Annotated in this window: 52 protein-coding genes, 1 pseudogene and 1 riboswitch (1 of these 54 running past the window's edge); of the genes and pseudogenes, 41 read left to right on the plus strand and 12 right to left on the minus strand. The window is 70.5% G+C overall.

Going from position 1 to position 56543, the window contains the following annotated elements; translation table 11 throughout:
- Nucleotides 1-71: 71 nt before the first annotated feature.
- Nucleotides 72-572: a transcriptional regulator BldD gene (gene bldD / locus ACFWDI_RS29315; protein WP_030355502.1), complete on the minus strand. Its 501-nt coding sequence runs from the start codon at nucleotides 570-572 to the stop codon at nucleotides 72-74.
- Between the two features lie 233 nt (nucleotides 573-805).
- On the opposite strand from bldD, the gene pyrR reads away from it, so the two are divergent.
- From pyrR to ACFWDI_RS29385, 14 genes are all read left to right on the plus strand, one after another.
- On the plus strand, nucleotides 806-1384 hold the full coding sequence (pyrR, locus tag ACFWDI_RS29320) for a bifunctional pyr operon transcriptional regulator/uracil phosphoribosyltransferase PyrR (RefSeq protein WP_385308479.1): 579 nt from the start codon (nucleotides 806-808) through the stop codon (nucleotides 1382-1384).
- Between the two features lie 142 nt (nucleotides 1385-1526).
- A complete protein-coding gene (locus ACFWDI_RS29325) occupies nucleotides 1527-2513 on the plus strand; it encodes an aspartate carbamoyltransferase catalytic subunit (protein ID WP_327322283.1) in 987 nt (328 codons plus the stop codon).
- 2 nt (nucleotides 2514-2515) lie between these two features.
- Nucleotides 2516-3802, plus strand: a complete 1287-nt coding sequence (locus ACFWDI_RS29330; RefSeq protein WP_385308483.1) for a dihydroorotase — start codon at nucleotides 2516-2518, stop codon at nucleotides 3800-3802.
- The gene (locus ACFWDI_RS29335; RefSeq protein ID WP_385308485.1) at nucleotides 3799-4362 is read left to right on the plus strand and encodes a hypothetical protein; all 564 of its coding nucleotides are present in this window, start codon (nucleotides 3799-3801) and stop codon (nucleotides 4360-4362) included. Before ACFWDI_RS29330 ends, ACFWDI_RS29335 begins: the two co-directional genes overlap by 4 nt.
- Nucleotides 4359-5495, plus strand: coding sequence for a glutamine-hydrolyzing carbamoyl-phosphate synthase small subunit (gene carA, locus ACFWDI_RS29340; RefSeq protein WP_385308487.1), 1137 nt, complete (start codon nucleotides 4359-4361; stop codon nucleotides 5493-5495). The genes ACFWDI_RS29335 and carA overlap by 4 nt, the downstream gene beginning before the upstream one ends.
- A complete protein-coding gene (gene carB / locus ACFWDI_RS29345; RefSeq protein ID WP_385308490.1) occupies nucleotides 5488-8796 on the plus strand; it encodes a carbamoyl-phosphate synthase large subunit in 3309 nt (1102 codons plus the stop codon). The genes carA and carB overlap by 8 nt, the downstream gene beginning before the upstream one ends.
- A gap of 85 nt (nucleotides 8797-8881) precedes the next feature.
- Nucleotides 8882-9991, plus strand: coding sequence for a quinone-dependent dihydroorotate dehydrogenase (locus ACFWDI_RS29350; RefSeq protein ID WP_385308492.1), 1110 nt, complete (start codon nucleotides 8882-8884; stop codon nucleotides 9989-9991).
- Nucleotides 9988-10839, plus strand: a complete 852-nt coding sequence (gene pyrF / locus ACFWDI_RS29355; protein WP_362679476.1) for an orotidine-5'-phosphate decarboxylase — start codon at nucleotides 9988-9990, stop codon at nucleotides 10837-10839. Before ACFWDI_RS29350 ends, pyrF begins: the two co-directional genes overlap by 4 nt.
- Nucleotides 10840-11195: 356 nt before the next feature.
- Nucleotides 11196-11519, plus strand: coding sequence for an integration host factor (locus ACFWDI_RS29360; protein WP_005319887.1), 324 nt, complete (start codon nucleotides 11196-11198; stop codon nucleotides 11517-11519).
- A 38-nt stretch (nucleotides 11520-11557) separates the two neighbouring features.
- A complete protein-coding gene (gene gmk / locus ACFWDI_RS29365) occupies nucleotides 11558-12130 on the plus strand; it encodes a guanylate kinase (protein WP_385308495.1) in 573 nt (190 codons plus the stop codon).
- Nucleotides 12131-12217: 87 nt separating this feature from the next.
- A complete protein-coding gene (gene rpoZ, locus ACFWDI_RS29370; protein ID WP_005319902.1) occupies nucleotides 12218-12490 on the plus strand; it encodes a DNA-directed RNA polymerase subunit omega in 273 nt (90 codons plus the stop codon).
- A gap of 103 nt (nucleotides 12491-12593) precedes the next feature.
- Complete coding sequence (gene coaBC, locus ACFWDI_RS29375; RefSeq protein WP_385308667.1) at nucleotides 12594-13796, plus strand: bifunctional phosphopantothenoylcysteine decarboxylase/phosphopantothenate--cysteine ligase CoaBC; 1203 nt, start codon at nucleotides 12594-12596, stop codon at nucleotides 13794-13796.
- A gap of 241 nt (nucleotides 13797-14037) precedes the next feature.
- The gene (metK, locus tag ACFWDI_RS29380; RefSeq protein WP_327322275.1) at nucleotides 14038-15246 is read left to right on the plus strand and encodes a methionine adenosyltransferase; all 1209 of its coding nucleotides are present in this window, start codon (nucleotides 14038-14040) and stop codon (nucleotides 15244-15246) included.
- 125 nt (nucleotides 15247-15371) lie between these two features.
- Nucleotides 15372-17516, plus strand: a complete 2145-nt coding sequence (locus ACFWDI_RS29385) for a primosomal protein N' (RefSeq protein ID WP_385308497.1) — start codon at nucleotides 15372-15374, stop codon at nucleotides 17514-17516.
- A 95-nt stretch (nucleotides 17517-17611) separates the two neighbouring features.
- Here ACFWDI_RS29385 and ACFWDI_RS29390 read toward each other — a convergent pair whose 3' ends face one another.
- The gene (locus tag ACFWDI_RS29390) at nucleotides 17612-18148 is read right to left on the minus strand and encodes a hypothetical protein (protein ID WP_385308500.1); all 537 of its coding nucleotides are present in this window, start codon (nucleotides 18146-18148) and stop codon (nucleotides 17612-17614) included.
- 254 nt (nucleotides 18149-18402) lie between these two features.
- Between ACFWDI_RS29390 and fmt the strand changes: the two genes are divergently transcribed.
- The 6 genes from fmt (at nucleotide 18403) to ACFWDI_RS29420 (ending at nucleotide 25890) form a co-directional block, all read left to right on the plus strand.
- Nucleotides 18403-19347 (plus strand): methionyl-tRNA formyltransferase, encoded by a 945-nt coding sequence (gene fmt, locus ACFWDI_RS29395; protein WP_327322272.1) that lies wholly within the window; start codon nucleotides 18403-18405, stop codon nucleotides 19345-19347.
- A gap of 56 nt (nucleotides 19348-19403) precedes the next feature.
- The gene (locus ACFWDI_RS29400) at nucleotides 19404-20837 is read left to right on the plus strand and encodes an RsmB/NOP family class I SAM-dependent RNA methyltransferase (RefSeq protein WP_385308504.1); all 1434 of its coding nucleotides are present in this window, start codon (nucleotides 19404-19406) and stop codon (nucleotides 20835-20837) included.
- Between the two features lie 324 nt (nucleotides 20838-21161).
- Nucleotides 21162-21848: a ribulose-phosphate 3-epimerase gene (gene rpe, locus ACFWDI_RS29405; protein ID WP_385308507.1), complete on the plus strand. Its 687-nt coding sequence runs from the start codon at nucleotides 21162-21164 to the stop codon at nucleotides 21846-21848.
- A 75-nt stretch (nucleotides 21849-21923) separates the two neighbouring features.
- A complete protein-coding gene (locus ACFWDI_RS29410; RefSeq protein WP_385308510.1) occupies nucleotides 21924-22958 on the plus strand; it encodes a sugar-binding transcriptional regulator in 1035 nt (344 codons plus the stop codon).
- Between the two features lie 451 nt (nucleotides 22959-23409).
- Nucleotides 23410-24873, plus strand: a complete 1464-nt coding sequence (locus ACFWDI_RS29415) for a GuaB1 family IMP dehydrogenase-related protein (protein ID WP_385308669.1) — start codon at nucleotides 23410-23412, stop codon at nucleotides 24871-24873.
- 141 nt (nucleotides 24874-25014) lie between these two features.
- Entirely contained in the window at nucleotides 25015-25890 is an 876-nt protein-coding gene (locus tag ACFWDI_RS29420) for an RNA polymerase sigma factor SigF (RefSeq protein WP_385308511.1), read from the plus strand.
- Between the two features lie 182 nt (nucleotides 25891-26072).
- Here the strand turns inward: ACFWDI_RS29420 and ACFWDI_RS29425 are convergent, their stop codons facing one another.
- Nucleotides 26073-26471 carry an ATP-binding protein gene (locus ACFWDI_RS29425; RefSeq protein ID WP_385308513.1) on the minus strand — a complete coding sequence of 133 codons (399 nt, stop codon included), beginning with the start codon at nucleotides 26469-26471 and terminating at the stop codon, nucleotides 26073-26075.
- Nucleotides 26472-26514: 43 nt separating this feature from the next.
- Nucleotides 26515-27528 (minus strand): GDSL-type esterase/lipase family protein, encoded by a 1014-nt coding sequence (locus tag ACFWDI_RS29430; protein ID WP_385308515.1) that lies wholly within the window; start codon nucleotides 27526-27528, stop codon nucleotides 26515-26517.
- Nucleotides 27529-27787: 259 nt separating this feature from the next.
- Here ACFWDI_RS29430 and ACFWDI_RS29435 point away from each other — a divergent pair, with 259 nt between their 5' ends.
- The 5 genes from ACFWDI_RS29435 to ACFWDI_RS29455 all read left to right on the plus strand — a co-directional run bounded on the left by ACFWDI_RS29435 (nucleotide 27788) and on the right by ACFWDI_RS29455 (nucleotide 33118).
- On the plus strand, nucleotides 27788-30154 hold the full coding sequence (locus ACFWDI_RS29435; RefSeq protein WP_385308516.1) for a nitrate- and nitrite sensing domain-containing protein: 2367 nt from the start codon (nucleotides 27788-27790) through the stop codon (nucleotides 30152-30154).
- Nucleotides 30144-30569: a roadblock/LC7 domain-containing protein gene (locus ACFWDI_RS29440; RefSeq protein WP_385308518.1), complete on the plus strand. Its 426-nt coding sequence runs from the start codon at nucleotides 30144-30146 to the stop codon at nucleotides 30567-30569. Before ACFWDI_RS29435 ends, ACFWDI_RS29440 begins: the two co-directional genes overlap by 11 nt.
- A 3-nt stretch (nucleotides 30570-30572) precedes the next feature.
- The gene (locus ACFWDI_RS29445) at nucleotides 30573-30941 is read left to right on the plus strand and encodes a DUF742 domain-containing protein (protein ID WP_385308521.1); all 369 of its coding nucleotides are present in this window, start codon (nucleotides 30573-30575) and stop codon (nucleotides 30939-30941) included.
- 244 nt (nucleotides 30942-31185) lie between these two features.
- Complete coding sequence (locus ACFWDI_RS29450; protein WP_385308523.1) at nucleotides 31186-32652, plus strand: amino acid permease; 1467 nt, start codon at nucleotides 31186-31188, stop codon at nucleotides 32650-32652.
- Nucleotides 32653-32662: 10 nt separating this feature from the next.
- On the plus strand, nucleotides 32663-33118 hold the full coding sequence (locus ACFWDI_RS29455; RefSeq protein WP_327322248.1) for an Lrp/AsnC family transcriptional regulator: 456 nt from the start codon (nucleotides 32663-32665) through the stop codon (nucleotides 33116-33118).
- Nucleotides 33119-33122: 4 nt separating this feature from the next.
- On the opposite strand, the gene ACFWDI_RS29460 is transcribed toward ACFWDI_RS29455, so the two are convergent.
- Nucleotides 33123-33677 (minus strand): Repetin, encoded by a 555-nt coding sequence (locus tag ACFWDI_RS29460; protein WP_385308525.1) that lies wholly within the window; start codon nucleotides 33675-33677, stop codon nucleotides 33123-33125.
- Nucleotides 33678-33965: 288 nt separating this feature from the next.
- Here ACFWDI_RS29460 and ACFWDI_RS29465 point away from each other — a divergent pair, with 288 nt between their 5' ends.
- Together ACFWDI_RS29465 and ACFWDI_RS29470 are read left to right on the plus strand one after the other, a co-directional pair.
- A complete protein-coding gene (locus ACFWDI_RS29465) occupies nucleotides 33966-34763 on the plus strand; it encodes a carbon-nitrogen hydrolase family protein (RefSeq protein WP_385308527.1) in 798 nt (265 codons plus the stop codon).
- A 50-nt stretch (nucleotides 34764-34813) separates the two neighbouring features.
- The gene (locus ACFWDI_RS29470; RefSeq protein ID WP_385308530.1) at nucleotides 34814-36508 is read left to right on the plus strand and encodes a flavin monoamine oxidase family protein; all 1695 of its coding nucleotides are present in this window, start codon (nucleotides 34814-34816) and stop codon (nucleotides 36506-36508) included.
- Nucleotides 36509-36578: 70 nt separating this feature from the next.
- On the opposite strand, the gene ACFWDI_RS29475 is transcribed toward ACFWDI_RS29470, so the two are convergent.
- The gene (locus ACFWDI_RS29475; protein WP_385308532.1) at nucleotides 36579-37283 is read right to left on the minus strand and encodes a DUF5995 family protein; all 705 of its coding nucleotides are present in this window, start codon (nucleotides 37281-37283) and stop codon (nucleotides 36579-36581) included.
- A 128-nt stretch (nucleotides 37284-37411) separates the two neighbouring features.
- Nucleotides 37412-37644, minus strand: a pseudogene (locus tag ACFWDI_RS29480) (nitrate reductase); the annotation flags it as partial.
- 171 nt (nucleotides 37645-37815) lie between these two features.
- On the opposite strand from ACFWDI_RS29480, the gene ACFWDI_RS29485 reads away from it, so the two are divergent.
- Complete coding sequence (locus ACFWDI_RS29485; protein ID WP_385308535.1) at nucleotides 37816-39102, plus strand: alginate lyase family protein; 1287 nt, start codon at nucleotides 37816-37818, stop codon at nucleotides 39100-39102.
- Nucleotides 39103-39147: 45 nt separating this feature from the next.
- On the opposite strand, the gene ACFWDI_RS29490 is transcribed toward ACFWDI_RS29485, so the two are convergent.
- Nucleotides 39148-40374 carry an MFS transporter gene (locus ACFWDI_RS29490; RefSeq protein ID WP_385308537.1) on the minus strand — a complete coding sequence of 409 codons (1227 nt, stop codon included), beginning with the start codon at nucleotides 40372-40374 and terminating at the stop codon, nucleotides 39148-39150.
- Nucleotides 40375-40464: 90 nt separating this feature from the next.
- Here ACFWDI_RS29490 and ACFWDI_RS29495 point away from each other — a divergent pair, with 90 nt between their 5' ends.
- Nucleotides 40465-41661, plus strand: coding sequence for an ROK family transcriptional regulator (locus ACFWDI_RS29495; protein ID WP_385308539.1), 1197 nt, complete (start codon nucleotides 40465-40467; stop codon nucleotides 41659-41661).
- 50 nt (nucleotides 41662-41711) lie between these two features.
- Here the strand turns inward: ACFWDI_RS29495 and ACFWDI_RS29500 are convergent, their stop codons facing one another.
- The gene (locus tag ACFWDI_RS29500) at nucleotides 41712-41909 is read right to left on the minus strand and encodes a hypothetical protein (protein WP_385308542.1); all 198 of its coding nucleotides are present in this window, start codon (nucleotides 41907-41909) and stop codon (nucleotides 41712-41714) included.
- 424 nt (nucleotides 41910-42333) lie between these two features.
- Nucleotides 42334-42464: riboswitch (FMN riboswitch) on the plus strand.
- Between the two features lie 152 nt (nucleotides 42465-42616).
- On the opposite strand from ACFWDI_RS29500, the gene ribD reads away from it, so the two are divergent.
- The 10 genes from ribD to ACFWDI_RS29550 all read left to right on the plus strand — a co-directional run bounded on the left by ribD (nucleotide 42617) and on the right by ACFWDI_RS29550 (nucleotide 51199).
- A complete protein-coding gene (gene ribD, locus ACFWDI_RS29505) occupies nucleotides 42617-43702 on the plus strand; it encodes a bifunctional diaminohydroxyphosphoribosylaminopyrimidine deaminase/5-amino-6-(5-phosphoribosylamino)uracil reductase RibD (RefSeq protein WP_385308544.1) in 1086 nt (361 codons plus the stop codon).
- Complete coding sequence (locus ACFWDI_RS29510) at nucleotides 43703-44365, plus strand: riboflavin synthase (protein WP_385308546.1); 663 nt, start codon at nucleotides 43703-43705, stop codon at nucleotides 44363-44365. It begins immediately after the preceding gene.
- Entirely contained in the window at nucleotides 44362-45015 is a 654-nt protein-coding gene (locus ACFWDI_RS29515) for a nicotinamide riboside transporter PnuC (protein WP_385308549.1), read from the plus strand. The genes ACFWDI_RS29510 and ACFWDI_RS29515 overlap by 4 nt, the downstream gene beginning before the upstream one ends.
- Entirely contained in the window at nucleotides 45012-46352 is a 1341-nt protein-coding gene (locus ACFWDI_RS29520; protein WP_385308551.1) for a bifunctional 3,4-dihydroxy-2-butanone-4-phosphate synthase/GTP cyclohydrolase II, read from the plus strand. Before ACFWDI_RS29515 ends, ACFWDI_RS29520 begins: the two co-directional genes overlap by 4 nt.
- Nucleotides 46353-46376: 24 nt before the next feature.
- Nucleotides 46377-46862, plus strand: coding sequence for a 6,7-dimethyl-8-ribityllumazine synthase (ribH, locus tag ACFWDI_RS29525; protein ID WP_327322236.1), 486 nt, complete (start codon nucleotides 46377-46379; stop codon nucleotides 46860-46862).
- A gap of 81 nt (nucleotides 46863-46943) precedes the next feature.
- Nucleotides 46944-47216, plus strand: a complete 273-nt coding sequence (locus ACFWDI_RS29530; protein WP_142215995.1) for a phosphoribosyl-ATP diphosphatase — start codon at nucleotides 46944-46946, stop codon at nucleotides 47214-47216.
- A 50-nt stretch (nucleotides 47217-47266) separates the two neighbouring features.
- Nucleotides 47267-48115 carry an ATP phosphoribosyltransferase gene (hisG, locus tag ACFWDI_RS29535; protein WP_327322235.1) on the plus strand — a complete coding sequence of 283 codons (849 nt, stop codon included), beginning with the start codon at nucleotides 47267-47269 and terminating at the stop codon, nucleotides 48113-48115.
- A gap of 15 nt (nucleotides 48116-48130) precedes the next feature.
- Nucleotides 48131-48589 (plus strand): PH domain-containing protein, encoded by a 459-nt coding sequence (locus tag ACFWDI_RS29540; RefSeq protein WP_385308556.1) that lies wholly within the window; start codon nucleotides 48131-48133, stop codon nucleotides 48587-48589.
- 190 nt (nucleotides 48590-48779) lie between these two features.
- Complete coding sequence (locus ACFWDI_RS29545) at nucleotides 48780-50120, plus strand: hemolysin family protein (RefSeq protein ID WP_385308558.1); 1341 nt, start codon at nucleotides 48780-48782, stop codon at nucleotides 50118-50120.
- Nucleotides 50117-51199 carry a hemolysin family protein gene (locus tag ACFWDI_RS29550; RefSeq protein ID WP_385308560.1) on the plus strand — a complete coding sequence of 361 codons (1083 nt, stop codon included), beginning with the start codon at nucleotides 50117-50119 and terminating at the stop codon, nucleotides 51197-51199. The genes ACFWDI_RS29545 and ACFWDI_RS29550 overlap by 4 nt, the downstream gene beginning before the upstream one ends.
- 32 nt (nucleotides 51200-51231) lie before the next feature.
- On the opposite strand, the gene ACFWDI_RS29555 is transcribed toward ACFWDI_RS29550, so the two are convergent.
- Both ACFWDI_RS29555 and ACFWDI_RS29560 read right to left on the minus strand, forming a co-directional pair.
- On the minus strand, nucleotides 51232-53124 hold the full coding sequence (locus ACFWDI_RS29555; protein WP_385308671.1) for an AAA family ATPase: 1893 nt from the start codon (nucleotides 53122-53124) through the stop codon (nucleotides 51232-51234).
- 409 nt (nucleotides 53125-53533) lie between these two features.
- Nucleotides 53534-54118 carry a uridine kinase gene (locus ACFWDI_RS29560; protein ID WP_385308562.1) on the minus strand — a complete coding sequence of 195 codons (585 nt, stop codon included), beginning with the start codon at nucleotides 54116-54118 and terminating at the stop codon, nucleotides 53534-53536.
- 187 nt (nucleotides 54119-54305) lie between these two features.
- On the opposite strand from ACFWDI_RS29560, the gene ACFWDI_RS29565 reads away from it, so the two are divergent.
- Together ACFWDI_RS29565 and ACFWDI_RS29570 are read left to right on the plus strand one after the other, a co-directional pair.
- Nucleotides 54306-55667 carry a peptidase C39 family protein gene (locus ACFWDI_RS29565; RefSeq protein WP_385308564.1) on the plus strand — a complete coding sequence of 454 codons (1362 nt, stop codon included), beginning with the start codon at nucleotides 54306-54308 and terminating at the stop codon, nucleotides 55665-55667.
- 118 nt (nucleotides 55668-55785) lie between these two features.
- Entirely contained in the window at nucleotides 55786-55938 is a 153-nt protein-coding gene (locus ACFWDI_RS29570; protein WP_327322229.1) for an SCO1431 family membrane protein, read from the plus strand.
- A 70-nt stretch (nucleotides 55939-56008) separates the two neighbouring features.
- Here the strand turns inward: ACFWDI_RS29570 and ACFWDI_RS29575 are convergent, their stop codons facing one another.
- A protein-coding gene (locus ACFWDI_RS29575; protein ID WP_385308566.1) for a glycoside hydrolase family 18 protein crosses the window boundary here: on the minus strand, nucleotides 56009-56543 show its 3' end. Its footprint extends 725 nt past the window's final position; the window shows 535 of its 1260 coding nt (coding positions 726-1260); its start codon lies off the right edge, out of view; its stop codon occupies nucleotides 56009-56011.

The raw sequence follows: 56543 nt of genomic DNA on the forward strand, positions 1-56543 counted from the left end.
CGAACGCACCGGAGGGCGAACCCGGAACAACCGGGTTCGCCCTCCGACGTGACGTTTCTCCTGAAGTGGCGTCAGCCTTCTTCATGCGCGACCGCGCGCCGCGCGTCCGCGTCGAGCACACCCCAGCTGATGAGCTGCTCGGTCAGGACCGACGGCGACTGGTCGTAGATGACGGCGAGGGTGCGCAGGTCGTCCTGGCGGATCGACAGCACCTTGCCGTTGTAGTCGCCGCGCTGGGACTGGATCGTGGCGGCGTACCGCTGGAGAGGGCCGGCCTTCTCCTGCGGAACGTGGGCCAGGCGCTCCAGATCCAGGACGAGCTTCGGCGGCGGCTCGGCGGCCCCGCCCGGCGTGGTGCCAGGAAGCAGTTCCTGCACCGGGACGCCGTAGAAGTCCGCCAGCTCGGCAAGGCGCTGCACGGTCACGGCACGGTCGCCACGCTCGTACGAGCCGACCACGACGGCCTTCCAGCGGCCCTGGGACTTCTCCTCCACGCCGTGGAGGGAAAGCCCCTGCTGGGTGCGGATGGCGCGGAGCTTGGCCCCGAGCTGTTTTGCGTATTCGCTGGACATATAGCTCCCCGGACACTGTGTCGACGTGCGGCTCGGCCGCGCGGCTGGTCACTCACTGTGAGGTTACGCAGCGTTACTTGGACTCGTCAAGCCGAATGGTCCGTAGCGGGTGCTGCCGGGGGCTGGGCGAGGGGCGGGAGCCGGGGCCGCGCAAGGCCCTGGTACCGTTGATGGCGTAATTCCGACGTCCTTTAAGATCCGTCCCGTGAGGCGGAGAAGGAGGTCCGTTTCATATGGACTCGCACGACAGTTCCGATGTGGCGCGCCCCGTTCTCGAGGCTCCCGACATCGCGCGGGTACTGACCCGCATCGCCCACGAGATCGTCGAACGCGCGAAAGGCGCCGACGACGTGGTGCTTCTCGGCATTCCGACCCGCGGTGTGTTCCTTGCCCGCCGGCTGGCCGACAAGCTCGAAGAGATCACCGGCCGAAAGATTCCGGTCGGCTCCCTCGACATCACCATGTACCGCGACGACCTGCGTATGCGGCCCGCCCGCACGCTGGCGCGCACCGAGATCCCCGGTGACGGCGTCGACGGCCGGCTGGTCGTCCTCGTCGACGACGTGCTCTTCTCCGGCCGCACCATCCGCGCCGCGCTCGACGCACTGGGCGACATCGGCCGACCGCGCGCCGTACAGCTCGCGGTCCTGGTCGACCGCGGCCACCGCGAACTCCCCATCCGCGCCGACTATGTCGGCAAGAACCTCCCCACGTCGCTGCGGGAGACGGTCAAGGTCCAGCTCGCCGAGGAGGACGGTCGCGACACCGTGCTGCTCGGTGTGCGCGAGACCGTCCCGGCCGGCGAGCAGTAGCGCCTCCGTACGCCCTCCGAACCCTCGTACGGACGTGCCACCCGCGCGCCCGCATGCCGCTGTGTGTCCGGGGCCGCATCCCGATGGCGACTCCGCCGCAGGCCCCCGGACCCACGACTTCCAGACAACGGAGCACACCCAGATGAAGCGTCACCTCATCTCGGCCGCCGACCTCACCCGCGACGACGCCGTTCTCATCCTCGACACCGCCGAGGAGATGGCCCGGGTCGCGGACCGGCCGATCAAGAAGCTGCCGACCCTGCGCGGCCGTACCGTCGTCAACCTCTTCTTCGAGGACTCGACCCGGACCCGGATCTCCTTCGAGGCGGCCGCCAAGCGGCTCTCCGCCGACGTGATCAACTTCTCCGCCAAGGGATCCTCGGTCTCCAAGGGCGAGTCCCTCAAGGACACCGCGCTGACCCTGGAGGCGATGGGCGCGGACGCCGTCGTCATCCGGCACGGCGCCTCCGGAGCCCCCTACCGGCTCGCCACCTCCGGCTGGATCGACGGCGCGGTCGTCAACGCCGGCGACGGCACCCACGAACACCCCACCCAGGCGCTGCTCGACGCCTTCACCATGCGCCGTCGCCTGGTCGGCCCGGATGCCGGGATAGGGCGTGACCTCGCAGGACGCCGCATCACGATCGTCGGCGACGTGCTGCACAGCCGGGTGGCCCGCTCCAACGTCCTGCTGCTGAACACCCTCGGCGCCCAGGTCACCCTCGTCGCCCCGCCCACCCTGGTGCCGATCGGTGTCGAGAACTGGCCGTGCGAGGTCTCGTACGACCTGGACGAGGTGCTGCCGAAGTCCGATGCCGTGATGATGCTGCGTGTGCAGCGCGAGCGCATGAACGCCGCCTTCTTCCCGACCGAGCGCGAATACTCACGCCGCTACGGCCTGGACGGCGACCGCATGGCCCGGATGCCCGAGCACGCCATCGTGATGCACCCCGGACCGATGAACCGCGGCATGGAGATCACGGCGCAGGTCGCCGACTCCGACCGCTGCACGGCCGTCGAGCAGGTCGCCAACGGCGTCTCGACCCGCATGGCCGTCCTGTATCTGCTTCTGGGCGGCAATGAGCCCGCCGTCAGCCCCACCCACGCGCGCACCGAGGAGAGCAAGTAACCATGAGCAAGATTCTTATCCGTGGCGCGAAGGTGCTGGGCGGCGAGGCGCAGGACGTCCTGATCGACGGCGAGACCATCGCACAGGTCGGCACCGGGCTGAGCGCGGACGACGCGACCGTTGTCGAGGCCGAGGGGCAGATCCTGCTGCCGGGCCTCGTCGACCTGCACACCCATCTGCGCGAGCCGGGCCGAGAGGACTCCGAGACCGTCCTCACCGGCACCAAGGCGGCCGCTGTCGGCGGATTCACCGCCGTGCACGCCATGGCCAACACCTTCCCGGTCGCCGATACCGCCGGCGTCGTCGAGCAGGTCTACCGCCTCGGCAAGGAGTCCGGCTACTGCGACGTGCAGCCCATCGGCGCCGTCACCGTCGGCCTCGAGGGCAAGAAGCTCGCCGAACTCGGCGCGATGCACGACTCCGCCGCCGGCGTGAGGGTCTTCTCCGACGACGGCAAGTGCGTCGACGACGCGGTGATCATGCGCCGCGCGCTGGAGTACGTGAAGGCCTTCGACGGCGTCGTGGCCCAGCACGCCCAGGAGCCCCGTCTCACCGAGGGCGCCCAGATGAACGAGGGCATCGTCTCCGCCGAGCTCGGCCTCGGCGGCTGGCCGGCCGTCGCCGAGGAGTCGATCATCGCCCGCGATGTCCTCCTCGCCGCCCACGTCGGCTCCCGGGTGCACATCTGCCACCTCTCCACGGCCGGCTCCGTCGAGATCGTCCGCTGGGCCAAGTCCAAGGGCTGGAACGTCACCGCCGAGGTGACCCCGCACCACCTGCTGCTCACGGACGAGCTCGTACGCTCGTACAACCCCGTCTACAAGGTGAACCCGCCGCTGCGCACCGAGACCGATGTGCTGGCGCTGCGCGAGGCTCTCGCCGACGGCACCATCGACTGCGTCGCCACCGACCACGCCCCGCACCCGCACGAGGACAAGGACTGCGAGTGGGCCGCGGCCGCCATGGGCATGGTGGGCCTGGAGACGGCGCTCTCCGTCGTCCAGCAGACGATGGTCGACACCGGCCTCATCGACTGGGCCGGCGTCGCGGACCGGATGTCCTTCCGGCCCGCGCAGATCGGCCGGCTGGATGGCCACGGAAGGCCCGTCTCGGCAGGTGAGCCCGCGAACCTCACGCTCGTCGATCCGGCATACCGTGGAGTGGTGGACCCCGCGGGCTTCGCATCCCGCAGCCGCAACACCCCCTACGAGGGGCGTGAGCTGCCGGGACGCGTCACCCACACCTTCCTGCGGGGCCGGGCAACGGTCGTGGACGGGAAGCTGGCGTGACAACTCTGATCGACATCGCCGCCGAGCAGAAGTCGGCGGAGGTCACCGACTGGGCGGCCCGCATCGGCTGGGTCGTCGGACTGCTGCTCTTCATCGCCTTCGTCTACTGGCTGATGCGCCAGGGATGGAAGTGGCGCGGCAGCCTCCAGTCCGACCTCCCCGAGCTGCTCGCCTCGCCCGCCGCGCCAGGCGAGGCGAAACTTGAGCTGACCGGCCGCTACCACGGCTCCACGACCGCCGGACAGTGGCTCGACCGGATCGTGGCCCACGGCCTGGGCACCCGCAGCCGCGTGGAGCTCACGCTCACCGACGCGGGCCTGGACGTCGCACGCCCCGGTGCGACCGACTTCTTCATCCCGACAGCGCAGCTGCGCGAGGCCAGGCTCGACAAGGGCATCGCCGGCAAGGTCCTCGCCGAGGGCGGACTCCTCGTCGTCACCTGGGCGCACGGCGACAAGCTGATCGACTCCGGGTTCCGCGCCGACCACGCGGCCGAGCACACCGCCTGGGTCGAATCCATCAACAGCATGATCAACACGACGGAAGGCACCGCACGATGACGATCTCCACCCGGGGAGCCTCCAAGGCTCCCGCCGTACTCGTCCTGGAGGACGGCCGCACCTTCCGCGGCCGCGCCTACGGGGCCGTGGGGGAGACCTTCGGCGAGGCGGTGTTCAACACCGGCATGACCGGCTACCAGGAGACCCTCACCGACCCGTCGTACCACCGCCAGGTCGTCGTGATGACCGCCCCGCACGTCGGCAACACCGGCGTCAACGACGAGGACGACGAGTCGCAGCGGATCTGGGTCGCGGGCTATGTCGTACGCGACCCCGCGCGCGTGCCCTCCAACTGGCGCTCCCAGCGCTCCCTGGACGACCAGCTCGTCGCCCAGGGCGTGGTCGGGATCAGCGGCATCGACACCCGCGCGCTCACCCGCCATCTGCGCGAGCGCGGCGCGATGCGCGTCGGCATCTTCTCTGGTGACTCCCTCGCCGACGAGGCCACACTGCTGGCCCGGGTGCAGGAAGCTCCCCAGATGAAGGGCGCGAACCTTTCCGCCGAGGTCGCGACCGAGCAGACGTACGTCGTCCCGGCGATCGGCACCAAGAAGTTCACCGTCGCGGCCATAGACCTCGGCATCAAGGGCATGACCCCGCACCGCATGGCCGAGCGTGGCATCGAGGTGCACGTCCTGCCCGCCACCGCCACGGTCGAGGACGTGTACGCGGTCAACCCCGACGGCGTGTTCCTCTCCAACGGCCCCGGCGACCCCGCCACCGCCGATCTGACCGTCGTCAAGGGCGTCCTCGAGCGCAAGACGCCGCTCTTCGGCATCTGCTTCGGCAACCAGCTGCTCGGCCGCTCGCTCGGCTTCGGCACGTACAAGCTGAAGTACGGCCACCGGGGCATCAACCAGCCCGTCCAGGACCGCTCCACCGGCAAGGTCGAGGTCACCGCGCACAACCACGGATTCGCCGTCGACGCGCCCCTCGACAAGATCTCCGACACCCCCTACGGGCGCGCCGAGGTCTCCCACGTCTGTCTCAACGACAACGTGGTCGAAGGCCTGCAACTGCTCGACCAGCCGGCCTTCAGCGTCCAGTACCACCCCGAGGCGGCCGCGGGCCCGCACGACGCCGCGTACCTCTTCGACCGCTTCGTATCCCTGATGGAGGGCCAGCGTGCCTAAGCGCTCCGATATCCAGTCCGTCCTGGTCATCGGCTCCGGCCCGATCGTCATCGGTCAGGCCGCCGAGTTCGACTACTCCGGCACCCAGGCCTGCCGCGTCCTCAAGTCCGAGGGCCTGCGGGTCATCCTGGTGAACTCAAACCCGGCGACGATCATGACCGACCCGGAGATCGCCGACGCCACCTACGTCGAGCCGATCACCCCGGAGTTCGTCGAGAAGATCATCGCCAAGGAGCGCCCCGACGCGCTGCTGCCCACCCTCGGTGGCCAGACCGCGCTCAACACCGCGATCTCCATGCATGAGCAGGGTGTGCTGGAGAAGTACGGCGTCGAGCTCATCGGCGCCAATGTCGAGGCGATCAACAAGGGCGAGGACCGCGAGCTGTTCAAGGGCGTCGTCGAGGCCGTCAACGCCAAGATCGGCCACGGCGAGTCCGCCCGCTCGGTCATCTGCCACTCCATGGACGATGTGCTGAAGGGCGTCGGGACGCTCGGCGGCTACCCCGTCGTCGTCCGCCCCTCGTTCACGATGGGCGGCGCCGGCTCCGGCTTCGCGCACAACGAGGACGAGCTGCGCCGTATCGCCGGTCAGGGCCTCACGCTCTCGCCGACCACCGAGGTGCTCCTGGAGGAGTCCATCCTCGGCTGGAAGGAGTACGAGCTGGAGCTGATGCGCGACAAGCACGACAATGTCGTGGTCGTCTGCTCCATCGAGAACTTCGACCCGATGGGCGTGCACACCGGCGACTCGATCACCGTCGCCCCGGCGATGACGCTGACCGACCGCGAGTACCAGCGGCTGCGCGACGTCGGTATCGCGATCATCCGCGAGGTCGGCGTCGACACCGGCGGCTGCAACATCCAGTTCGCCGTCAACCCCGACGACGGCCGGATCATCGTCATCGAGATGAACCCGCGTGTCTCCCGCTCCTCGGCGCTCGCCTCCAAGGCCACCGGCTTCCCGATCGCCAAGATCGCCGCCCGTCTCGCCGTCGGCTACACGCTCGACGAGATCCCCAACGACATCACCGAGAAGACCCCGGCGTCCTTCGAGCCCACGCTCGACTACGTCGTCGTCAAGGTGCCGCGCTTCGCCTTCGAGAAGTTCCCGTCCGCCGACGCCACCCTCACCACCACCATGAAGTCGGTGGGCGAGGCCATGGCGATCGGCCGGAACTTCACCGAGGCGCTCAACAAGGCGCTGCGCTCGCTGGAGAAGAAGGGCTCGCAGTTCTCCTTCACCGGTGAGCCGGGCGACAAGGCGCAACTGCTGCTCACCGCCAAGGTCCCCACCGACGGCCGGATCAACACCGTCATGCAGGCCATCCGCGCGGGCGCCACGCCCGAGGAGGTCTTCGAGGCGACGAAGATCGACCCGTGGTTCGTCGACCAGCTCTTCCTGATCAAGGAGTACGCGGACGAGCTCACCGCCGCCGAGAAGCTCGACCCCGAGCTGCTCGCCGATGCCAAGCGCCACGGTTTCTCCGACGCCCAGATCGCCGAGATCCGCGGGCTGCGCGAGGACGTCGTCCGCGAGGTCCGGCACGCGCTCGGCATCCGCCCGGTCTACAAGACGGTCGACACCTGCGCCGCCGAATTCGCCGCCAAAACGCCGTACTTCTACTCCTCGTACGACGAGGAGAGCGAGGTCGCGCCGCGCGAGAAGCCCGCCGTGATCATCCTCGGCTCGGGACCGAACCGGATCGGCCAGGGCATCGAGTTCGACTACTCCTGTGTCCACGCCTCCTTCGCGCTGAGCGACGCCGGCTACGAGACCGTGATGGTCAACTGCAACCCCGAGACCGTCTCCACCGACTACGACACCTCCGACCGGCTCTACTTCGAGCCGCTCACGCTGGAGGACGTCCTGGAGATCGTCCACGCCGAATCGCTGGCCGGGCCCATCGCCGGCGTCATCGTCCAGCTCGGCGGCCAGACCCCGCTGGGTCTCGCGCAGGCGCTCAAGGACAACGGCGTGCCGATCGTCGGCACCTCGCCCGAGGCCATCCACTCCGCCGAGGACCGCGGCGCCTTCGGCCGCGTACTCGCCGAGGCCGGTCTCCCGGCCCCCAAGCACGGCACCGCGACCACCTTCGCCGGGGCCAAGGCCATCGCCGACGAGATCGGCTACCCCGTCCTCGTACGCCCGTCGTACGTGCTGGGCGGGCGCGGTATGGAGATCGTGTACGAAGAGGCCCGCCTGGAGTCGTACATCGCCGAGTCCACCGAGATCAGCCCCACCCGTCCCGTCCTGGTCGACCGCTTCCTCGACGACGCGATCGAGATCGACGTCGACGCGCTCTACGACGGCACCGAGCTCTACCTCGGCGGCGTGATGGAGCACATCGAGGAGGCCGGAATCCACTCCGGCGACTCGGCGTGCGCGCTGCCCCCGATCACGCTCGGCGGCTTCGACATCAAGCGGCTGCGGGCCTCGACCGAGGCCATCGCCAAGGGCGTCGGCGTCCGCGGACTGATCAACATCCAGTTCGCGTTGGCCGGCGACATCCTGTACGTCCTCGAGGCCAACCCGCGTGCCTCGCGCACCGTCCCCTTCACCTCGAAGGCGACCGCAGTGCCGCTGGCGAAGGCCGCCGCCCGTATCTCGCTCGGCGCGACCGTCGCCGAACTGCGCACGGAGGGCCTGCTGCCCGCGAACGGCGACGGCGGCACGCTCCCGATGGACGCGCCGATCTCCGTCAAGGAGGCCGTGATGCCGTGGTCGCGTTTCCGCGACATCCACGGCCGCGGCGTCGACACCGTCCTCGGCCCGGAGATGCGCTCCACCGGCGAGGTCATGGGCATCGACTCGGTCTTCGGCACCGCGTATGCCAAATCGCAGGCCGGCGCCTACGGCCCGCTGCCCACCAAGGGCCGCGCCTTCATCTCCGTCGCCAACCGCGACAAGCGCTCGATGATCTTCCCGGCGCGTGAGCTGGTCGCCCACGGCTTCGAGCTGCTCGCCACATCCGGCACGGCCGAGGTGCTCAAGCGCAACGGCATCAACGCCACCATCGTGCGCAAGCAGAGCGAGGGCGAGGGCCCGAACGGCGAGCGGACCATCGTCCAGCTGATCCACGACGGCGATGTCGACCTCATCGTCAACACCCCGTACGGCACCGGCGGTCGCCTCGACGGCTACGAGATCCGTACGGCGGCCGTGGCGCGCTCCGTGCCGTGCCTGACGACGGTCCAGGCACTCGCCGCCGCCGTCCAGGGCATCGACGCGCTCAACCGCGGTGATGTGGGCGTCCGTTCACTCCAGGAACACGCGGAACACCTGACCGCGGCCCGCGACTAGCAATCGGGGAGGGGACACCGGAAACGGTGTCCCCTCTCGGGGGTCTGGGGGTGTCCCCCAGAAAACACAGCGTGAGGACGCCTTCATGTACAAGTTCTTCTTCAACCTGGTCTTCAAGCGGATGGACCCGGAGGAGGCCCACTACCTGGCCTTCCGCTGGATCCGCCTCGCGGCCCGCATCCCCGTACTGCGTACGTTCGTCGCCGCGGCTCTCGCGCCCCGGTACAAAGAACTGCGCACCGAGGCGCTCGGCCTGCGGATGCACGGTCCCTTCGGCCTCGCCGCAGGCTTCGACAAGAACGCCGTCGCCATCGACGGAATGTCGATGCTCGGCTTCGACCACATCGAGATCGGCACGGTCACCGCACAGCCACAGCCCGGCAATCCCAAGAAGCGGCTCTTCCGGCTCGTACCGGACCGTGCGCTGATCAACCGCATGGGCTTCAACAACGATGGCTCGGCGGCCGTGGCGGAGCGACTGGGCGCCCGCAAGGCGGTCTTCGCGACCACGGTCGGCGTCAACATCGGCAAGACCAAGGTCGTGCCGGAGGCGGAGGCCGTGGGCGACTACGTCACCTCCACCGAGCGACTCGCGCGCCACGCCGACTATCTGGTCGTCAACGTCTCGTCGCCGAACACGCCCGGTCTGCGCAACCTCCAGGCGACCGAGTCGCTGCGCCCGCTGCTCACCGCCGTACGCGAGGCCGCCGACCGGAGTGTGCAGGACCGCCGCGTCCCGCTCCTCGTCAAGATCGCGCCGGACCTCGCGGACGAGGACGTCGACGCGGTCGCGGACCTCGCCCTCGAGCTGGGCCTCGACGGAATCATCGCCACCAACACGACGATCGCGCGGGACGGCCTGGGCCTGAAGTCCGACCCGGACCTGGTCAAGGAGACGGGTGGCCTGTCCGGCGCGCCCGTGAAGGACCGCTCGCTGGAGGTCCTGCGGCGGCTGTACGCGCGTGTGGGCGACCGGATCACGCTCGTGGGCGTCGGGGGCATCGAGAACGCCGAGGACGCCTGGCAGCGGATCCTGGCGGGCGCCACGCTGGTCCAGGGCTACAGCGCGTTCATCTACGAGGGCCCCTTCTACGCCCGCGCCATCCACAAGGGCCTGGCGGCGCGGCTCGCGGCCGGCCCGTACGACACGCTCGCCGATGCTGTCGGCGCCGAGACCCGAAAGGCCACCGCATGACCCCCCTCCAGACCACGGCGCCCTTCGGCGCACGCCTGCGCCACGCCATGGACACCCGTGGACCGCTCTGCGTCGGCATCGACCCGCACGCGTCCCTGCTGACCGCGTGGGGCCTGAACGACGACATCGCCGGCCTGGAGCGCTTCACGCGCACGGTCGTGGAGGCGCTGGCCGACCGGGTGGCCGTGCTCAAGCCGCAGTCGGCGTTCTTCGAGCGCTTCGGCTCTCGGGGCATCGCCGTACTGGAGAAGGCGGTGGAGGAGGCGCGTGCGGCGGGTGCGCTGGTCCTGATGGACGCCAAACGCGGCGACATCGGCTCGACGATGGGCGCGTACGCGGCGACCTACCTCGACAAGGACTCGCCGCTCTTCTCGGACGCGGTGACCGTCTCCCCGTATCTCGGCTTCGGCTCGCTGCGCCCGGCGCTGGACGCGGCCGCTGTGTCGGGTGCGGGCGTCTTCGTGCTGGCCCTCACCTCCAATCCGGAGGGCGCGGAGGTCCAGCGCTCCACGACCGCGGACGGCCGCTCCCTGGCCCAGCTGATGCTCGACCACATGGCGGCCGAGAACGCGGGCGCCGAGCCGCTCGGCTCGGTCGGCGCGGTGGTCGGCGCGACGCTGGGCGACGCCGGTGTGAACCTTGACATCAACGGCCCCCTGCTCGCCCCCGGCATCGGCGCTCAGGGCGCGACGCCCGCGGACCTTCCGGGTGTCTTCGGCGCGGCGGTCGGCAATGTGGTCCCGAGCGTGAGCCGTGGCGTGCTGCGGCACGGCCCGGATGTGGCGGCCCTGCGCGAGTCGGCGACGCGCTTCGCGGACGAGGTGCGGTCGGCGGTCGCCGGGGCCTGAGCCCGGGCCTGGGGGCGCGGGAGTCCTGTTCGCTGCGGGCGCAGGAGCGACCACAGCTGTGGTCCCAGGTGGGGCTGAGGCCCTGGCTGGGCAGCTTCGGAATCCTCCGCGGCCGGCCCAAGGGCAGAATCTCGGCCCAAAAGTCGGTCGTTTCGCCAGAAATGTCCCAGTCGGTCGATGCTGACCAGGACTTTTCGTCTGTTCTCGCTGACTGGAGCGGTCCTGGCCGCTAGTCTCCGTCGAAGAGTAAACGTGCAGCGCAGGTGCATTGCGTTGCTCGTTGCTCGCCTGGTGTGGGGCGACCAGCTTCCGCACCGGTCCGTATCCGACAGTTCGACATCCGAGGTGACGTAGGCGTGGCTCTTCCGCCCCTTACCCCTGAACAGCGCGCAGCCGCGCTCGAAAAGGCCGCCGCGGCTCGCCGGGAGCGGGCCGAGGTCAAGAATCGACTCAAGCACTCCGGCGCCTCGCTCCACGAGGTCATCAAGCAGGGCCAGGAGAACGACGTCATCGGCAAGATGAAGGTCTCCGCTCTTCTTGAGTCCCTGCCGGGCGTGGGCAAGGTCCGCGCCAAGCAGATCATGGAGCGGCTCGGCATCTCCGAGAGCCGCCGTGTGCGCGGTCTCGGCTCCAACCAGATCGCGTCACTTGAGCGCGAGTTCGGCGGCGGTGCCGCCTGACGTTCTCGGGCACTCCCGGGAACCTGGATAATCGCTGCATGGCAGCAGAGGTACGTCCGCGGCTGACCGTGCTCTCCGGCCCCTCCGGGGTCGGTAAGAGCACGGTCGTCGCCCATATGCGCAAGGTCCACCCCGAGGTTTGGCTCTCGGTGTCGGCCACTACAAGAAAGCCGCGCCCCGGCGAGCGCCACGGCGTTCAGTACTTCTTCGTCACCGACGAAGAGTTCGACAAGCTGATCGCCAATGGCGAGCTGCTGGAATGGGCCGAGTTCGCGGGCAATCGCTACGGCACACCGCGCCGTGCGGTCCTCGAACGCCTGGAGGCGGGCGAGCCCGTGCTGCTGGAGATCGATCTCCAGGGCGCACGGCAGGTCAAGGAGTCCATGCCGGACTCGCAGCTGGTCTTCCTGGCCCCGCCGAGCTGGGAGGAACTGGTCCGTCGGCTCACCGGCCGCGGCACCGAGTCTCCCGAGGTCATCGAGCGCCGGCTGGCGGCCGCGAAGGTCGAGCTGGCCGCCGAGTCGGAGTTCGATATCACCCTGGTCAATACCTCCGTCGAGGACGTGGCCCGTGAGCTGCTAGCCTTGATGCAGCTGTCTCCTGGGGACTGAAACATCAGCGGCTGACACCGTGGGCCCCCGGACCCCCAGTGTTTGATCTTTGTCCGAACATTTTGCACGTTCTTCGGAAGGCTTAGCGTGTCCTCTTCCATCACTGCGCCCGAGGGCATCATCAACCCGCCGATCGACGAGCTGCTCGAGGCCACTGACTCGAAGTACAGCCTCGTGATCTACGCGGCCAAGCGCGCGCGCCAGATCAACGCGTACTACTCGCAGCTCGGTGAGGGTCTGCTCGAGTACGTCGGTCCGCTGGTGGACACCCACGTCCACGAGAAGCCGCTCTCGATCGCCCTGCGTGAGATCAACGCGGGTCTGCTGACCTCGGAGGCCATTGAGGGCCCGGCTCAGTAGGCACATCCTGTTCCTTCACCACAGGCCCGGCGGAGCGTCCGCCGGGCCTGTGGTGTGTCATGGGGAGGTACGCATCCGAATGCGGGGAGACGCAGCAGTGACACTGGACAAGCCGAAGGTCGTTCTGGGGGTCAGCGGAGGCATCGCCGCGTACAAGGCGTGCGAGCTGCTGCGGAGGCTGACCGAGTCGGGTCACGACGTGCGGGTGGTGCCGACCGCGTCGGCACTGCACTTCGTCGGCGCGGCGACCTGGTCGGCGCTCTCCGGCCACCCCGTCTCGACCGAGGTCTGGTCCGACGTCCACGAGGTGCCGCACGTACGGATCGGACAGGACGCCGATCTGGTCGTCGTCGCGCCCGCCACCGCCGACATGCTCGCCAAGGCGGCCCACGGCCTCGCCGACGACCTGCTTACCAATACGCTCCTGACCGCCCGCTGTCCGGTGGTCTTCGCGCCCGCGATGCACACCGAGATGTGGGAGCACCAGGCCACCCAGGAGAATGTGGCGACGCTGCGCCGCCGTGGAGCCGTGGTGATCGAGCCGGCCGTGGGGCGGCTCACCGGTGTGGACACCGGCAAGGGCCGGCTTCCGGATCCGGGCGAGATCTTCGAGGTCTGCCGCCGGGTGCTCGCCCGCGGTGTCGCCGCGCCGGATCTCGCCGGCCGCCATGTCGTCGTCAGCGCGGGCGGCACGCGCGAGCCGCTCGACCCGGTCCGCTACCTGGGAAACCGCTCCTCCGGCAAGCAGGGGTACGCCCTGGCGCGCACCGCGGCGGCCCGCGGCGCCAGGGTCACGCTCATCGAGGCGAACACCGGGATACCGGACCCTGCGGGCGTCGATGTGGTCCACGTCGGCACGGCGGTCCAGCTGCGCGAGGCCGTGCTCAAGGCGGCGGCGGCCGCCGATGCCGTGGTGATGGCCGCGGCCGTCGCGGACTTCCGCCCCGTCGCGTACGCCGAAGGCAAGATCAAGAAGAAGGACGGCCAGGAGCCCGCGCCCATCGCGCTGGTCCGCAACCCGGACATACTCGCGGAGATCTCCACCGAACGGGCCCGCCCCGCCCAGGTCATCGTCGGTTTCGCCGCGGAGACCGACGACGTTCTCGCCAACGGCCGCGACAAGCTGCGCCGCAAGGGCTGCGACCTGCTCGTGGTCAATGAGGTGGGGGAGCGCAAGACCTTCGGCTCCGAGGAGAACGAAGCCGTGGTGCTCGCCGCGGACGGCGGCGAGACGCCGGTGCCTCACGGACCCAAGGAATCTCTCGCGGACACCGTGTGGGACCTTGTTGTCCCGCGACTCGGGTGAATTCTTGGATTCGCCCAGTGGATGTATGAAACCCCACGAAAACCGGCGAAACGCTCGTGGATTGGGGCCGATCGGCCTACAGTTTTCAGTCGCGTCACAGGTCACAGAGCTCCCACGGAGCGAGACGGGTGGTCCGGTGGGGGAGGGCGACCGATAAACTGCTCGTGGAACGTCGCGGGGCGCAGCCCCCGGCCGGTCCAAAAATGATCAGCCAGCAGCCGCTGCAACCCCAGGGAGCGATGTGTCCCGCCGTCTCTTCACCTCGGAGTCCGTGACCGAGGGTCACCCCGACAAGATCGCTGACCAGATCAGCGACACCATTCTCGACGCCCTTCTGCAGGAGGACCCGACCTCCCGCGTTGCCGTGGAGACCTTGATCACCACCGGCCTGGTGCATGTGGCCGGCGAGGTGACCACCAAGGCGTACGCCGACATCCCCACGCTCGTGCGGAACAAGATCCTTGAGATCGGTTACGACTCCTCGAAGAAGGGCTTCGACGGCGCGTCCTGCGGCGTCTCGGTCTCCATCGGCGCGCAGTCGCCGGACATCGCGCAGGGCGTCGACACCGCGTACGAGAAGCGCGTCGAGGGCGACGAGGACGAGCTCGACAAGCAGGGCGCCGGCGACCAGGGCCTGATGTTCGGCTACGCCTGCGACGAGACGCCCGCGTTGATGCCGCTGCCGATCCACCTGGCGCACCGGCTCTCCCGCCGCCTCTCCGAGGTCCGCAAGAACGGGACCATCCCTTACCTGCGCCCCGACGGCAAGACCCAGGTCACCATCGAGTACGACGGTGACAAGGCCGCGCGTCTGGACACCGTGGTCGTCTCCTCGCAGCACGCGTCCGACATCGACCTGGACTCGCTGCTCGCCCCCGACATCCGCGAGTTCGTCGTCGAGCATGTGCTGAAGCAGCTCGTCGAGGACGGCATCAAGCTGGACACCGACGGCTACCGGCTGCTGGTCAACCCGACCGGGCGGTTCGAGATCGGTGGCCCGATGGGCGACGCGGGTCTGACCGGCCGGAAGATCATCATCGACACGTACGGCGGCATGGCCCGGCACGGCGGCGGCGCGTTCTCGGGCAAGGACCCGTCGAAGGTGGACCGCTCGGCCGCGTACGCGATGCGCTGGGTCGCCAAGAACGTGGTGGCCGCCGGCCTCGCGGCACGCTGCGAGGTCCAGGTCGCCTACGCCATTGGCAAGGCCGAGCCGGTCGGACTCTTCGTCGAGACCTTCGGCACGGCCACGCTCGAGGTCGACAAGATCGAGCAGGCCATCGCCGAGGTCTTCGACCTGCGCCCGGCCGCGATCATCCGCGACCTGGACCTGCTGCGCCCGATTTACGCGCAGACCGCGGCGTACGGCCACTTCGGCCGCGAACTCGCGGACTTCACGTGGGAGCGCACGGACCGCGTGGACGCGCTGCGCAAGGCCGCGGGGCTGTAAGGCTCCGTAAGCCACAACGCCCGTGTGACGGCCCCGGACCGCAAAGCCGCAAAGGTCCGGGGCCGTCGCGCGTACCGGGGTTCGGGCGGGTGGCCGTGTCAGTGGCGTCTGGTAGGAATTTGGCTGTGAGCAGCGACAACAAGCAGCCCGAAGAGCCCGCCGCCGGTGGGCCGGAGCAGCTTGCGCTCATCCGGGAGACCATGCGCAAGGCCAAGGTGCCCAAGGCCAAGCCGCGGACCTGGCGTGGGGCCGCGCTGGCCAAGGAGTTGCCCGTGGCGCGGGTCATGGTCAACAAGGGCGTGCTCCATCTCGACCAGTACTTCGACTACGCCGTGCCCGAGGAACTGGACGCGGACGCGCAGCCCGGAGTGCGGGTGCGGGTGCGGTTCGGGGCCGGGGCGCACCGGGTGCGGGAAGGCCGGCGTGAAGGCGGCGGGCTGATCGACGGGTTTCTCATCGAGCGGCGCGCGGAGTCTGACTACGCGGGGGCGCTCGCGGCGCTCGCCTACGTGGTCTCGCCCGAGCCGGTGCTGAGCCCCGAGATGCTTGCCCTCGCGCGCGCGGTCGCCGACCGGTACGCCGGGAGCCTGGCGGATGTGCTGCAGCTCGCCGTCCCGCCCAGGAACGGGCGGGCCGAGTCGAAGCCCTCGCCGGAGCCGCTGCCGCCGCCGGCCGCGCCGGAGGCAGGGAGCTGGGGGCGGTACGGGCGTGGGGCGGCGTTTCTGGAGGCGCTCGCGAGTGGTGGCGCGCCGCGGGCCGTGTGGACCGCGCTCCCCGGGCCGCAGTGGCCGGACGAGCTGGCGCGGGCCGTCGCGGCAACGCTGGCCTCCGGGCGGGGCGTGCTGGTGGTCGTGCCCGACGGGCGGCGCGCGGCGCGGGTCGATACCGCGCTGACCGCGCTGCTGGGGGAAGGGCGGCATGCGGTGCTGACCGCCGAGTCCGGGCCCGAGAAGCGGTACCGGCAGTGGCTCGCCGTGCGCCGGGGGTCGGTGCGGGCCGTCGTCGGCACCCGGGCCGCGATGTTCGCGCCCGTCCAGGATCTCGGCCTCGTCGCGATCTGGGACGACGGCGACTCGAGCCACAGCGATGAGAACGCACCGTTCCCGCATGTGCGCGAGGTGCTCGAGCTGAGGGCCACGCACGACTCGTGCGGCTTTCTGCTGGGGAGTACGAGCTGCACGGTGGAGGCCGCCCAGCTGGTGGCGAGCGGGTGGGCCCTGCCGCTGATCGCCGACCGGGAGCAGGTGCGCAGCGCCGCCCCCTTGGTGCGTACCGTCGGGGACGGCGAGCTGGCGCGGGACGAGGCGGCGCGGGCGGCGCGGCTGCCCAGTCTGGCCTGGCGGACCGTACGGGACGGGCTGAAGAACGGGCCGGTGCTGGTGCAGGTGCCGAGGCGGGGCTATGTGCCGAGACTGGCGTGCGAGCGATGCCGGACGCCCGCCCGGTGCCGGCACTGCTCGGGACCTCTGGAAGCGCCGGACGCGCACGATCTGAAGTGCGGCTGGTGCGGGCGCGGTGCGCCGGACTGGCACTGCGTCGCATGCGGCAGTACGAAGCTGCGGGCCCAGATCGTCGGCGCACGGCGCACGGCGGAGGAGCTCGGCCGGGCCTTCCCCGCCGTCCAGGTACGTACATCGGGCCGGGACCATGTGCTGGACACCGTGCCGGGGCGCCCCGCGCTGGTGGTGAGCACGCCCGGCGCGGAGCCCGTCGCGGACGGCGGATACGCGGCGGCGCTGCTGCTCGACGGCTGGGCGATGCTCGGACGGCCCGATCTACGGGCGGGCGAGGATGCGCTGCGGCGCTGGATGGACGCCGCCTCGCTGGTGCGCGGGCAGAGCGAGGGCGGCACGGTGGTGATCGTCGCCGAGCCGACGCTGCGGCCCGTGCAGGCGCTGGTGCGCTGGGACCCGGTGGGACACGCGCAGCGCGAGCTCGGCGAGCGGGCCGAGCTGGGATTCCCTCCGGTGTCTCGGATGGCCGCGGTGACCGGCCGGGGGGAGGCGATCGCCGCCTTCGTGGCGACGGCCGAGCTCCCGGGCGACGCCGAGGTGCTTGGCCCTGTCCCGGTGCTGGCCACCGACCCCGGCAGGCCCCGCAGGCCGGGCGATCCCCCGCTGGGTGAGGTGTGGGAGCGGGTGCTGCTGAGGGTTCCGCCGGGCAGCGGTTCGGCGCTCGCCGCCGCACTGAAGACCGCACAGGCGGCCAGGACGGCACGCGGCGGCGGCGAGCCGGTACGGATCAGAATCGACCCGCCGGACATCGGCTGAGGCTGACGGCGGGAAGTCCCACGCAACGAGGGCAGGGCCCCGTACAAGAAGCGGCTACCCCCGCCCCGAAGGGGGCAGGGGCAGCCGGCGGAAGGTCAGCCGTTGCGTGGGCCGGGGAAGGCGCTCGGGCGGGCCTCCTCGCGGAGGGATTGGCTGCTGACCGTCGGCTGCGGCGGCATCGCACGGGCGGCGGGCACGGCAGGCAGTCCCGGGCCGATCGCCAGGGCGCGGGTGGTGGCCGGCTCCGCGCCGTGGTCCAGATCGGCCGGACCCGGCTGCTGCGCGGCCCGCCGCGCGCCGTAACGGCGGTGCACCGCCTGCTTGGTGACCCCTAGTGCCGAGCCCACCGCGTCCCACGAGAAGCCCAGCGAACGGTCGAAGTCCACCGCGGCGGTCACCAGGGTCTCGACGCTGTCCCGCAACTCCTGTGCGAGACGGACGGTCGGAGCCGGGGCCCTGCCGTAGACGACAAAGCCCGTGGAAGGGCCTGAGCGGCGCGGGCGGTAGACATTGCCCAGCTGGGCGGTGAGCGTGCGCAGAGCATCCACCTGCCGGCGGACCCGCTCGATGTCCCGCACCAACAGATGCAGGCTTGCCCGGGCTTGGGCGTCGTGGGTTGCGTGGTCGGCCATGGACAAGCCTCTCGAACCGGCGTTGAAAAGGGGTCGGGCAGCATCGTGGCGGCCCGCTTTCGGTCAATCTCTCTTGACCAACGCTCAACCCGGCGATGTGGTCACGCTGCGGGGGCGTATGCGTATGTGCGCGGGGCGCACAGTCCTCCGTACGCCCCCTGCTGCCCCGCGCATAGACTGGTGCGCTGCTCGTCACCGCACCGCATGCACGCCAGTTACCTGCACGTACCAGCCTGAGAGGCAGTCAGCCACCGATGAAGCTCGTCTTCGCAGGCACCCCCGAGGTCGCCGTACCCGCCCTGGACGCACTGATCGCCTCCGACCGGCATGAAGTGGCCGCCGTCGTCACCAGGCCGGACGCTCCCGCCGGGCGCGGCCGCCATCTGGTCGCCAGCCCGGTCGCCCAGCGGGCCGAGGAGGCCGGGATCGAGGTGCTCAAGCCGGTCAAGCCGCGGGACGAGGAGTTCCTGGCGCGGCTGCGCGAGATCGCGCCCGACTGCTGCCCGGTCGTCGCCTACGGTGCGCTGCTGCCGAAGGTGGCGCTGGACGTGCCGGCCCGCGGCTGGGTCAATCTGCACTTCTCGCTGCTGCCCGCCTGGCGTGGCGCCGCACCTGTCCAGCACGCCATCATCGCCGGTGACGAGGTGACCGGCGCCTCGACCTTCCTGATCGAGGAAGGGCTGGACTCGGGCCCGGTATACGGGGTGATCACCGAGCAGGTGCGGTCCACCGACACCAGCGGCGATCTGCTCACCCGGCTCGCTTTCGCCGGCGCCGGGCTGCTTGTCGCGACCATGGACGGCATCGAGGACGGCAACCTGCAGGCCGTGCCGCAGCCGGCCGAGGGCATCTCGCTCGCGCCGAAGATCAACGTCGAGGACGCCCACCTGGACTGGACGGCTCCGGCGCTGCGCCTCGACCGCCTCGTACGCGGCTGCACGCCCGCTCCCGGTGCCTGGACGGTCTTCCGCGGCGAGCGGCTCAAGCTGATCCAGGCGGCGCTGCTGCCCGACCGCACGGACCTCGCGCCCGGACAGCTCTCGGCCGGCAAGAACAATGTGTACGTCGGCACCGGATCGCACGCCCTCGAGCTGCTCTGGGTCCAGCCGCAGGGCAAGAAGCCGATGCGGGCCGCCGACTGGGCGCGCGGAGTGCGGATCGCCCCGGGCGAGCGGGTGGGAGCCGCGGACGTAGGCTGAGGGGGTTCGACCCTTTCAGCTGAGAGGGGTTCGACCCTTTCAATCGCGGAGCACCTTTGAACGAGCAGGCACATCGCCGTCCCCCGAAGCCGTACCGCCGCCCCAAGAAGGATCCCGTGCGGATCCTCGCCTTCGAGGCGCTGCGGGCCGTCGACGAGCGGGACGCGTACGCGAACCTCGTCCTGCCGCCCCTCCTCAAGAAGGCCAGGGAAAAGGACGATTTCGACGGGCGGGACGCGGCCCTCGCCACCGAGCTCGTGTACGGGACGCTGCGCCGCCAGGGCACGTACGACGCGATCATCGCGACCTGCATCGACCGGCCGCTGCGCGAGGTCGACCCGCCGGTGCTCGATGTGCTCGCGCTCGGTGCGCACCAGCTGCTCGGGACGCGGATCCCCTCGCATGCCGCGGTCTCGGCGAGCGTGGAGCTGGCCCGCGTGGTGCTCGGCGACGGGCGGGCGAGGTTCGTCAACGCCGTACTGCGGAAGATCGCCCAGGACGACCTCGAGGCCTGGCTGGAGCGGGTCGCGCCGCCGTACGACGAGGACGCCGAGGACTATCTGGCCGTGGTGCACTCGCATCCGCGGTGGATCGTCTCCGCGCTGTGGGACTCACTCGGCGGCGGGCGCGCCGGGATCGAGGACCTGCTGGAGGCCGACAACGAGCGGCCCGAGGTGACGCTTGTCGCCCGGCCGGGACGTTCCACGGCCGATGAGCTGCTCGAGGCGCTGGGCGAGGAGTCGGGGCTGCCGGGACGCTGGTCGCCGTACGCCGTGCGGCTGGCCGAGGGCGGCGAGCCCGGCGCCATCGACGCCGTACGCGAGGGGCGGGCCGGAGTCCAGGACGAGGGCAGCCAGCTTGTCGCGATCGCCCTGGCCAACGCGCCGCTGGACGGTCCCGACGAGCGCTGGCTCGACGGCTGCGCGGGACCCGGCGGCAAGGCGGCGCTGCTGGCCGCGCTCGCCGCGCAGCGGGGCGCATCCCTGCTGGCTTCGGAGAAGCAGCCGCACCGGGCCCGGCTGGTGGAGCGGGCGCTGGCCGGCAACCCCGGCCCGTACCAGGTCATCACGGCAGACGGCACCCGGCCGCCGTGGCTGCCCGGCTCGTTCGACCGCGTACTGATGGACGTGCCGTGCACCGGACTCGGCGCGCTGCGGCGCAGGCCCGAAGCCCGCTGGCGCAGGCGCCCCGAGGACCTCGAGAGCTTCGCGCCGCTCCAACGTGCGCTGCTGCGCGAGGCGTTGAGTGCCGTACGGGTCGGGGGAGTGGTCGGATACGCGACCTGCTCGCCGCATCTCGCGGAGACCCGGGTGGTCGTGGACGACGTGCTCAGGGGCCGCGGGGGCCCGGCCGTGGAAGCCGAACTGCTCGACGCGCGGCCTCTGATCCCGGGCGTTCCCGCGCTGGGCGAGGGACCCGACATACAGCTGTGGCCCCATCTGCACGGCACGGACGCGATGTATCTCGCGCTGCTGCGCCGCACGGCCTGAGGCGTACAGCTGCCGCCGCACGACCGCCGGCTGACGGCGTTTCCTGCACCAGTCCGACGCGGCGCTTCTCCCGGTCCGCACTCTTCCGCGGCCGGGAGCGCCACCCTCCTGCCGATGGGCCTGTGGTGCGTCGGTGATGATCACCGTCGCCGCTGCCCGCCGTGCCCGTCCCTTGTGTGCGTCCGCCATGACGCCCCCAATTACCCCTGGTGCCGGGCCGAATCGCCGGGATTGCGTGGACTGTGCTGATCCGGGGAGCCTCTGGTCCATACCGGGACCCCTACTGGGGAGGGGAAGCGTCCCGGAACGTGGCAGGCTTGGCCCATGGCCGTTCAGATCAGTCCCAGCATCCTCTCCGCCGACTTCTCCCGCCTGGCGGAGGAGGCCAGAGCCGTCGAGGGCGCCGACTGGCTCCATGTCGATGTCATGGACAACCACTTCGTGCCCAACCTCACCCTCGGCGTGCCCATCGTGGAATCCCTCAGCCGCGCGACGGACACCCCGCTGGACTGCCATCTGATGATCGAGGACCCGGATCGGTGGGCCCCGCAGTACGTCGAAGCGGGGGCCGGATCCGTCACCTTCCATGTCGAGGCAGCCGCCGCCCCGGTACGGCTGGCGCGCGAGATCCGGGCCATGGGTGCCCGCGCGTCGATGGCGCTCAAGCCCGCCACCCCCATCGAGCCGTACGAGGACCTGCTCCCCGAACTCGACATGCTGCTGATCATGACCGTGGAGCCCGGCTTCGGCGGCCAGGCCTTCCTGGACATCATGCTGCCCAAGATCCGCCGCACCCGGGAGTTGATCTCCAAGCACGGCCTCGAGCTGTGGCTGCAGGTCGACGGCGGGGTTTCGGACGCGACGATCGAGCGCTGTGCGGAGGCGGGCGCGGACGTTTTCGTCGCCGGTTCCGCGGTGTACGGGGCGCAGGACCCGGCGCAGGCGGTGCGGGCACTGCGCGGCAAGGCGCAGCAGACCATCACCTCGGCGCCCTGGGCTTGCAACCACTGAGCCACAAGCAAGTGAACTCGGCCCATCAGGGCCGATCAAGGACCGGCGGATCTGACAGGATGACGGATCCGGAGTGTGTACAGCAGTGAGGAGATCGCGGTGTCGACGGGCCGGTCAGCCATGCGGATGGGACCCGCTGAGCTGGTGCAGGCGGCGGCCATGGCCCGCCGCTTCTATCTCGAGGGCAAATCCAAGATCCAGATCGCGGAGGAGTTCGGCGTCAGCCGCTTCAAGGTCGCGCGGGTTCTGGAGACGGCGCTCGAGCGTGATCTCGTACGGATCGAGATCCGCGTACCCGCCGAGCTGGACGCAGAGCGCTCCGACGCGCTCCGCGCCCGCTACGGCCTGCGGCACGCGGTTGTGGTGGAGTCCCCGGCGGAGGGCGAGGACGAGTCGCCCGACCCGGAGAACCTGGGCGAGGTGGCCGCCGACCTGCTCGGCGAGCTGGTGAACGAGGGCGATGTGCTGGGTCTGGCCTGGGGCCGGTCGACCATCCATATGGCGGCCGCGCTCGACCGGCTGCCGCCGTGCACGGTCGTCCAGCTCACGGGCGTGTACGACGCCGGGACCGCCGAGCGCGGCTCCGTCGAGGCGGTACGGCGTGCCGCGCAGGTCTCCGGCGGCGAGGCCCACCCCATCTACGCCCCGATGCTGCTGCCCGACCCGGCGACCGCCGCGGCGCTGCGCAACCAGACCGGGATCGCCCGCGCCTTCGAGTACTTCGACAAGGTCACCGTCGCTGCGGTCTCCATCGGCTCCTGGGAGCCGGGAATCTCGACCGTGCACGACATGCTCACCGACGAGGAGCGTGCGCACTACGCCTCGCTCGGTGTCGCCGCCGAGATGTCCGCCCACCTCTTCGACGCGGAGGGCCGTCGGGTCGGCCGCGACCTGGGCGAGCGGTGCATCACGGTCGAGGCCGACCGGCTGCGGCGTATCCCCGAGGTGGTGGCGATCGCGGGCGGCCAGCGCAAGGCGGAGGCGATCGGTGCCGTGCTGCGCTCCGGCCTGGTCACCAGCCTGGTGACGGACACGGCGGCAGCCGACCAGCTGCTGATGGCCCCGCCCGGACCGCGGCCCGCGCTCGACCGGGCTGACCCGGACGACTGACGGGACGGTTCGCAGGACGACTGCCGGCCCCGCCGTCGGGGGCCGGCAGCCCGAGTCACGGCCGCGCTTCGTGCACCGGGTTGAACGGTGTCTCCGACCGGGTTGAGTGCATAACCACCGGGCTGCGGGAGGGCGTTGGGCAGACAGAGGCACGCCGCCAACGAGAGTGACGCGGCCGACCGGGGCACCCATGCCGTGCAGAGCACCGTCCTGGGCTCATGGTCCGATCCGCCTGTGCCGGCATCACGCCTCCCACGGCCTGGGTGCACGCCGTTCGGCCGCGCGGAGACGTTCGGCCCCGCGCCGGACACCCACGGCGGACGCGTTTGGAGGATCCGCTCGACCGCACGGCCGTGAGCTGGACTTTTCTCCCAGGCCACACATACGCATGGGCATGGGACAATGAAGTACGTGCGATTTCCCCGGCTGAAATGACCGGGGGCCAACTCCGATCGACTGGGATGATCAGCACGTGCGTTTCCTCAATGACCTGAAGCCGCCGTACGACCTCACGTACGACGACGTTTTCATGGTGCCGAGCCGCTCCGCCGTCGGCTCCCGCCAGGCCGTCGACCTCTCCGCTCCCGACGGCACCGGCACGACCATCCCGCTGGTCGTCGCGAACATGACCGCCATCGCGGGCCGCCGTATGGCCGAGACGCTCGCCCGCCGCGGTGGCCTCGTCGTCATCCCCCAGGACATCCCGATCGACGTCGTCACCGACGTCATCTCCTGGGTCAAGACGCGCCACCTCGTGCTCGACACCCCGATCGTGCTCGCCCCCGGCCAGACCGTCGCCGACGCGCTGTCCCTGCTGCCGAAGCGCGCTCATGACGCGGGCGTCGTCGTCGACGCGGACCACCGGCCGATCGGCGTCGTCACCGACGCAGACCTGTCCGGTGTGGACCGCTTCACACAGCTGTCCGAGATCATGTCCAGGGACCTGCTGCTGCTCGACGCGGACATCGACCCACGCGACGCCTTCAACAAGCTCGACGCCGCCAACCGTCGCTACGCCCCGGCCGTGGACAAGGACGGCCGGCTGGCCGGCATCCTCACCCGCAAGGGCGCGCTGCGCGCGACCCTCTACAGCCCCGCCGTCGACAACGACGGCAAGCTGCGCATCGCCGCCGCCGTCGGCATCAACGGCGATGTGGCGGGCAAGGCCAAGCAGCTCCTCGACGCGGGCGTCGACACGCTCGTCGTCGACACCGCGCACGGCCACCAGGAGTCGATGATCTCCGCGATCAAGGCGGTCCGGGCGCTCGACCCGCAGGTGCCGATCGTCGCGGGCAACATCGTCGCCGCCGAGGGTGTACGCGACCTCATCGAGGCCGGCGCGGACATCATCAAGGTCGGTGTGGGCCCCGGCGCCATGTGCACCACCCGCATGATGACCGGCGTGGGCCGGCCGCAGTTCTCGGCCGTGCTGGAGTGCGCCGCCGAGGCGAAGAAGTTCGGCAAGCACGTCTGGGCCGACGGCGGTGTGCGCCACCCGCGCGACGTCGCCATGGCGCTCGCCGCCGGCGCTTCCAACGTCATGGTCGGCTCCTGGTTCGCCGGTACGTACGAGTCGCCGGGCGACCTCCAGCAGGCCGCCGACGGGCGTCTGTACAAGGAGTCCTTCGGCATGGCGTCCGCCCGCGCCGTCCGTAACCGTACGAGCGAGGAGTCGGCGTACGACCGGGCCCGCAAGGGACTGTTCGAGGAGGGCATCTCCACCTCCCGGATGTTCCTCGACCCGACCCGGCCCGGTGTCGAGGACCTGATCGACTCGATCATCGCGGGCGTCCGCTCCTCCTGCACCTACGCCGGCGCCGGCTCGCTCGAGGAGTTCGCCGAGAAGGCGATTGTCGGCATTCAGAGTGCCGCCGGCTACGCCGAGGGCCAGCCCCTGCACGCCAGCTGGAGCTAACAGCGTCCATCCGTGTCCGGCCCGTGCGTTCGCCGCGCGGGCCGGACACGTGTTTTGGCATCAACTCGCTTTCCCCAGGCATGTGTGGAGCAAGCCGGGGTATACGCGCTCTGCACTGACCACGGAGCAGGGGAGGACCAAGTGTCCACGGCGAGCACGGTCCCGGCCGAACGCACGCAGCCTGGAACACAGCGCCCGAACATGGCGGAGCTGGATCTTCCGGACGTGGCGAAGCCGGGGGAGGTGGCACCCAAGGACGCACGTGAGATCTCGAGGCTCTTCTTCCCTCGGCTCGCCTCGCTGGAGGAGGGAACGCACGAGCATCAATACGTACGGAACACACTCATCGAACTCAACCTGGCGCTCGTCAGGTACGCGGCCGGCCGGTTCCGCAACCGCGCGGAGCAGATGGAGGACATCGTCCAGGTCGGCACCATCGGCCTGATCAAGGCGATCGACCGGTTCGAGCTGAGCCGCGAGGTGGAGTTCGCCACCTTCGCCGTCCCGTACATCGTCGGTGAGATCAAGCGGTTCTTCCGCGACACGAGCTGGGCCGTGCATGTGCCGCGCCGGCTGCAGGAGTTGCGGATCGATCTGGCGAAGGCCACCGACGAACTCTCCCAGCAGCTCGACCGCGCGCCGAGCACCGCCGAACTGGCCGAGCACCTCGGGCTCGACGAGGAAGAGATCATCGAAGGCGTGGTCGCCAGCAACGGCTACACGGCCGGCTCGATCGACATGCCCATGGACGACGCGTCCGACCACGCGTCGACGCCGCTGTCCGACCGGCTCGGCGCGCCCGACGCCGATCTGGAGATCGCGGAGAACGTCCAGGCGCTCAAGCCCCTCATCGAGGAACTCGACGACCGCGACAAGAGGATCCTGCAGATGCGCTTCGGCGAGGAGATGACCCAGTCGGAGATCGGTGCGGAACTGGGCGTTTCCCAGATGCATGTGTCCAGGCTGCTGACGCGCATCACCTCACGGCTGCGTGAGGGCCTGCTTGTGGTGGAGTGAGACTCCACCCCACGCATCACCATTCCCCCCACGGGAGAAGCGGCGTCCCGACCACCGGGACGCCGCTTTCGCCTGCTGTCTTCGACGTGCGCGATGCCGCGTGCCCCGGTCCGCGTGCTCGAGATCCGCGTGCCCCGGTCCGCGTGCTCCGGGTCCGGGAATCTGCAGCGTTGTTTCTGGGATCAGCAGCCGGACTGAGCCGACGCCGGCCGCATCCAGGTCGCCTGCACCCGTTTGCCGTACGGCAGCGGGCGGACCTCCACCCGGCCCGCGAGCTCGAGCACCATGTGCCAGCCGAATCCGCCGCCCCCGGCGAAATCGGGCTCGCGCGGTACGGGAGGCAGCGGGCTGGAGTCGTCCATCTCCACCACCAGCGTGTCCTGCCCCGCTGTCAGATGCAGCCGCCACCAGCCGGCGGTGTGCCGCAGCGCGTTGGCGACCAGCTCGGAGACGACGAGCAGCACTGCGTCCCCGTCGGCCCAGGGGCAGTAATGCAGCAGGAAGTCCGCGGTCGCGCGGCGGGCTCCCGAGCTGTCTCTGTGTGGCGAATCCTCGATCACCACATGCGGCTCTGCGTTCATCACCGCTCGCATACCCCAGATGTCGCGCTTCAGCCCATGTTCTTTAACTACCGGACGGCCGGGTGGACGGGAACGCCGCCCGGAGCGAGTCGGCGACCGCGGCGGCCAGCACGGCATGGCCCTCGTCATTGGGGTGCACCCCGTCGGCCAGCTGCCCGGGACCGAGCAGATCGCGTCCTGGCAGCAGCGCGAGCCGCTGGTCGCCGGACCCGTCGCCGATGCGGTCGCGGACGGCCTCCTCCATTGCCGTACGCAGCTCGGCGAGAGTGGCGCCGAGCGGGTTCGGGGTCTGCTCGGCGTCGGGGCGCAGCACGGGGGAGACCAGCAGGAGCGGGGTGTCCGGGTGTCCCTGGCGTACGAGCTCGATGAACGCGCGCGTCGTCTCGTACAGCAGCGGGACCGAACAGGGGATGCCGGTCCAGCAGTTGGTGCCGAAGGCGAGGGTGATCACATCGGCGGGCGCTGCCGCCAGCTGCTGCGCCGTGGCCAGTTCGCCCCGGGCCGCGCCCGCGTATCCGAGGTTGACCGTGTCCAGACCGAGGGTGCGGCCGGCGACCGCGGGCCAGGAGTGGGCGGGGCGGGTGGACCACCAGCCCTCGGTGATGGAGTCGCCGTGGACGAGCCAGCGCGGGCGTGGCGCGGCGGGCGCGACCGTGCCACCGATCGCTCGTACTCCAAGGATCACGGGGGACTGGGCCTCGGGCGGATGGACGGTGAACGGGCCACTGGTGCCGCCGGGCAGGCTGATCGTGACGACCGCCTCCTCGGCCGGGTCGGTGAAGGTCTCGGACACACAGCCGCCGCCCTGCCAGAGCGCGAAGCAGTGCGCGAGATCCCGCAGCGCGTCGGTCGGACCCGGCACGGTGGCGCGGTAGCGGATCTCGACCGCGTCCGCGCCGTCTGCCGTGAACTCCAGCCGTACGCCGATGGGCAGTGCGGCCCGCTCGCCGGCGTCCCACGCCAGCCGGGCCAGATCGGCCGGGTCCGCGCGCACCGCGCGCCCACGGTCCAGCCAGGCCACGCCTCGCAGAAAGGGTCCGGGATCGAGCCAGGTCACGCGGGCCTCCCAAGGTCGGGTGCGGAAACCGCACGATCACTGTGCGGTCCAACGCTGTCCACTCCGGTACCGCACCATGCGGCAGACACGACGAGGTGTCCATGGAGTCCGGCATCGGACCGCTCCGGCGTCCCCGCCGTTACCTGCAGGAACATTGCGTTGCGCATGCCAAATCGCGTAGCTTGACTGCGCTTACCGGGGGGTAACCACTGCCGATCAGTTGCCCCCGATCCGTTGTTCTATGTGCTCTGGGGAGACCATGCGCCGGCGATTCCGCCGCCCCACGATCCGCGGCCGGATAGTGACCCTGACGGTCATACCCGTCATTGCTCTGATGGGGCTGTGGACCTTCGCCATGGTCTCGGTCACCGGCGACCTCAGGGCTCTGATCCGGGTCCAGAGTGTGTACGAGGACTTCGGCACCCCGGTCGACACCGCTGTGGGGCAGATCCAGATCGAACGCAGGCTCACCGCCGCGTATCTGGGAGCGGGGCGGAAGGACGGCCCGGCCGCAGTCGCGGCCCTGACCGCGCAGCAGCGTTCGACCGACCGGGCCGTCGGCGCCATGCGTGACGCGATCGGCGACCGGGAGCGGCGTGCGGACCTCTCCGAACGCCAGCGCCAGTCCCTCGACGCGATGGCGGGCGCCGTCGACGGCCTGGAGGACCTGCGTGAGCGGGTGCTGGCCCGGACGATCTCCTGGGACGACGCCGTCGACGCGTACACCGTCCTCGTCCAGCCGACTTTCGACGTGCAGTCCACGCTCACCGCCCTGCAGGCCGGCCAGCTCGCCCGCGAGGCGCAGGTCGTCGTCGAGCTGGTGCGCGTGCGGGAGTTCGTCTCCCGTGAGGACGCCCTGGTCGCCGGGGCGCGTGCCGCGGGCAGTCTGACCGACGGGCAGTACGACGCGCTCACCGCCACCATCGAGGACCGGCGGGTCTTTCACCGTACGTACGTCCCCGACCTCCCGGGCGACTCCAGGAAGCTGTTCACGGACTTCGAGGCGAGCGACGAGTACCGGGCGCTGACGGCCGGTGAGGACGCTCTGCTGCGGGCCGGCGCGTCCGATGCCGGCGAGGCCATGGCCGCCGACTCCTGGCGGACCACGACGGACCGCGCGGTCAAGCGGTACATGCTGCTGTGCACCGATTCGGCGCTGAACACCGCCGACCGCGGCCGGGCTTTCGCCTACCGGGAGATGGTCAAGGCCGCGGTCGTGGGTCTGCTCGGACTGATCGCGGTCGGCCTGTCGATCTGGTTCTCGGTCGCCAGCGGCCGGCGCATCTCGCGCCGCCTGGAGGAGCTGCGCGACGCCGCCGACGTGCTCGCCACTCACCAGCTGCCCGATGTGATGGAACGGCTCGGAGCGGGCGAGGAGGTGGATGCGGCCGCTGCCGCACCGCCGCTGGACTTCGGCGACGAGGAGAAGGGTCCTGACGAGATCGGTCAGGTCGGCCGGGCACTCAACACCGCTCGGCTGGCAGCCGTCGAGGCCGCAGTCAAACAGGCGACCCTGCGCCGCGGCGTCTTCGCCGTACTGCTCAACATCGCCCGCCGCAACCAGGCGCTGGTGCACCGGCAGTCGAAGCTCGTCGACACTCTGGAACGCCGCACCACCGACCCGGACACGCTCGAGGACCTGTTCCGGATCGACCATCTGACGACTCGGATGCGACGCCATGCGGAGGGGCTCATCATCCTCTCCGGCGCCACGCCGGGACGACGCTGGCGCAAGCCGGTACCCGTGGTGGACATCGTGGCCGCCGCGGTCGGCGAGATCGAGGACTACACCCGGGTCGTGGTGCCGCCGATGCCGGCCGTGGGCATCAGCGCGGAGGCGGTCGCCGACGTGGTGCACCTCGTCGCCGAGCTTGTCGAGAACGCCGCCGTGTTCTCCCCGCCGCACACCCAGGTCACCATGCGCACCGGCCAGGCCCGCAACGGATTCGTGCTGGAGATCGACGACCGCGGCCTCGGTATGGACGCGGACGAACTGGGCCAGGCGCACCAGACGCTGGCGCGGCCCCGCGACTTCGACCCGGCACAGGACGAGCGCCTCGGCCTGTACGTCGTCGGCCGGCTCGCCGAGCGGCACGGCATCGGGGTCACCCTCACCCGCTCGCCGTACGGCGGCACCACGGCCGTGGTGCTGCTGCCCCACCCGATCCTCGCCCCCGTCGAGCCGGTCCCGCCCGCCCAGGGCAAGGAACCGGTCCCGCCCGCCCAGGCGGCCAAGGAGCCGGCGGGCAGGCCGCAGCCCGCCCCGGTCCGGGCCCTGCCGACAGCCGCCCCCCGGGCGCTGGAGGTCGTGCAGCCGGCGCACGACCGCGCCAAGGAGGAGCCGCAGTCGCGGCCCGCCGCGCAGCCGCCCGAGCCCGGCCCGCCGCTGCTCGGACTGCCGACCCGGGTGCGCCAGGCATCGCTCGCCGCCCCGCTGCGCGACGCACCCTCCGCAGCGGCCGAGGACCCCGACCGTGAGGTGTCCCCGGAAGAGATGCGCTCGATCTTCGGAGCCTTCCAGCGCGGTCTCGACCGCGGCCGCAAGGGCGATCCTGCAGGACCCGCGTCGCCGGGAGCCGAGCCGCGCTCCCGTACGACCGATGAAGGGACGGACGATGATGGCTGACGAACCCACGGGGGACCCGGCGGGCCTCGGCTGGCTGCTCGACGATCTACTGGCCAGGACGGACCATGTACTCCAGGCGGTGCTGCTGACCGCGGACGGTCTGGTCAGCAGCGCCTCCAAAGGCATGGCCAGGAAGGACATCGAACATCTCTCCGCCGTCTGCGCGGGCTTCCACAGCCTCGCCAAGGAGGCCGGTGACCGCTTCGAGGCCGGGTCCGTGCGGCAGACGATGGTGATGCTCGACCACGCCTTCCTCTTCATCACTCCGGCCGGCGACGGCAGCCGGCTTGCCGTGCTCTCCGACCCCGAGACCGACGTCGGACAGCTGGCCCACGAAATGTCGCTGCTGGTCAGGCGGGTGGGCCGGCATATGGCCGTCCCCACGCGCTCGGCCCCCGAGGCCACCGACACCTAAACCGTGAGCGACCACTGGTACGAGGACGAGACCGGCCCTCTGGTGCGGCCGTACACCGCGACCGGCGGCCGGACCCGTCCCGCCGTCGAGCACAGCATCGATCTGATGTCGCAGGTCACGGCCATGGACCCGACCGGATCCGAGCCGCGGCTCGACCATGCCCTCAGCTCGCTGCTCGAGCTGGTGCGCCGCGAGCCGCGCCCGGTTGCCGAGATCGCCGCCGACGCGGATCTGCCCCTCACCGTCGTACGCGTCCTGCTGGCCGACCTGGTCGAGGCCGGACTGATCCGGGTCTCCGCGCCGGTCACCCACGAGGGGCTGAACGACCCGGAGCTGCTGCGCGAAATCGTCGACCGCCTTCGGGAGCTGTGAGGCATTCGTTCACCGGTGCGCAATGTTTCCCCGTGCCGTCCGTCATCGCGCAATGATCGTTCGCAGATGCGCAACAACCCTGCATTACGGGCATGAGCGAGAGCCTCGTAGGCTCACTCTCCGTACCAGGAGTGGCGGTGACCGTCTGCTCGGCGGTTCCTCCCCTCATGCGCGGGCTTCTCCGCCATGCCCGCGGGCCGCCGGTCACCCCGCCGCCGACCCGCAGCCATGAAGGAGCCCCGGAGTGCTTGACCACGGCGAAGCCCCACCCGCGACCGCGCCGTCCCCCGCCCGGAGCCAGGGCCTGGGCGCCCGGCTGATGCGGCGCAAGCCCGTCGAGCAGCTGGTCGCCGAAGGCGGCCAGGGCGAGGGTGGCTCGCTGCGTCGCTCGCTCACGATGTGGCAGCTGACCATGATCAGCATCGGTGCGACGCTCGGCACCGGCATCTTCGTCGTGCTCGGCGAGGCCACGCCGCTGGCCGGCCCGGCCGTCGCGATCTCGTTCGTCATCGCCGGTCTGACCGCGCTGTTCTCGGCCCTCTCCTACGCCGAGCTGGCCGGATCCATCCCGGTTTCCGGCTCCTCGTACTCGTACTCGTACGCCACCATGGGCGAGATCGTCGCCTGGATCTGCGGCTGGTGTCTGATCCTGGAGTACGGAGTCTCGGTCGCGGCCGTGGCCGTCGGCTGGGGGGAATATCTCAACGAACTGCTCGACGGCACGATCGGTGTGACCATCCCCGAAGCGATCTCCGCCCCGATGGGCGAGGGTGGCTTGATCAACCTGCCGGCGCTGGTCGTCGTGCTGCTCGCCATGTCCTTCCTGATGGGCGGCGCCAAGGAGAGCGCCCGGGTCAACACGATCATGGTCGGCGTGAAGATCGTGACGCTGCTGCTCTTCATCGGTATCGGCTTCATGGGCATCAAGGCCGGTAACTACACCCCGCTCGCCCCGCTCGGCGTGACCGGGATCAGCGCCGCCGCGGCCAGCCTCTTCTTCTCGTACATCGGCTTCGACGCGGCCTCCACCGCCGGCGAGGAGGCCAAGAACCCCAAGCGGGACCTGCCGCGCGCGATCATGCTGTCGCTGCTGATCGTCACCGTGCTGTACTGCCTGGTTGCGCTCGTCGCCGTCGGTGCCATGCCGTGGCAGGACTTCGAGGGCACCGAGGCCGCCCTGGCCCAGATCATGAAGGACGTCACGGGCCAGAGCGTCTGGGGTGTGGTGCTCGCCGCGGGCGCGGTCGTCGCCATCGCCTCCGTGGTCTTCGCGGTGCTCTACGGCCAGACCCGCATCCTGTTCGCGATGTCCCGCGACGGCCTGGTGCCCAAGCTGTTCGCCAAGGTGAACCCGCGTACCGGTGCCCCGCGCGCCAACACCGTCATCGTCTCGCTCTTCTGCGGGGCCCTTGCGGCCTTCATCCCGCTGGGCGAGCTGGCCAACGCCACCAGCATCGGCACGCTCTTCGCCTTTGCCCTGGTCAACGTCGCCGTGGTGATCCTGCGCTACAAGCGCCCCGACATGAACCGCACGTTCACGGTGATGCTGTTCCCGGTCACCCCGATCCTCGGCTTCATCTTCTGCGGCTACCTGATGTACACGATGCCGGGCACCACCTGGATGGTCTTCGGTGGCTGGATGATCGTCGGCCTCGTGTTCTACTTCGGATACGGCATGCGCCGCTCCCGACTTGCCACAGCAGAGAAGTGATCCACCCGCAGTGCGACTGAACGATCTCGACGAACGCATCGTCCACGCCCTCGCCGAGGACGCCCGCCGCTCCTACGCGGACATCGGCTCCGAGGTCGGCCTCTCCGCGCCCGCCGTCAAGCGGCGGGTCGACCGGCTGCGCGCCGAAGGCGCCATCACCGGATTCACCGTTCGGGTGGACCCGGCGGCGCTCGGCTGGGAGACCGAGGGCTACGTCGAGATCTACTGCCGCCACAACACCTCGCCCGACGCCATCCGCCGGGGCATGGAGCGCTACCCAGAGGTCGTGTCCGCCTCCACCGTCACCGGTGAGGCGGACGCGATCGTCCAGGTATTCGCCTCCGACATGCGCCACTTCGAGCGGGTGCTCGAGCGGATCGCGGGCGAGCCGTTCGTGGTGCGCACCAAGTCGGTGCTGGTGCTCTCCCCGCTGCTGCGGCGGTTCTCGTCGGGTGCGCCCGCCTGAGCCGTCAGAGCTTGGGGTGCCAGGGCAGCACCTTGAAGTCGCCCGTCCCGGCCTTGACCTTCTCGAACGGCGCCGAGCCCACGCACTTGGGCAGGTCCTCAGTCTCCACGGGACTTCCCGTGGAGGCCCAGCTGTAGCCGAGCCGGTCGTTCCTGCCCAGGTCGTGGACCGTGATGCCGACCCGCTTGCCCTTCGCGCCCTCCAGGTCGGACTTGGTGATGACACCGCTCACGACGGCCACCTTGCCGCCGGTCAGCAGGCAGTCGACCCTGGCCTCGGCGAAGGCGCCCTTGCCGTTCAGATAGTGGCTGAAGCGAAAGGTGCCGGTCGCCTTCGTCGGGTCGTCGTTGTCCTTCGCCGCCAGATGCGCGTCGAAGGTGAAGGTGATGTCGTCGCCGAGCGACCGGTACAGCTTCGCGGAGCCGGTGAGTACGGCTGCCTCGCGGGCCCCGCCGTCGCCATCCCCCGAGGCGACGGCGGAGCCCGCGGCTCCGGCAGTGATCAGCAGCGCCGCCCCGATGGCGGCGATCTTCGTACGACGGTGAGCGATGCGGCTCATGACAGGCCCTTTCGGCAGGTGATCCAACGCCCACCACTCTTCCGGCGGCGGCTCCCCGGCACATCGAGCCAGAGGCTGCACCGGTGCTCCGCCGCCCGGCGGGGAAGAGCCCCGTTCGTCTCCGACCGTGGTCTGATCCCGGCGCACGCAACGAATCACCGCCGCGGGTACGCATCGCGCAATGGATCGACCAGCGACGCGCAACGGTCCCGCCTTGTCCGGGCGGGAGTCCGGACCGTACCGTTTTAACGTCTTCTTCACCCCGCATACATCGCCCCGAGGTTGCTCATGCCCCCGCTGCGCACCGCACTGCTCCAGAGTTCCGGCCGCCCGGGCTCCGTCGCCGAGAACCTCCAGGTGCTCGACGATGCCGCGAGCAATGCCGCTGCCGCCGGCGCCCGGCTGCTGATCTGCCCCGAGATGTTTCTGACCGGGTACGCGATCGGTGACCAGGTCCCGGTGCTGGCCGAGCCCGCCGACGGCCCCGGCGCCCGGTCCGTCGCGGAGATCGCCGTACGCCACGGCATCGCGGTGATGTACGGATACCCCGAGCGGGACGGCGAACGGATCTTCAACTCCGCGCAGCTGATCGGCCCCGACGGCGAAAGCCTCGCGAACTACCGCAAGACCCATCTCTTCGGCTGCTTCGAGCAGCAGTGGTTCACTCCGGGCGAGCAGCCGGTCGTCCAGGCGGAACTCGGCGGGATCCGGATCGGCATGCTGATCTGCTACGACGTGGAGTTCCCGGAGAACGTCCGGGCGCATGCTCTCGCCGGCACCGATCTGCTGCTGGTGCCCACCGCCCAGATGCACCCCTTCCAGTTCGTCGCCGAGTCCCTCGTCCCGGTGCGGGCCTTCGAGAGCCAGATGTACATCGCGTACGTCAACAGGACCGGACCGGAGGGCGAGTTCGAGTTCGTCGGACTCAGCTGCCTCGCGAGCCCCGACGGCGCCGTAAGGACCCGTGCGGGCCGCGGCGAGGAGCTCGTCATCGGCGAGGTGGACCCCGGTCTGCTGAGCGCCTCGCGCGAGATGAATGCGTATCTGCGCGACCGCCGCCCCGGCCTGTACACCTCCCTGGTCTGAACCCCTTCCCGCTTGCCGCTCACGCTTTCCCCGCAAGGAGTCCGTACCCCATGACGTCCACGGTGCCCACCACTGCTGTCCAGCACACCGACGAGCAGCCGCCGATCACCATGTTCGGTCCGGACTTTCCGTACGCGTACGACGACTTCCTCGCCCACCCGGCCGGCCTGGGCCAGATACCGGCGACCGAGCACGGCACCGAGGTCGCGGTCATCGGCGGCGGCCTCTCCGGCATCGTCGCCGCGTACGAGCTGATGAAGATGGGCCTCAAGCCCGTCGTCTACGAGGCTGACCAGATCGGCGGCCGACTGCGCACCGTCGGCTTCGACGGCTGCGACGACGAGCTGAGCGCCGAGATGGGCGCCATGCGCTTCCCGCCCTCCTCCACCGCGCTGCAGCACTACATCGACCTGGTCGGCCTGACCACGCAGTCCTTCCCCAACCCGCTCGCCCCCGTCACCCCGTCGACCGTCGTCGACCTCAAGGGCGAGTCGCACTACGCGGAGACCATCGACGACCTGCCCCAGGTCTACCGCGATGTGATGGACGCCTGGAACGCCTGCCTCGAAGAGGGCGCCGACTTCTCCGACATGAACCGCGCCATGCGCGAGCGCGATGTGCCGCGGATCCGCGAGATCTGGGCGAAGCTGGTGGAGAAGCTCGACAACCAGACGTTCTACGGCTTCCTCTGCGAGTCCGAGGCCTTCAAGTCCTTCCGGCACCGCGAGATCTTCGGCCAGGTCGGCTTCGGCACCGGCGGCTGGGACACCGACTTCCCCAACTCCATCCTGGAGATCCTGCGCGTCGTCTACTCCGAGGCCGACGACCACCACCGCGGCATCGTCGAGGGCAGCCAGCAGCTGCCGCTGCGACTCTGGGAACGCGAGCCGGAGAAGATCGTGCACTGGGCACAGGGCACCTCGCTGTCCTCGCTGCACGACGGCGAGCCGAAGCCGGCCGTGACCCGGCTGCACCGCACCGCGGGCAACCGGATCACCGTCACCGACGCCTCCGGCGACATCCGCACCTACCAGGCGGCCGTCTTCACCGCGCAGTCCTGGATGCTGCTCTCCAAGATCGCCTGTGACGACTCGCTCTTCCCCATCGACCACTGGACGGCGATGGAGCGGACCCACTACATGGAGTCGTCCAAGCTCTTCGTCCCGGTCGACCGGCCCTTCTGGCTGGACAAGGACGAGCAGACCGGCCGGGACGTCATGTCGATGACGCTGACCGACCGGATGACGCGTGGCACGTATCTGCTGGACAACGGTCCCGACAAGCCGGCCGTCATCTGCCTCTCGTACACCTGGTGCGACGACAGCCTCAAGTGGCTGCCGCTGTCCGCGAACGAGCGGATGGAGGTCATGCTCAAGTCGCTCGGCGAGATCTACCCGAACGTCGACATCCGCGGCCACATCATCGGCAACCCGGTCACCGTGTCCTGGGAGAACGAGCCGTACTTCATGGGCGCGTTCAAGGCGAACCTGCCCGGCCACTACCGCTACCAGCGCCGTCTGTTCACGCACTTCATGCAGGACCGGCTGCCCGAGGACAAGCGCGGCATCTTCCTCGCGGGCGACGACATCTCCTGGACGGCGGGCTGGGCCGAGGGCGCCGTGCAGACCGCGCTGAACGCGGTGTGGGGCGTGATGCACCAGCTCGGCGGGTCGACGGATGCGTCCAACCCGGGCCCCGGCGACCTCTACGACGAAATCGCTCCGGTCGAACTGCCGGAGGACTGAGACCAGCCGTCCGGGGGCGGCCGCGATCCGGCCGGCCCCGGACGGTGATCAAACGATCAGCCCTGGCCGGTCAGCGCCAGGGCGTGAGCAGACAACGCCCGACGAGACCGACGCCCGTGTCCAGTCGCTCGGTGAACTCCTCGGCCAGGCCAGGGAGTTCCCGTACTCCCCACAGCAGCCGGGCTGCCGACCAGGCGCCGTCCCTCGCCCGCTCCAGGCTCCACGAACCCAGCAGATGTGTCAGCGGATCGGCGATCTCCAGCAGATCGGGGCCCGGCATCAGTTCCTCGCGGATGCGCTCCTCGAGCAGGATGAGGATGTCACCGACGCGATCGAACTCGCCCTCCAGATCCGCCGGTTCGCAGCCGAGCGTCCGACAGGTGTCCACCACCGCGAGCGCCAGATCGTGCCCGATGTGCGCATTGATGCCGGCGAGGGCGAACTGCAGCGGCCGTACGCCGGGATGGCGCCGGTACTGGAAGAGCGGCCGCCAGCAGGCCGGCGCCCGGCGGCCCGCGGCCGCCGCGTCCACGGCCGTCAGATAGCGCTGGGCGAAGAGCACGTCCAGTGTGACGGCAGCCCGCCGGTCGGGGAATTCACCGTCGTCGATGCATCGTTCGATCTCTTCCGTCACCGCCAGATAGACCCGGTTGAAGACGGCGACCCCGTCCGTGGCCGGCCAGTCGTCGCGCAGCGCGTGCATCCGCTCCACCACCGAGTCGACCGGGGACGTGCGGAGATCGGCCCGGGTCGCGAAGTGTTCCGTCTGCGCCATGCAGGCAGCGTCCCAGCCGACGGCCGGATGGCACGGTGACGGGCCGGGGCTTCCCCAGAACGGAGGACCTACGGCTGGGTGTCGTACGTCGACGTGCCCGAGTCCAGCAGGGGCTCCTGTCGCTACCGCCGAGCTCGCGGCAGGAAGATCGCTGTCGCGACGCCGGACATCGTGATCGCGAGGTTGGGTCCGGGCCCATCAGGACCGGCGCTACGAAGGACGCGCCGAACATGGCCACCACATGCTGGGCGCCGAGCCCTGCCGTGCGGGGCCAGGACAGCCGCTCGTCGGGGTGTACGACGGCGCCGGGAGCGGGAGTCCGCCCGTCGCCGTTCAGGGGCCGGCGCACGCCGAGGTTCACGGGCCGTTCCACTTCGACGGGCCTTCGATGATCGGCGCCATCGGAATGCGGCGGCCGGGCCGGAGTCCCATCCGTGAATCGTGCGCTCGGCATTGTCACTCGTACCTGGCGGCCCTACGCTCACACGGTCCCGTTCATGAATATCGTTCACATATCTGATGGGAGCGCTCGATGACCGGAAGACCCCGACGGCGCCTGGGAGTTGTGCTCACCGCCGTCGCCGCCTGCGTGACCGTGCTCGTACCGATCGCGTCGTCCCAGGCCGCGGCCACGTCCGGCTCGCATCGGGTGCCGAAGACGGTGGTGATTGACGGCAAGCGGCTCAAGGAGGCCAAGTCGCGTCTCGACCACGGCGATCCGGCACTTCGCAAGGCGGCCCGGGCCCTTGTCGCACGCGCCGACGGCTGGCTCGGGCAGGGTCCCTGGACCGTCGTGGACAAGCCCAAGCCCGCACCGGGCGGCGATGTCCACGACTATCTGAGCCAGGCGCCCTACTGGTGGCCCTCGCAGCCCAAGACGCCCGGGAATCCCTGGGGTTGCCCCTACGTCCAGCGCGACGGCGAGCGCAATCCCGAGGTCGACACCGGCACCGACCGCCCCGACATCGGCAAGGTCGTGAACTCGGTCAGCACGCTGAGTCTGGCCTGGTACTACACGGGCGAGAAGCAGTACGCCGAGCATGCGTCGACGATCCTGCGCACCTGGTTCGTGGACCCGGCGACCCGGATGAACCCCAATCTGAACCACGGGCAGTTCATCCCCTGCAAGTACGACGGCCGGGCGATCGGCATCATCGACTTCTCCCAGCAGTACACCAGCGTCCTGGACACCGTCGCGATCCTCGACACCGGGGCGCCCGGCTGGTCGACGAGCGACCGGACGGCGATGCGGGCGTGGAACACGGCCTTCCTGGACTGGCTGGTGAACTCTCCCTTCGGCAAGGAGGAGTCGGCGGCCAAGAACAACCACGGCACGTTCCATGACATGCAGGTGGCCGCCCTGGCCCTCGCCACCGGCGACAAGGACCTCGCGCGCAAGGTCGTCCTCGACGCCCGCGGCAAGCGGATCGACCCCCAGATAGCCGCCGACGGCAGTCAGCCGCAGGAGCTCGCCCGGACCCGCAGCTGGCACTACTCGACCTTCGACCTGGTCGCGTACACCCGGCTGGCGGCCATCGGCAAGCATGTGGGTGTGAACCTCTGGGCCTATCAGGGGCCGCAGGCGCAGAGCCTGTTCAAGGCGGTCGACTATCTGCTGCCCGCCGCGACCGGGGCGGCCGCCTGGCCGCACCCCGAGCTCGAGTTCTACCGGTACGCGGCGAGTGATGTGGTGCATGCGGCCGCCGACGCCGGTGACCGGCAGGCCAGGGCTGCGGTCCCGCGCCTGGAGACTCCGCCGGGCGGGGACCTCTGGGCGCTGCGGCCCGCGGCGGAACAGCTCGACTCCATCGCGGGCTGAGCGGCGCGCTCCGCACCGGCGGGGTTCCGCACCGCACCCCGCTCCTCAATCGCCGGAGGGGCTGAAATCAGCCCGCGTCACCGTGTCCGCGACGCCCGACCTCGCGCTCTCCCGACCGGCCGAGCGCAGCACCCCCGCGCCCGCGACCAGCCCGCACGTCAGCGCCGTCACAAGGCCGAAGGAGACCACCAGACTCGTCGCGTCGGCGACCGCGCCGATCGCCGAGGGAGCGATGAGTCCCGAGGTGTACGTGATGGTGGCGACGCCTGCGATGGCCTGACTGGGATTGGGGCCGCTGCGCCCGGCCGCCGCGAAGGCGAGCGGCACGACCACAGCCACACCGAGCCCGATGAACGCGAAACCGGTCATCGCCACGGCCGGATGGGGCGCCACGACCACCAGCAGCCCGCCCGCGGTCGCAAGCACACCGCCCACCCGCACCGTGCGCACCGGGCCGAAGCGGTCCACGATCCGGTCGCCCGCGAGCCGCGCCACCGCCATGGTCAGCGCGAAGGCCGTGGTGGAGGCGGCCGCGAGACCGGCCGAGGTGTCCAGTACGTCCCGCAGGAAGACCGCGGACCAGTCAAGGCTGGCGCCCTCCGCGAACACCGCGCAGAACCCGACCGCGCCGATGACGATCGCCGACCTGGGCGGCAGCGCGAAACGCGGCGGCGGCTCCTCGTGGGGCGCGCTGCGCAGGTCCAGTACGCCCTGACAGGCGATCAGCCCGAGCGCGGTCAGGGCCGCGGCGGCGAGGGCGTGGTGCAGCCGTGCGTCGCTGCCGAGATGTGCGGCGAGTGTGCCGCCCGCGGAGCCGATCAGCGCACCGGCGCTCCACATGCCGTGCAGTCCGGACATGATCGAGCGGTCGAGGCGGTTCTCGATCTCGACGCCCAGGGCGTTCATCGCCACGTCCGACATGCCCGCCGTGGCGCCGAACACGAACAGCGCCGTACAGAGGGAGAGCAGATTCGGGGCGAGGGACGGCAGGGTCAGCGAGAGCGTCCACAGAGTGATCAGGCCGCGCAGCGCGTTGCGCGCGCCGAAGCGGTGGCTGATCGCACCGGCCAGCGGCATTGCCACGGAGGCGCCGAGCGCCGGAAAGGCGAGCGCGAGACCGAGCTGCCCCGCGCCGACCGCCGCATGCTCCTGGATCCAGGGAACGCGGGTGGCGAAGCTGCCGGTGACCGCGCCGTGCACACAGAAGACGGCGGCTACGGCGAACCGCGCGCGCTTCAACTGGCTCCGTCCGAAGACCACTTCGCCGGCCATGTCTATGCCCCTCCCCGCAGAAGTCCCGCGTAAACTATCAGGAACCCTGCCTGATAAATAGTGGCGGCAGCGATCTGGAAGGATTCCGGCATGCCCGCATCTCCGAGCACCGCCCGGGCCATCAACGACCGGCTCGCCCTCCGACTGCTGCAGCAGGAAGGCCCGTTGACGGCAGGGCAGCTGAAGACCATGACCGGACTCTCCCGTCCCACCGTCGCCGATCTGGTGGAGCGGCTGCAGCTGTCCGGTCTGATACAGGTTGTCGGCGAGGCGGGCGCCGAGCGCCGCGGCCCCAATGCCCGGCTGTACGGGATCGTCGCCGACCGCGCGCACCTGGCCGCCCTCGACGTACGCACCCAGAGCGTGACCGTGGTCGTCGCCGATCTGCTCGGCGTCACCCTCGCCGAGGCTTCGCTGCCCATCGGCGGCGACACCGGCACCGGGCCCGCCGTCGAGCGGGCGGTCGCACTCCTGGAGCGGACGGCCAAGGAGGCGGGCGCGGCCCGGCTGCACAGCGTCGGGATCGGCGCGCCCGGCCTGATCGACCCGGTCACCGGCGAACTGCGCGACACCTCCGGCCTGCCCGCCTGGCACCGCCGCCTCGTCGCCGCGCTCCAGGAGCGGCTGCCTGCCAGGGTCCTCGTCGAGAACGAGACCAATCTGGCCGCCGTGGCCGAACAGCGCCTCGGCGCGGCCCGCGATCGCGACACCTTCGCGCTGCTGTGGCTCGGCCACGGGATCGGCGCGGCCCTCTTCCTCGACGGCAGACTCCGCCGAGGCGCGTCGGGCGGCGCGGGTGAGATCGGCTTCCTGCCGGTACCCGGCACGGCGGGACTCCCGAGCGGGGTCGACTGCGAGGGTGGCTTCCACTCGCTGGCCGCGTCCGCCGCGATCTGCGCGCTCGCCGGCCGGCACGGCATCGAGGTGCCGCAGTCCCAGGAACCGAGGGCCGCGGCGGTCGTCCGGACAGCCGTGACCGCCGGTCGGGACGATTTCCTCGATGCCCTCGCCGACCGTCTCGCGCTCGGCGCGGCCGCGGTCGCCTCCGTCCTCGACCCGGGCTGTGTGGTCCTGGGCGGTGAGGTCGGCCATGCGGGCGGCGCGGAACTGGCCGCCCGGGTCGAGGCCCGGCTGGCCGAGCTCTCTCCGCTGCGTACGGAGATACGGGCGGGAAGGCTCGGCGGCGCCGCGGTCCTGAGCGGAGCGCTGCTGGCGGCGCGTGAGGCGGCCCAGGACGAACTCTTCGCACCGGGCGCACAAGTGCACGGCGGGCCGCGATCGTTGTGACCGGGCCCACGCGGCGGCGGGTTCGTCCTCAATCGCCGGAAAGGCTGAAATCAACCCAGTCGCTGCGCCAGGAACCGCTCGAACGGGACCTTGCCGACAGCCCGTTCGGGCGTCAGCTGCTCACCTCTGCGATAGCCCGCGTACGCCTTCCCGGCCGGCCGCACCGGCAGTACCGGGCGGCGCCTGCCACCTGCGCGGAGACAGGCCCGCGCCAGATCCGGCAGCGGACGGATCTCCGGACCATCCATGTCCGCCACCCGGCCGGCCGGCGACTTCGCCCGTGTCGATGGCTGGAGGCTCACCCCGGACGGCAGCTCGGCATCACCGGGAGCCGGGCCGCGCCCGCCAGAAGGCGCAGCACCTGGTCGTGGAACTGGGTCGTCCGCAGGATTGTCCACCCGGGCCGCCTCGCGGAGTGGAGGCGCAGTGGATGGAGGTCATGGGGCCGTCGTGTCGGACCGGCCGGGAGCCCGGCGGCGGCAAGGGCCTGGACTCCGCCGCCGGGCGGTCGACACCCCACGGTCCGCGGAGGTGCCGCAGAGATTAAATGGACTAGACCAGGGCGGTCAATAGGTCGGAATCAGCCATTCGACACGACCTTGTGAGTCAGCCCACAGCTGTTCACTCGCATGGCCCATCACTGGGCGTGGCACACTGGCCCTGTATCAGCAGCAGCGCACTCCGGGGTCGGTGTAATTCCGAACCGGCGGTTATAGTCCGCGACCCGTCCGCATCCAGCGGCCGGTTGACCAGGTGAAATTCCTGGACCGACGGTGAAAGTCCGGATGGGAGGCAGTGCGCGGCGGGCGACCTTTCCGGTACGCCGGCCGTAGTGGCTGATCGCCGTACTCGGCGATCGGTGCGCTCGGCCTCGGCGTCGCTGTGAATCATTGTCCCGCTCTCTGTCGTCATCGACAGGCCCCGGAGTCCGTGCCCGAAGAGGCAGGAGGACCCGGTGGCCACCGCAGCCGACGCAGACGCCATGCGCCGAGCGATCCAGCTCGCCGCCCGCGGACTCGGCTCCACCAGCCCCAACCCGGTCGTCGGTTGCGTCATCCTCGACGCCTCCGGACAGCCTGCCGGTGCCGGCTTCCACCAGCGCGCCGGCGGCCCGCACGCCGAGGTCCACGCACTGCGCGAGGCCGGAGAGCGCGCACGTGGCGGCACCGCGTACGTCACCCTCGAGCCCTGTAACCACACCGGCCGCACCGGCCCGTGCGCCCAAGCGCTGGTCGAGGCCGGGGTCGGACGGGTCGTGTACGCGGTCGGCGACCCGAACGCGCAGGCCACCGGTGGCGCGGACACGCTGCGCGCCGCCGGAGTCCAGGTCGAGCAGGGCCTCCTCGCCGAACAGGCCGAGGCGGGCAACATCGCCTGGCTCACCTCCGTTCGCCTCGGCCGCCCCTACGTCCTGTGGAAGTACGCCGCGACCCTCGACGGCCGTATCGCCGCGCAGGACGGCACCAGCCGCTGGATCACCTCGCCCGAGTCCCGCGCTGACGTCCACCGGCTGCGCGCCGAGGCCGACGCGGTGATCGTCGGCTCCGGCACGGTCCGCGCCGACGACCCGCACCTCGCGGTCCGCGGCATCGAAGGCGCCGTCCAGCCGCTGCGCGTCGTCGTCGACACCGAAGGCACCGCCGTCAAGCCCGGCGCCCGCGTCCTCGACGACGCCGCGCCCACGCTGATCGCGGTCGCCGAGGACGCCGAGACCGCACTGCTCGATGTCGTACGGCTGCCTCGCGCGGCGCACGGCCTGTCCGTACCGGCCCTGTTGGAAGCCCTGTACCAGCGCGGCGTCCGCTCCGTGCTGCTCGAGGGCGGCCCGACGCTCGCCGGAGCCTTCGTCGCCGCGGGCGCCGTCGACAAGGTCGTCGGTTATCTCGCCCCCGTACTCCTCGGCGCCGGCCGCACCGCCCTCGCCGAGGCCGGAATCTCCACGATCACCGAAGCGTTGCGGCTCGACATGACGGAGACCGTCCGCGTCGGCCCCGATCTGCGTGTTACTGCCACCCCCGCCAAAGCCCCGAAGGAGCGCTGAGTGTTCACCGGAATCGTTGAAGAGCTGGGTGAGGTCACCGCCGTCGAGAATCTCGGCGACTCCTCCCGCTTCCGACTGCGCGGCCCCGTCGTCACCGAAGGCGCGAAGCATGGCGACTCGATCGCCGTCAACGGCGTCTGCCTCACCGTCGTGGACTTCGGCGACGGCGAGTTCACCGCCGATGTGATGGCCGAGACCCTCAAGCGCTCCAGCCTCGGAGCCCTCGAGGAAGGCTCCCGCGTCAACCTGGAGCGGCCGATGGCCGTCGGCGGCCGGCTCGGCGGCCACATCGTCCAGGGCCATGTGGACGGTACCGGCACCGTCGTCGAGCGGAAGCCCTCGGAGAACTGGGAGATCGTGAAGATCTCGCTCCCCGCCGACCTCACCCGCTATGTCGTCGAGAAGGGGTCGATCACCGTCGACGGCGTCAGCCTGACCGTCGTTGACGCGGGCCCCGACTACTTCACCATCAGCCTCATCCCCACCACCCTCGCGCTCACCACGCTCGGCATCAAGCAGAGCGGTGATCTCGTCAACCTCGAGGTCGACGTCATCGCCAAGTACGTCGAGCGACTGCTCGGCGCCGAGGCTGCGGACGCCGCAGACGCCGCAGACGCCGCGGACGCGGCGAACGCCGCAGAAACCAAGGAGACGGCCAAGTGAGCGCCCTGTCCTGGCTCAACGGAGAGGCCTTCACGGCCTTCGGCCAGCACATCATGTGGTCCGACATGATCGGCAACTCCATCGGTCTGATCGCACTCGCGCTCGGCTGGCGGCGCTCGATATGGACCTGGCCCGCCCAGTTCGCCTCCGGCGTCATCCTGGTCGGCGCGTACGCCTCCGCCCAGCTCAGCGGTGGCGTCGGCAAGCAGCTGCTGGTCATCGGCGTCGCCCTGTGGGGCTGGCGGCAGTGGACCAGCGGACGCCGGCAGGCCCAGGACGGCTCGATCGCCGTCCGCTTCGCCGACTGGCGCGAGCGCGGGGTGCTGCTGGCCGGTGCGGTCGTCGGCACCCTGGCCGTCGGCGGGCTGTTCACCCTCTACCCGTCGCTGTCCTGGAGCCCGTGGGCCGACGCGTACATCTTCGTCGGGACCCTGGTCGCGATGGTCGCCCAGGCCCGTGGTCTGGTCGAGTTCTGGTTCGCCTGGCTGCTCGTCGACATCGTCGGCGTTCCGCTGGCCTTCAACAGTGGCCTGGCCTTCTCCGGCCTGGTCTACGTGGTCTACTTCGCGCTCGTCCTGTGGGGCATGCGCGACTGGTGGCTGCGCTCCCGCGGGAGCGTCAAGCCTGCTCTGGAAGGAGTGGCAGCATGACCTCCCGCCCGTCACCCACCCCCGCCCTCGCCGAGGTGCTTCGCGCCGCCTCGCCGACACCCACCTGGTACTCCACCGACAACGTCGAGGACTTCGCCCTCGACCCGGTGGAGCAGGCCATTCGTGACATCGCCGCAGGACGGCCCGTCGTGGTCGTCGACGACGAGGACCGCGAGAACGAGGGCGACCTCGTCATCGCCGCCGAGAAGGCCACGCCCGAGATCATCGCCTTCATGATGAGCGAGTGCCGCGGCCTGATCTGCGCTCCCATGGAGGGCGAGGAGCTGGAGCGGCTGGACCTGCCGCAGATGGTCGAGCGCAACACCGAGTCGATGCGGACGGCGTTCACCGTCTCCGTCGACGCGGGCCCCGCGTTCGGCGTGACCACCGGCATCTCCGCGGCCGACCGCGCAACCACCCTCCAACTGCTGGCCGGCGGCCGGGCCGAGGCGTCCGACTTCGTACGTCCCGGCCATGTCTTCCCGCTCCGCGCCAAGCCCGGCGGGGTGCTGGTCCGCAACGGCCATACCGAGGCCGCCGTCGACCTGGCCCGCCTCGCCGGACTGCGCCCGGCCGGCGCGATCGTCGAGATCGCGGGCGAGGACGGCGTGATGCTGCGACTGCCCGAGCTGATCCCGTTCGCCCGCAAGCACGGACTGACGATCATCTCCATCGAGGACCTGATCGCGTACCGCCGCACCTCCGAGCCGACCGTCAAGCGCGAGGCCGAGGTAAATCTGCCCACCTCCTTCGGCCAGTTCACCGCCTACGGCTACCGCTCCACCGTCGACGGCGTCGAGCATGTCGCGCTCGTCCACGGCGAGATCGGCGACGGCGAGGACGTCCTCGTACGGGTCCACTCCGAGTGCCTGACCGGCGACATCTTCCACTCGCTGCGCTGCGACTGCGGCCCCCAGCTGCAGGCCTCCATGGAGCACATCACCGAGGCCGGCCGCGGCGTCGTCGTCTATCTGCGTGGCCACGAGGGCCGCGGCATCGGCCTGCTGTCCAAGCTTCGTGCGTACGAACTCCAGGAGCGCGGCCGCGACACGCTCGACGCCAACCTCGAACTCGGCCTGCCCGCCGACGCCCGCGACTACGCCGCGGGCGCGCAGATCCTGGAGGACCTCGGCGTACGCAGCCTCCGGCTGATGACCAACAACCCCGACAAGATCACCGCGCTCGTCCGCCACGGCCTCACGGTCCACGGCCGCGAGCCGATGCCCGTCCAGGCGGGCGAGCACAACCTCCGGTATCTGCGCACCAAGCGGGACCGGATGGGACACGACCTGCCCTGGCTCGACGCCTCCAGCGCGTCCGCCTGCAACAACCAGTAAGTCAGTAAGCGTCAAGGGAGAAACATGAGCGGCAAGGGTGCACCCGAACTGTCCGTACGCAACTGCGGCGACCTGCGGGTGGCGGTGATCGCGGCCCAGTGGCACGAGAAGGTCATGGACGGCCTCGTCGACGGCGCCCTGCGCGCACTGCACGAGCTGGGCATCGACGAGCCGACACTGCTGCGTGTCCCCGGCAGCTTCGAGCTGCCGGTGGTCGCCAAGGTGCTGGCGGGCCGCGGCTACGACGCGGTCGTCGCGCTCGGCGTCGTCATCCGCGGCGGCACCCCGCACTTCGAGTATGTGTGCCAGGGCGTCACCCAGGGCCTTACCCAGGTCTCCATCGACACCGGCGTCCCGATCGGGTTCGGCGTCCTGACCTGCGACACCGAGGAGCAGGCGCTGGACCGGGCCGGACTCGACGGATCGAACGAGGACAAGGGCCACGAGGCGGTCACCGCCGCCGTCGCCACCGCCACCACGCTGCGTACCGTCAGCGAACCCTGGCGCTGAGCGTTCCAACCGTCGCCCACCACCCCTTCCATGGAGGTGCTGCGCGTCCGCCTTTCTCCACCCCTTACGCTTGGGACCATCATGGCGAACAAAACCTTCGAAGAGCTCTTCGCCGAGCTGCAGCTCAAGGCGAAGAACGGCGACCCGGCCACCTCCCGTACCGCCGAGCTGGTGGACAAGGGAGTGCATGCCATCGGCAAGAAGGTCGTCGAGGAGGCCGCTGAGGTGTGGATGGCCGCCGAGTACGAGGGCAAGGAAGCCGCCGCCGAGGAGATCTCGCAGCTGCTGTACCACGTCCAGGTGATGATGGTCGCGCGCGGGATCTCCCTCGACGACGTCTACGCCCACCTCTGAGCACCGCCCCCGACTCCGTACGGAACACGCGAACAAAGGAAGCCCGTCTCATGCTGCGCATCGCCGTCCCCAACAAGGGTTCACTGTCCGGACCTGCGTCGGCGATGCTCCATGAGGCCGGCTACCAGCAGCGCAAGGAGTCCAAGGAGCTCGTCCTCGTCGACCCCGAGAACGAGGTCGAGTTCTTCTACCTGCGCCCGCGCGACATCGCGATCTATGTCAGCTCCGGCAAGCTCGACATCGGCATCACCGGCCGCGATCTGCTGCTGGACTCCGGCGCCAACGCCGAGGAGATCCTCCAGCTCGGCTTCGCCCGCTCCACCTTCCGCTACGCGACCAAGCCCGGCACCGCCACCGGAGTCGGCGACTTCGGCGGAATGACGGTCGCCACCTCCTACGAGGGCATCGTCGCCAAGCACCTCGCCGACGAGGGCATCGACGCCTCCGTCGTCCACCTCGACGGGGCCGTGGAGACCGCGATCCAGCTGGGCGTCGCGCAGATCATCGCGGATGTCGTGGAGACCGGCACCAGCCTGCGCAACGCCGGTCTGGAGGTCATCGGCGAGCCGATCATGAAGTCCGAGGCGGTCGTCATCCGCCGCACCGGCGCGCCCGCCGACGACCCCAAGGTGCAGCAGTTCCTGCGCCGCCTCCAGGGCGTCCTGGTCGCCCGCAGCTACGTGATGATGGACTACGACTGCCGGGTCGAGCACCTCGAGCAGGCCGTCGCCCTCACCCCGGGTCTCGAGTCGCCGACCATCTCGCCGCTGCACCACGAAGGCTGGGTCGCCGTCCGTTCCATGGTCGCGGCCAAGGAAGCGCAGCGGATCATGGACGATCTGTACGACCTCGGCGCTCGGGCGATCCTCACCACGGCCATCCACGCCTGCCGCCTCTGAAGGATGCCGGAAACCATGCCCGCCGCCGCACCTCAAGTCCCCGCGCTCCCGGTCACCTTCAGGCCGACCCGTACCCGGGTCGTTCTGCTGACCGTGGGCGTGGTGATGTTCGCCGTGATCACCGCCATCGCCCTGCTGCTGGAGAAGCTGAGCGCGGGGGAGCGGAGCAGCTTCGTCTTCACCGCCCTGGTCTTCTTCGGCGTACTGGCCCTGCTGAGCCGACCGAAGGTCGTCGCCGACGAGAACGGCGTCACTGTCGTCAATCTCACCCGTACGCGCCAACTGGAGTGGGCCGAGATCCTGCGGGTGAATCTCCGCCCCGGCGACCCCTGGGTCTTCCTCGACCTCAGCGACGGCACCAGCCTGCCCGTACTGGGCATTCAGCCGGGTATCGCCAAGGCGCACGCCATCAGTGACGCGCGCGCCCTGCGGGCCCTCGCGGAGAGCCGAGGCACCCGCCCGGACGAGGACTGAGCGGCGATGCCCCTGCCGCGTCCGCGGCTCACCTGTCTACTCTGGTGACGGTGGCGACAAGCGCGCCCCGCCCCGCACCACCCGGCCCCCAGCGGCCCGCGGGGCACCTGCGACCCGAGGAGTGACTCCCTCCAGCAATGGACGGATCGTCCGGTAGTACCTGCGCCGCCCCCTCCCAGGAGGCGGCGGCATGATCATCTCTCTTCTGCTGCTCGCGGCAGCGTTCCTCCTGATCCTCGCCAACGGCTTCTTCGTGGCGGCCGAGTTCGGCCTGGTCACGGTGGAGCGGCCCGATGCCGAGCGCGCCGCCGCCGAGGGCGACCGCCGCGCCCGCCGCGTCGTCAAGGCGCTGCGGGAGCTTTCCTTCCAGCTCTCCGGCACCCAGCTCGGCATCACCATCACCTCGCTCGTCGTCGGCATGCTCGCCGAGCCCGCGCTTGCCGGGCTGCTCCGCGGGCCGCTTTCCGCGACCGGGCTGCCCGAAGGGGCCGTCTCCGGGATCGCGGTGGTGATCGGGATGCTGCTCGCCTCCGCCGTCCAGATGGTGATCGGTGAGCTCGTCCCCAAGAACTGGGCGGTTTCCCGGCCGTTGCAGGTCGCGCGCTTCGTCGCCGGCCCGCAGCATCTCTTCTCGACCGTCTTCCGCCCGGTCATCACCCTGCTCAACACCGTCGCCAACCGTCTGGTGCGGATGCTCGGCGTCGAGCCCGCAGCGGAGCTGGCGTCCGCCCGCACGCCCGGTGAGCTGGTCTCGCTGGCCCGCCACTCGGCACGCGCCGGAGCGCTGGAGCAGGACACGGCCGACCTGTTCGTACGGACCCTCTCGCTCGGACATCTCACCGCGCAGCATGTGATGACCCCGCGGGTGAAGATGAGCGCGCTGCAGAGCGACGCCACCGCGGCCGATGTCCTCAATCTCACCCGCGCGACCGGTCTTTCGCGCTTTCCCGTCTACCGGGAGCGCATCGACGAGATCGTCGGCATGGTGCACCTCAAGGGCGCCCTGGCGGTACCGGTGGACGAACGGCAGCGCACCCGGGTGGACCGGGTCGCCGTCCCGCCGCTCCTCGTGCCCGAGACGCTGCCCGTGCAGCAGCTGCTGGAGCGGCTGCGCAGCGAGCAGCCCATCGCCGTCGTGGTCGACGAGTACGGCGGCACCGCCGGAGTCGTCACGCTCGAGGACATCATCGAGGAACTCGTCGGCGAGGTCCGCGACGAGCACGACGACGAGGCGGACGCCCAGCCCGAACTGGCCTCCGTGGCCTCGGAGGACGGCAACCCCGCCTGGGAGGCCGACGGCAGCTGCCGCGTCCTCACGCTGCGCCGGATAGGCCTCGATGTGCCCGACGGCCCGTACGAGACGGTGGCGGGCCTCGTCGCCGATCTGCTGGGGCGTATCCCCGCCCCCGGCGACCGGGCGGAACTCCCCGGCTGGCGGCTCTCGGTGCGCCAGGTGGACCGCTACCGGGCCGAGCGGGTGCGCCTGGTGCGCACCGCCGATGTCCCGGCCGTGCCGGAGGCCGTGCGATGAGCGTCCTCCAACTCCTTTTCGCCATACTCCTGGTCCTGGCCAACGGCTTCTTCGTCGGCGCGGAGTTCGCGCTCGTCTCCGTACGCCGCAGCCAGATCGAACCGCTGGCCGCGGAGGGCTCCTCGCGGGCCAGGCAGGTGCTGCACGGACTGGAGAATCTGCCGCAGATGATGGCCGCCGCGCAGTTCGGCATCACCATCTGCTCACTGACCCTCGGCGCGGTCGCCGAGCCGACCGTGGCGCATCTGCTGGAGCCGGTCTTCCAGGCCGCGCATCTGCCCGAGGGGCTGATCCATCCGCTGGGTTACGTCATCGCGCTGGCCGTGGTCGTGTTCCTGCACCTCGTCATCGGCGAGATGGTCCCGAAGAACCTGGCGATGGCCGCTCCCGAGAAGACCGCGCTCTGGTTCAGCCCGGGCCTGGTCACCTTCGCCCGGCTGTGCCGACCGGTCACGGTGGCGCTCGGCGCCTGCGCCCGGCTGGTGCTGCGGGCCTTCCGCGTCGAACCGAAGGACGAGGTGGAGGCGGTCTTCACCAGCGAGCAGCTGAACCGTCTGGTGGAGGACTCGGGCCAGGCGGGGCTGCTGGAGCCCGCGGAGCAGGAGCGGCTCGAGGACGCGCTGGAGCTGGGCAGCCGCCCGGTGAGGGATGTGCTGATCACCCGCTCCGCCCTGGTGACGGTCGCCCCGTCGGTCACCCCGCGCCAGGTCGAGGAGCTGACGGTATGCACCGGTTACTCCCGCTTCCCGGTCTGCGGGGAGGGCGAAGGCCCGTTCATGGGCTATCTCCATGTCAAGGACGTCCTCGACCTGGAGGAGAGGGAACGGGCCGTGCCCCAGCAGATCTGGCGCCCCATGGCGACCCTGCGGGCCGAACTCCCGCTGGACGACGCCCTCACCGTGATGCGCCGTGCGGCCACCCATCTCGCCCAGGTCGCGGACGCGTCGGGGCGGGTGCTGGGACTGGTCGCTCTGGAGGACGTCCTGGAAATGCTGGTCGGCGAGGTCCGCGACCCGTCCCACCGGGTGACGGTGCCCCGTGCGCCTGAGGCTGCCCTGGACACCGCCCTGGTCGGCTGAGGCCGAGGGCGTGTTTCAGAAGTAGCGCCGGCTCAGAGCGGCGGATCCTGCGGGTCGCGGTCCACCGGACCGCGGCCCGACAGGACCTCGCCGTACGCCTGCATCAGATCGGGCAGCCGCAGCGTGGCGAGATCCTCGCGGGTCGGTGTGCCCGGATATCCGGACAGCCGCAGATCCCGGTAGGCGCAGCTCTTCTCGTACAGCGTGCGCAGAAAACGGCCGTTGCCGAGCTCGTCGATCCAGCCCTGGTCGACCACATGGCCGCTGATGGAGCGCAGCTCCTCACGCACCTCGTCGTCCCACACATCGCCGTTCTCGGCGGCGAGCACTTCGCCGATGGCGGTCAGTTCGAGAGGGCGGTACGAGGGGAAGTCGACCCGGGTGGTGAAGCGTGAGGACAGCCCGGGGTTGGTGGCGAGCAGCCGGTCCATGCCCTCGGGGTAGCCGGCCAGGATGACCACCAGATGGTCGCGGTTGTCCTCGGCCCGCTTGAGGAGGACCTGGAGGGCCTCGTCGCCGTACGCGTCACCCTTGGTGTAGCCGGAGTTGAAGAGGCTGTACGCCTCGTCCACGAACAGCACTCCGCCGATCGCCGAGTCGATCAGCTCATTGGCCTTCACCGCCGTCTGGCCCAGGAACTCACCCACAAGATCGGCCCGTTGGGCCTCGACCAGATGGTCGCCGCCGAGCAGGCCCAGCGCGTAGAACACCCGGCCGAGGATGCGCGCGACGGTGGTCTTGCCGGTGCCGGACGGGCCGGAGAAGACAAAATGACGTTTCGGCGGCTGCACCGGCAGCCCCTGATCGGCGCGCAGCCGAGCCATCTTCAGCTGCGCGGACAACGCCTTCACCTGCCGTTTCACCGGCTCCAGGCCCACCATCCGCTCCAGCTCCGCGAGCGCCTCGGCGAGCAGCACCGGATCGGTGGAGCCCGCCGGGAACGGCGGCGGAGTGGGCTGCGCGGGGACGACTGCCTTCGGCCTCATGCCGCCGGGCGGGACGATCGGCACGGCGCCCGGGAGCTGGGTCTGCGGATCGGGGCCGAGCCGCGCCTCGGCCGTGAGCGGACTCTCCCCCTCTGCCTGCGCGTCCGCGGTGTCCTGCCCGAAGCCGGCCAGCGACACCGCCGCCAGTCCGGCCGACTCGTCGTACCCGTCGATCCCGTCGTACTCCGCGATCGCGGCCAGCCGCGCCGAGGTGTCCATGAAGGCCGGATCGATCCGGTGCACTGCCCGGTACAGCGGCAGGGCGGCGGCGCTGCGGCCGGTGCCCTCGTGCGCCCGCGCCAGCCAGTACCGCAGCTCCTTGCGCTGCGGCTGCTCGCTGCGGCAGCGCATCAGAGCGGCGGAGAGCAGCGGCTCGGCCTGCCCGTACATCTCCAGGCGTACCCGGGCCATCCCGCCGAAGAGCCCGGCCTCGATACCCAGCAGCGGATCGTTGATCAGCGGTTCGGTATGGCGTACGAGCTGCTCCCAGTCCTTGACCAGATACGCGCGGCAGGCGTGCAGAAAGCGCACCTGGGGGTCGGCGTCGACCGGTGGCAGACCCGCGAGGGCGCGGTCCAGCTCCGGCACATGACGGCCGTCGAGCCAGTGGGAGGCGTGGGCGAGCAGCAGATCACGCGGGCTCTCGAGTACCGGCTGGACCCACCAGCCCAGCCAGTACCAGGAGTTGAGGGTGCGGCGATGGCGGGCGCGCTGCTCGCCGAAGCGCTCGCGGCTGCGGTACATGCGCAGCAGCGCGGTGGTGGTGTCGACGCGCAGGGCGTGCAGTCCGAGCCAGCCGTCGGCCATCCCGGGATCGATCCGGACCGCGGCCCGGAACTCCTCCTCCGCCTGCGGATAGGCACCCATGGTGTAGGCGTCCACGCCGCGCACCCAGGCGAGGTCGGCCGGGGCCGGTGCGCCCTGCGTGCCGATGTCCATCAGGTCCCCCACAAAAAGTGCACCTGTGATGTCCCGCCGGGCGGGCGCCCGTCGGCAGCGTACTGAACCACCTTGCCGTGGACGGGAATTGACCCCACCGAGGTGCATCGTACCTGCGCAAAGGGTGTGCGACTAAGGGCACGACAAGCGCCCCGGTGACGGTGACCCAGGGTGAGCGGGAAGTGGGATGCGGCGCCGGGGAAGAGGGGGAGAGGGCAGAACGAAGCCCCCGATCACGGGGGAACAACCGGGGGCTTCGCGTCTGCGGCGGCTCCGGAAAGCCGCACATTGAGAACGTAAGACCTGTACGCCCCCTCGGTCAAGCAGAGTTGAGGCACTCTTGAGGGCGATTTCCGACCGCTCGGTATGCCAGGTAAAAGCAGTAACTGTACGTGATGATCCGGTTCGGTCACGCTGTCACAGAAGGTCCCTGGAGCCACTCGTACCCCTCCTGGCACTCGCGTACCAGGGCATCCGCGAACGGACGAGAAGGGTCCGCCAAGAAATGGCGTGTCTCCGCCATCGTCCAGCCGTCCCAGAATGCGGACAGCTCGCTCCCGTCCCGGTCCCGGCCCCGCTCCCAGGACTCCTGCGCGCTGCGCTCCATCCACAACAGCCTCGCGAGAAACGGGCGCAACGCCCGCCGCCCCGCCCCCACGCCCTCGATCAGCACGACAGGAGCCGCCTCCAGAGGGCGTGGGGGCCCGAAGCGGCGCAGATTCCAGTCGTACGGGTCGTAGTGCGCGGTCCTGCCGCGCGAGAGCGGACCGATCACCTGGGTCAGCATCCGGTCCGTCCAGGCGAAGAACTCCTCGTGGGTGGCCAGGTCGTCGAGATGCAGCACCGGCACGCCCTCGCCGAGCGCCGCCGCGAGCCGGGCCGCGAACGTGCTCTTCCCCGAGCCCGCGTGGCCGTCGACAGCGATCAGCCGCACGGGTCCGCACGAGGGTGAAAGTGCGCGCAGCGCCGTGGCCTGCCGATCGAGGTCGTCCATCCCGCCAGCCTAGGAGGCCCGCTGTCCAAGAGGCCCGCCACCCCGTGAGTGCGGGGCACCCCGCCGCAGGTCACGCCAGTGGACCAGACCAATATTGGTGAAGCGACGCGGTCCGAAGTGCTGGCAGAAGTCCGCCGGGACCCGCGATAGTTGCCCCACTGTCGCGCACCTGACTTTGGGGGGTCCCATGCCCAGACCTACTTCGCGCAGATCCGTGCTGAGCGCCGCGATCGCGGCAGCGGCGGGTGCGGGGGCGCTGTCCTCCGCCGCACCGGCGGCCGCCGCGCCGGCCGCGGAGGCCGGCCGTACCGGCTCCGTCCCGCTGGTCGACAACCAGTTCTGGACCTCGTACACCGACTGGCGCTGCGGCACCGCGTCCGGCACCCGAGCCGTCGCCGGCCGCCGCCCCGGACTCGTCATCGCCGCTCCCGCCGGCCGCACCGACTACACCGATCCGCACACCGGCACCACCGCGACCTGGGAGTACGCCACCTGGACCTCGCCCGTCCACCGCTCGCGGGTGCCCGCGACCGAGGCCATCGCCTCCTGGAACGCACACACCCCGGCCGGAACCTGGCTCCAGGTCGAGCTGCGCGGCAGTTACTCCGACACCACCTGGTCCCCCTGGTTCGTGATGGGCCGCTGGGCGGCGGGCGACGGGGACATCCGCCGGACGTCCCTCGACGACCAGAGCGACGGCAAGGCCAGTATCTGGACCGACACCTTCTCCATCGACGATGCGGCCGGCGGGCTGCGGCTGGTCTCGCACCAACTGCGGCTGACCCTCTACCGCAAGCCCGGCACCCGGCTCACGCCCACCGTGTGGCGGCTCGGCGCGATGGCCTCGGACATCCCGGACCGGTTCACCGTCCCCGCCTCCACGCCGGGACTCGCCCGCGAGCTGTCCGTACCGCGCTACTCGCAGAACACCCACGTCGGCCAGTACCCGGAGTACGACAACGGCGGCGAGGCCTGGTGCAGCCCCACCTCCTCGCAGATGATCATCGAGTACTGGGGCCGGAAGCCGTCGGCAGCCGACCTGGCCTGGGTGAACCCCGCGTTCGCCGACCCGCAGGTCTGCCACGCGGCCCGCTTCACCTTCGACTACCAGTACAACGGCTGCGGCAACTGGCCCTTCAACGCCGCCTACGCGGCCACCTTCAAGGACATGAGCTCGGTCGTCACCCGGCTCTCCTCCCTCACCGACCTGGAGACGCTCATCCGGGCAGGAATCCCGGCCATAACGTCTCAGTCCTTCCTCAAGGAGGAGCTGACCGGCGCGGGCTACGGCACCTCCGGGCATCTGATGACCGTGATCGGCTTCACGGCCGACGGCGATGTGATCGCCAACGACCCCGCGTCGCCCAGCAACGGCGCCGTACGCCGTGTCTACCGGCGCGCCGAGTGGGAGAAGATCTGGCTCCGCACCAAGCGCTACAACGCGAGCGGCAAAGTGGTCTCCGGCACAGGTGGCGTCTGTTATCTGTACTGGCCCGCCCATCCGACCCCCGCCCAGCGCCGGGCTCTGGAGGCCGTCGGTATCCGATGAGGCACCTGCCGGCCCCGGGCGCTGTGACGCACGTCGCTGCCCCGGGGCCGGTATCGCTGGCACTGTGGTGAGGTCACGGGGGGACGTCCATCCGCCAGACGACTGAACGAGACGCACCATGACTTCGACCGCCGCTGCCGTCACCGCTGCCCGCGCCGAGCCCCGCACCCGCACCGGCGGCCCCGAGGACTCCAAGGTCCTCGAGCACATCCTCGGCTGGACCCTTGTCGTCGTCCTCGCCATGCTTGTCACCCAGCTCGGACTGGTCTGACAGCCGCCCGGCATGACGCAAGGGCGGGGAGCCCGCCGGCTCCCCGCCCTCGACTCAGTGCTCCCGCAGGCTAATTGATGGCCTTGATCAACTCTCCGCCCGTGGTGTCACCGCTGAGCTCCCAGAAGAAGGTGCCGCCCAGGCTCTGCTGGTTCTTGTAGGTCATCTTCCCGGCGATGGTGGCGGGGGTGTCGTAGCTCCACCACTGGCTGCCGCAGTGCGCGTACGCGGTCCCGGCGACGGTCCCGTTGGCCGGGCACTTGGACTTGAGCTCCTTGTAGTCGTCGATGCCCGGCTCGTACTTGCCGGGCGCCGCTCCGGTCGCCGTGCCACCGGGCGCCTTCTGCGTCACGCCTGTCCAGCCGCGTCCGTAGAAGCCGATCCCGAGCAGCAGCTTCGACGAGGGGATGCCGAGACCCTTGAGCTTGGTGATCGCGGCGCTGGTGTTGAAGCCCTGCTGCGGGATGCCGGTGTAGGAGGTGAGCGGTGAGTGCGGGGCGGTGGGGCCCTGCGCCGCCCAGGCGCCGAAGAAGTCGTACGTCATCGGGTTGTACCAGTCGACGTACTGGGCCGCGCCCGCGTAGTTCGCCTTCTCGATCTTGCCT

Source organism: Streptomyces sp. NPDC060064 (genome assembly GCF_042736455.1).
Lineage (GTDB): Bacteria > Actinomycetota > Actinomycetes > Streptomycetales > Streptomycetaceae > Streptomyces.

Coding starts and splice junctions, on each gene's coding strand:
- ACFWDI_RS29390 (WP_385308500.1), bottom strand. CDS start 18,148: ATGGCCGACCACGCAACCCACGACGCCCAAGCCCGGGCAAGCCTGCAT.
- pyrR (WP_385308479.1), top strand. CDS start 806: ATGGACTCGCACGACAGTTCCGATGTGGCGCGCCCCGTTCTCGAGGCT.
- ACFWDI_RS29520 (WP_385308551.1), top strand. CDS start 45,012: ATGACCTCCCGCCCGTCACCCACCCCCGCCCTCGCCGAGGTGCTTCGC.
- pyrF (WP_362679476.1), top strand. CDS start 9,988: ATGACCCCCCTCCAGACCACGGCGCCCTTCGGCGCACGCCTGCGCCAC.
- bldD (WP_030355502.1), bottom strand. CDS start 572: ATGTCCAGCGAATACGCAAAACAGCTCGGGGCCAAGCTCCGCGCCATC.
- ACFWDI_RS29435 (WP_385308516.1), top strand. CDS start 27,788: ATGCGCCGGCGATTCCGCCGCCCCACGATCCGCGGCCGGATAGTGACC.
- ACFWDI_RS29500 (WP_385308542.1), bottom strand. CDS start 41,909: ATGGATGGTCCGGAGATCCGTCCGCTGCCGGATCTGGCGCGGGCCTGT.
- ACFWDI_RS29540 (WP_385308556.1), top strand. CDS start 48,131: ATGCCCGCCGCCGCACCTCAAGTCCCCGCGCTCCCGGTCACCTTCAGG.
- ACFWDI_RS29440 (WP_385308518.1), top strand. CDS start 30,144: ATGATGGCTGACGAACCCACGGGGGACCCGGCGGGCCTCGGCTGGCTG.
- hisG (WP_327322235.1), top strand. CDS start 47,267: ATGCTGCGCATCGCCGTCCCCAACAAGGGTTCACTGTCCGGACCTGCG.
- ACFWDI_RS29470 (WP_385308530.1), top strand. CDS start 34,814: ATGACGTCCACGGTGCCCACCACTGCTGTCCAGCACACCGACGAGCAG.
- ACFWDI_RS29560 (WP_385308562.1), bottom strand. CDS start 54,118: ATGGACGACCTCGATCGGCAGGCCACGGCGCTGCGCGCACTTTCACCC.
- gmk (WP_385308495.1), top strand. CDS start 11,558: ATGGCAGCAGAGGTACGTCCGCGGCTGACCGTGCTCTCCGGCCCCTCC.
- carA (WP_385308487.1), top strand. CDS start 4,359: ATGACGATCTCCACCCGGGGAGCCTCCAAGGCTCCCGCCGTACTCGTC.
- ACFWDI_RS29490 (WP_385308537.1), bottom strand. CDS start 40,374: ATGGCCGGCGAAGTGGTCTTCGGACGGAGCCAGTTGAAGCGCGCGCGG.
- ACFWDI_RS29475 (WP_385308532.1), bottom strand. CDS start 37,283: ATGGCGCAGACGGAACACTTCGCGACCCGGGCCGATCTCCGCACGTCC.
- ACFWDI_RS29330 (WP_385308483.1), top strand. CDS start 2,516: ATGAGCAAGATTCTTATCCGTGGCGCGAAGGTGCTGGGCGGCGAGGCG.
- ACFWDI_RS29565 (WP_385308564.1), top strand. CDS start 54,306: ATGCCCAGACCTACTTCGCGCAGATCCGTGCTGAGCGCCGCGATCGCG.
- ACFWDI_RS29485 (WP_385308535.1), top strand. CDS start 37,816: ATGACCGGAAGACCCCGACGGCGCCTGGGAGTTGTGCTCACCGCCGTC.
- ribH (WP_327322236.1), top strand. CDS start 46,377: ATGAGCGGCAAGGGTGCACCCGAACTGTCCGTACGCAACTGCGGCGAC.
- ACFWDI_RS29555 (WP_385308671.1), bottom strand. CDS start 53,124: ATGGACATCGGCACGCAGGGCGCACCGGCCCCGGCCGACCTCGCCTGG.
- ACFWDI_RS29545 (WP_385308558.1), top strand. CDS start 48,780: ATGATCATCTCTCTTCTGCTGCTCGCGGCAGCGTTCCTCCTGATCCTC.
- ACFWDI_RS29550 (WP_385308560.1), top strand. CDS start 50,117: ATGAGCGTCCTCCAACTCCTTTTCGCCATACTCCTGGTCCTGGCCAAC.
- ACFWDI_RS29460 (WP_385308525.1), bottom strand. CDS start 33,677: ATGAGCCGCATCGCTCACCGTCGTACGAAGATCGCCGCCATCGGGGCG.
- ACFWDI_RS29465 (WP_385308527.1), top strand. CDS start 33,966: ATGCCCCCGCTGCGCACCGCACTGCTCCAGAGTTCCGGCCGCCCGGGC.
- ACFWDI_RS29530 (WP_142215995.1), top strand. CDS start 46,944: ATGGCGAACAAAACCTTCGAAGAGCTCTTCGCCGAGCTGCAGCTCAAG.
- ACFWDI_RS29570 (WP_327322229.1), top strand. CDS start 55,786: ATGACTTCGACCGCCGCTGCCGTCACCGCTGCCCGCGCCGAGCCCCGC.
- ACFWDI_RS29495 (WP_385308539.1), top strand. CDS start 40,465: ATGCCCGCATCTCCGAGCACCGCCCGGGCCATCAACGACCGGCTCGCC.
- rpe (WP_385308507.1), top strand. CDS start 21,162: ATGGCCGTTCAGATCAGTCCCAGCATCCTCTCCGCCGACTTCTCCCGC.
- ACFWDI_RS29325 (WP_327322283.1), top strand. CDS start 1,527: ATGAAGCGTCACCTCATCTCGGCCGCCGACCTCACCCGCGACGACGCC.
- ACFWDI_RS29425 (WP_385308513.1), bottom strand. CDS start 26,471: ATGAACGCAGAGCCGCATGTGGTGATCGAGGATTCGCCACACAGAGAC.
- fmt (WP_327322272.1), top strand. CDS start 18,403: ATGAAGCTCGTCTTCGCAGGCACCCCCGAGGTCGCCGTACCCGCCCTG.
- ACFWDI_RS29350 (WP_385308492.1), top strand. CDS start 8,882: ATGTACAAGTTCTTCTTCAACCTGGTCTTCAAGCGGATGGACCCGGAG.